Origin of the sequence: Streptomyces phaeoluteigriseus, from assembly GCF_001896135.2 — a bacterium.
In the GTDB taxonomy this organism is placed as follows: domain Bacteria; phylum Actinomycetota; class Actinomycetes; order Streptomycetales; family Streptomycetaceae; genus Streptomyces; species Streptomyces phaeoluteigriseus.
The window spans coordinates 1,113,173-1,156,050 of sequence record NZ_MPOH02000011.1 but is presented as its reverse complement, the minus strand read 5'-3'; the positions used below and the strand labels follow the sequence as shown (position 1 = coordinate 1,156,050).

At 71.7% G+C, this 42,878-nt stretch carries 38 protein-coding genes and 5 pseudogenes; 30 read left to right on the top strand and 13 right to left on the bottom strand.

The window, feature by feature from the left end; translation table 11 throughout:
- The first annotated feature begins 143 nt into the window (after positions 1–143).
- The 5 genes from BM536_RS16360 to BM536_RS16340 all read left to right on the top strand — a co-directional run bounded on the left by BM536_RS16360 (position 144) and on the right by BM536_RS16340 (position 4,896).
- Complete coding sequence (locus tag BM536_RS16360; protein ID WP_073494999.1) at positions 144–695, top strand: RNA polymerase sigma factor; 552 nt, start codon at positions 144–146, stop codon at positions 693–695.
- Positions 696–762: 67 nt separating this feature from the next.
- Entirely contained in the window at positions 763–1,605 is an 843-nt protein-coding gene (locus BM536_RS16355) for a cupin domain-containing protein (RefSeq protein ID WP_094103068.1), read from the top strand.
- 47 nt (positions 1,606–1,652) lie between these two features.
- The gene (locus BM536_RS16350; RefSeq protein ID WP_073495001.1) at positions 1,653–2,522 is read left to right on the top strand and encodes an ABC transporter ATP-binding protein; all 870 of its coding nucleotides are present in this window, start codon (positions 1,653–1,655) and stop codon (positions 2,520–2,522) included.
- Positions 2,519–4,072, top strand: a complete 1,554-nt coding sequence (locus BM536_RS16345; protein WP_094103067.1) for an ABC transporter permease — start codon at positions 2,519–2,521, stop codon at positions 4,070–4,072. Before BM536_RS16350 ends, BM536_RS16345 begins: the two co-directional genes overlap by 4 nt.
- Positions 4,060–4,896, top strand: coding sequence for an ABC transporter (locus BM536_RS16340; RefSeq protein WP_281258576.1), 837 nt, complete (start codon positions 4,060–4,062; stop codon positions 4,894–4,896). The genes BM536_RS16345 and BM536_RS16340 overlap by 13 nt, the downstream gene beginning before the upstream one ends.
- 16 nt (positions 4,897–4,912) lie before the next feature.
- Here the strand turns inward: BM536_RS16340 and mshD are convergent, their stop codons facing one another.
- Positions 4,913–5,839, bottom strand: coding sequence for a mycothiol synthase (mshD, locus tag BM536_RS16335; protein ID WP_073495004.1), 927 nt, complete (start codon positions 5,837–5,839; stop codon positions 4,913–4,915).
- Between the two features lie 512 nt (positions 5,840–6,351).
- Between mshD and BM536_RS16330 the strand changes: the two genes are divergently transcribed.
- The 3 genes from BM536_RS16330 (at position 6,352) to BM536_RS40340 (ending at position 11,079) form a co-directional block, all read left to right on the top strand.
- The gene (locus tag BM536_RS16330) at positions 6,352–8,154 is read left to right on the top strand and encodes a bifunctional metallophosphatase/5'-nucleotidase (RefSeq protein WP_073495006.1); all 1,803 of its coding nucleotides are present in this window, start codon (positions 6,352–6,354) and stop codon (positions 8,152–8,154) included.
- 782 nt (positions 8,155–8,936) lie between these two features.
- A complete protein-coding gene (locus tag BM536_RS16325) occupies positions 8,937–10,712 on the top strand; it encodes an ABC transporter ATP-binding protein (protein ID WP_073495008.1) in 1,776 nt (591 codons plus the stop codon).
- A 172-nt stretch (positions 10,713–10,884) separates the two neighbouring features.
- A complete protein-coding gene (locus BM536_RS40340; RefSeq protein ID WP_143650923.1) occupies positions 10,885–11,079 on the top strand; it encodes a hypothetical protein in 195 nt (64 codons plus the stop codon).
- Between the two features lie 107 nt (positions 11,080–11,186).
- Here the strand turns inward: BM536_RS40340 and BM536_RS16315 are convergent, their stop codons facing one another.
- The 7 genes and pseudogenes from BM536_RS16315 to BM536_RS16285 all read right to left on the bottom strand — a co-directional run bounded on the left by BM536_RS16315 (position 11,187) and on the right by BM536_RS16285 (position 19,053).
- Positions 11,187–13,262, bottom strand: coding sequence for a pectinesterase family protein (locus BM536_RS16315; protein WP_073495012.1), 2,076 nt, complete (start codon positions 13,260–13,262; stop codon positions 11,187–11,189).
- A gap of 124 nt (positions 13,263–13,386) precedes the next feature.
- Positions 13,387–14,816, bottom strand: a pseudogene (locus tag BM536_RS16310) (sensor histidine kinase).
- Positions 14,813–15,543 (bottom strand): annotated as a pseudogene (locus BM536_RS16305) (response regulator transcription factor). Before BM536_RS16305 ends, BM536_RS16310 begins: the two co-directional pseudogenes overlap by 4 nt.
- A 54-nt stretch (positions 15,544–15,597) precedes the next feature.
- Positions 15,598–15,807, bottom strand: a complete 210-nt coding sequence (locus BM536_RS16300) for a hypothetical protein (protein WP_073495014.1) — start codon at positions 15,805–15,807, stop codon at positions 15,598–15,600.
- Positions 15,808–15,836: 29 nt separating this feature from the next.
- Positions 15,837–16,989, bottom strand: a pseudogene (locus BM536_RS43985) (S1C family serine protease).
- 175 nt (positions 16,990–17,164) lie between these two features.
- Positions 17,165–18,187 (bottom strand): LacI family DNA-binding transcriptional regulator, encoded by a 1,023-nt coding sequence (locus BM536_RS16290; protein ID WP_073495016.1) that lies wholly within the window; start codon positions 18,185–18,187, stop codon positions 17,165–17,167.
- Between the two features lie 86 nt (positions 18,188–18,273).
- Positions 18,274–19,053: a response regulator transcription factor gene (locus tag BM536_RS16285; RefSeq protein ID WP_073495018.1), complete on the bottom strand. Its 780-nt coding sequence runs from the start codon at positions 19,051–19,053 to the stop codon at positions 18,274–18,276.
- A gap of 173 nt (positions 19,054–19,226) precedes the next feature.
- Here BM536_RS16285 and BM536_RS16280 point away from each other — a divergent pair, with 173 nt between their 5' ends.
- The 9 genes from BM536_RS16280 (at position 19,227) to BM536_RS16245 (ending at position 24,986) form a co-directional block, all read left to right on the top strand.
- A complete protein-coding gene (locus tag BM536_RS16280; protein WP_073495020.1) occupies positions 19,227–20,066 on the top strand; it encodes an alpha/beta hydrolase in 840 nt (279 codons plus the stop codon).
- An 82-nt stretch (positions 20,067–20,148) separates the two neighbouring features.
- Positions 20,149–20,403, top strand: coding sequence for a MoaD/ThiS family protein (locus BM536_RS16275; RefSeq protein WP_073495022.1), 255 nt, complete (start codon positions 20,149–20,151; stop codon positions 20,401–20,403).
- A 1-nt stretch (position 20,404) separates the two neighbouring features.
- On the top strand, positions 20,405–21,676 hold the full coding sequence (locus BM536_RS16270) for a hypothetical protein (RefSeq protein ID WP_094103066.1): 1,272 nt from the start codon (positions 20,405–20,407) through the stop codon (positions 21,674–21,676).
- Positions 21,677–21,792: 116 nt separating this feature from the next.
- On the top strand, positions 21,793–22,527 hold the full coding sequence (locus BM536_RS16265; RefSeq protein WP_073495023.1) for an LmeA family phospholipid-binding protein: 735 nt from the start codon (positions 21,793–21,795) through the stop codon (positions 22,525–22,527).
- Positions 22,528–22,736: 209 nt separating this feature from the next.
- Positions 22,737–22,820, top strand: coding sequence for an Ms5788A family Cys-rich leader peptide (locus tag BM536_RS44840; RefSeq protein WP_353850233.1), 84 nt, complete (start codon positions 22,737–22,739; stop codon positions 22,818–22,820).
- A 136-nt stretch (positions 22,821–22,956) separates the two neighbouring features.
- Positions 22,957–23,796, top strand: coding sequence for a sulfurtransferase (locus BM536_RS16260; protein ID WP_073495025.1), 840 nt, complete (start codon positions 22,957–22,959; stop codon positions 23,794–23,796).
- A gap of 44 nt (positions 23,797–23,840) precedes the next feature.
- A complete protein-coding gene (locus BM536_RS16255; RefSeq protein WP_004986406.1) occupies positions 23,841–24,128 on the top strand; it encodes a DUF1416 domain-containing protein in 288 nt (95 codons plus the stop codon).
- 170 nt (positions 24,129–24,298) lie between these two features.
- Positions 24,299–24,559: a DUF3099 domain-containing protein gene (locus BM536_RS16250; protein ID WP_073495041.1), complete on the top strand. Its 261-nt coding sequence runs from the start codon at positions 24,299–24,301 to the stop codon at positions 24,557–24,559.
- 10 nt (positions 24,560–24,569) lie between these two features.
- Positions 24,570–24,986 (top strand): VOC family protein, encoded by a 417-nt coding sequence (locus tag BM536_RS16245; RefSeq protein ID WP_073495026.1) that lies wholly within the window; start codon positions 24,570–24,572, stop codon positions 24,984–24,986.
- A 3-nt stretch (positions 24,987–24,989) separates the two neighbouring features.
- On the opposite strand, the gene BM536_RS16240 is transcribed toward BM536_RS16245, so the two are convergent.
- On the bottom strand, positions 24,990–25,352 hold the full coding sequence (locus tag BM536_RS16240) for a DsrE family protein (protein ID WP_073495028.1): 363 nt from the start codon (positions 25,350–25,352) through the stop codon (positions 24,990–24,992).
- A 550-nt stretch (positions 25,353–25,902) separates the two neighbouring features.
- Here BM536_RS16240 and BM536_RS16230 point away from each other — a divergent pair.
- From BM536_RS16230 to ygfZ, 3 genes are all read left to right on the top strand, one after another.
- Positions 25,903–26,478: a heme-binding beta-barrel domain-containing protein gene (locus tag BM536_RS16230; RefSeq protein WP_073495030.1), complete on the top strand. Its 576-nt coding sequence runs from the start codon at positions 25,903–25,905 to the stop codon at positions 26,476–26,478.
- A 67-nt stretch (positions 26,479–26,545) separates the two neighbouring features.
- Positions 26,546–27,019 (top strand): Fur family transcriptional regulator, encoded by a 474-nt coding sequence (locus tag BM536_RS16225; protein WP_073495032.1) that lies wholly within the window; start codon positions 26,546–26,548, stop codon positions 27,017–27,019.
- 9 nt (positions 27,020–27,028) lie between these two features.
- Positions 27,029–27,994: a CAF17-like 4Fe-4S cluster assembly/insertion protein YgfZ gene (gene ygfZ / locus BM536_RS16220; RefSeq protein WP_073495034.1), complete on the top strand. Its 966-nt coding sequence runs from the start codon at positions 27,029–27,031 to the stop codon at positions 27,992–27,994.
- Positions 27,995–28,002: 8 nt separating this feature from the next.
- Here the strand turns inward: ygfZ and dtd are convergent, their stop codons facing one another.
- Positions 28,003–28,428, bottom strand: coding sequence for a D-aminoacyl-tRNA deacylase (gene dtd / locus BM536_RS16215; RefSeq protein ID WP_073495035.1), 426 nt, complete (start codon positions 28,426–28,428; stop codon positions 28,003–28,005).
- Between the two features lie 157 nt (positions 28,429–28,585).
- Here dtd and BM536_RS16210 point away from each other — a divergent pair, with 157 nt between their 5' ends.
- The 3 genes from BM536_RS16210 (at position 28,586) to BM536_RS16200 (ending at position 31,882) form a co-directional block, all read left to right on the top strand.
- On the top strand, positions 28,586–29,164 hold the full coding sequence (locus BM536_RS16210; protein WP_073495037.1) for an RsiG family protein: 579 nt from the start codon (positions 28,586–28,588) through the stop codon (positions 29,162–29,164).
- 222 nt (positions 29,165–29,386) lie between these two features.
- On the top strand, positions 29,387–30,643 hold the full coding sequence (locus BM536_RS16205) for a GNAT family N-acetyltransferase (RefSeq protein ID WP_094103065.1): 1,257 nt from the start codon (positions 29,387–29,389) through the stop codon (positions 30,641–30,643).
- Between the two features lie 315 nt (positions 30,644–30,958).
- Positions 30,959–31,882 carry a GntR family transcriptional regulator gene (locus BM536_RS16200; protein ID WP_073499157.1) on the top strand — a complete coding sequence of 308 codons (924 nt, stop codon included), beginning with the start codon at positions 30,959–30,961 and terminating at the stop codon, positions 31,880–31,882.
- On the opposite strand, the gene BM536_RS16195 is transcribed toward BM536_RS16200, so the two are convergent.
- On the bottom strand, positions 31,872–32,054 hold the full coding sequence (locus BM536_RS16195) for a hypothetical protein (protein WP_073499159.1): 183 nt from the start codon (positions 32,052–32,054) through the stop codon (positions 31,872–31,874). The genes BM536_RS16200 and BM536_RS16195 overlap by 11 nt on opposite strands.
- A gap of 164 nt (positions 32,055–32,218) precedes the next feature.
- On the opposite strand from BM536_RS16195, the gene BM536_RS16190 reads away from it, so the two are divergent.
- From BM536_RS16190 to BM536_RS16180, 3 genes and pseudogenes are all read left to right on the top strand, one after another.
- Positions 32,219–33,094 carry a winged helix-turn-helix domain-containing protein gene (locus BM536_RS16190; RefSeq protein ID WP_073499161.1) on the top strand — a complete coding sequence of 292 codons (876 nt, stop codon included), beginning with the start codon at positions 32,219–32,221 and terminating at the stop codon, positions 33,092–33,094.
- A gap of 29 nt (positions 33,095–33,123) precedes the next feature.
- Complete coding sequence (locus BM536_RS16185; RefSeq protein WP_245873514.1) at positions 33,124–33,846, top strand: HAD family hydrolase; 723 nt, start codon at positions 33,124–33,126, stop codon at positions 33,844–33,846.
- Positions 33,847–34,349: 503 nt separating this feature from the next.
- Positions 34,350–36,517: pseudogene (locus tag BM536_RS16180) on the top strand (phosphotransferase).
- A gap of 34 nt (positions 36,518–36,551) precedes the next feature.
- On the opposite strand, the gene BM536_RS16175 reads toward BM536_RS16180, so the two are convergent.
- Complete coding sequence (locus tag BM536_RS16175; protein ID WP_073499165.1) at positions 36,552–37,517, bottom strand: zinc-binding dehydrogenase; 966 nt, start codon at positions 37,515–37,517, stop codon at positions 36,552–36,554.
- Positions 37,518–37,621: 104 nt separating this feature from the next.
- Between BM536_RS16175 and BM536_RS16170 the strand changes: the two genes are divergently transcribed.
- From BM536_RS16170 to BM536_RS16160, 3 genes and pseudogenes are all read left to right on the top strand, one after another.
- Positions 37,622–38,239 carry a TetR family transcriptional regulator gene (locus BM536_RS16170; RefSeq protein WP_073499167.1) on the top strand — a complete coding sequence of 206 codons (618 nt, stop codon included), beginning with the start codon at positions 37,622–37,624 and terminating at the stop codon, positions 38,237–38,239.
- Positions 38,240–38,432: 193 nt separating this feature from the next.
- A pseudogene (locus BM536_RS16165) lies at positions 38,433–40,501 on the top strand (HelD family protein).
- A gap of 21 nt (positions 40,502–40,522) precedes the next feature.
- On the top strand, positions 40,523–40,975 hold the full coding sequence (locus BM536_RS16160) for an HAD domain-containing protein (protein ID WP_094103063.1): 453 nt from the start codon (positions 40,523–40,525) through the stop codon (positions 40,973–40,975).
- On the opposite strand, the gene BM536_RS16155 is transcribed toward BM536_RS16160, so the two are convergent.
- Positions 40,968–41,810 (bottom strand): GNAT family N-acetyltransferase, encoded by an 843-nt coding sequence (locus tag BM536_RS16155; protein ID WP_073499990.1) that lies wholly within the window; start codon positions 41,808–41,810, stop codon positions 40,968–40,970. The genes BM536_RS16160 and BM536_RS16155 overlap by 8 nt on opposite strands.
- 322 nt (positions 41,811–42,132) lie before the next feature.
- Here BM536_RS16155 and BM536_RS16150 point away from each other — a divergent pair, with 322 nt between their 5' ends.
- Entirely contained in the window at positions 42,133–42,858 is a 726-nt protein-coding gene (locus BM536_RS16150) for a class I SAM-dependent methyltransferase (protein ID WP_094103136.1), read from the top strand.
- Positions 42,859–42,878 lie beyond the last annotated feature (20 nt).

The following is a 42,878-nucleotide window of genomic DNA, read 5'->3' as shown; positions in this document are numbered from 1 at the left end:
GTGGGGGGTGGGCGGCGGTCACTGGGCGGTGAGCGGTGGGGTGAGGCCGCGTAGTGGGGCGAGGTCGGTGGTGGGGCGAGGGGGCGAAAAAATTCGGGTGCCGAATCGTGAACCGATCGGCGGGGCTCGTCCGATGAGGGGATGTGAGCGAAACGAGAAGCGACGGGGAGCTGCTGCGGGCCATCGCGGCAGACGGGGACCGTCACGCCTTCGAGGAGCTGTACCGGCGATACGCGCCGTGGCTGACCGCGCGCATGCGCAGCCGCTGCGCCGACGCCGCGATAGTCGACGACGTCGTCCAGGACACGTTCCTCGCGGTGTGGCGCGGTACCGCCCGCTTCCGTGCGGAGGGCCACTCCGAGGACGCGGCCGGCTGGCTGTGGCGCATCGGTTCCCGTCGCCTCGTCGACGCCGTGCGCGGTGACGGGGCACGGGGGCGGCTGCGCCAGGCGCTGGCCCGGCTGCGCCATCGCGACGAGGCCTCGGCGGAGGAGCGGGTGCTCGCGGGAGTGGAGCACGGGGACCTCGCCGGTGCCCTCACCCGCCTCTCACCGGAGTTGCGGGCGGTCCTCCAGGCCACCGTCATCGACGGACTCACCACCCGGGAGGCCGCCGTCCTGCTCGGCATCCCCCCGGGCACGGTCAAGACGCGGGCCCAGCGGGCCCGCAAGCAACTGCGGGAGGCGCTGGCATGAGGCGGTACGTGACGGAAGGGCGCCCGCGCGGATGCGTGGAGGCCGGCAGAGTGAAGGAGGTCCTGGCATGACGTGGCACGTGGCGGACGAGGACCTGCGGGCCTACGCGCGGGGCGAGTTGGCGGCCCCCCTGCTGTGGTCCGCCGACACGCACCTCACGGGGTGCGCCCAGTGCCGGTCGCGGCTCGCCGGGGCGGCCGACCCGGTCGCGCTGGACGAAGCCTGGGAGCGGCTGGACGCCGAGCTGGACGCGCCCCGGCCGAGCCTGGTCGAGCGGCTGCTGGTGCGGCTCGGTGTGGCCGACCACACCGCCCGGCTCCTGACGGCCACCCCGGTGCTGCGCCGGTCGTGGTTGCTGGCGGTGCTGTCCCTGCTGGTGATGACGGTCCTGGCCGTGCACCTGGTGGACCGGCCCGCGCTGTTCCTCGCCCTCGCCCCGCTCCTCCCGCTCGGCGGGGTCGCCCTGTCGTACGGGCCGGCCCTCGACCCGTCGTACGAGATGGCTGTCGTCGCCCCGATGCACGGCTTCCGGCTGCTGATGATCCGGACGGTCGCGGTGCTGACCGCGGGCCTCGCGTTCAACGGCCTTGCCACCCTCGCCCTGCCGGAGTACGGGCTGCTGGCCCTGACCTGGCTGCTGCCAGCGGTCGCCCTGACCGCGACCGGCCTGGCGCTGACCCCTCGGCTGGGTCCGGTCCTCGCGCCCGGCCTGGTGGGCGGCGCCTGGCTGACGCTGCTGGTGGTGGCGCAGTCACAGGCGCACTCCCACTCCACGCTCGTGCCCTTCACGGCGGCCGGGCAGTCGGCCGCGGCGGCCATAGCGGCTCTCGCCACCGTCCTGCTCTACCAGACCCGGGACCGTTTCGACACGCGTCCCGCGGGCGGCTTCGTGGACGGCGGCGCCGTATGACGCCCCCGCCCGCCAGCGCCCACCGACCGGAACCCCAGGAGCCCCGCATGACCACCCCGCCCACCACCGTGACGGCCACCGGCCTGTCCCTGCGCTACGGCGGCACCCACGCCCTGGACGGCGTCTCGCTGCGGCTGACGCGAGGCGTGACCGGCCTGCTCGGCCCCAACGGCGCCGGAAAGACCACCCTGTTGCGGGTGCTCGCCACAGCCGTACCGCCGGACCGGGGCGAGTTCACCGCCCTGGGCCACGACCCCGGTACCTCGGCCGGCCGCCTGGCCCTGCGCCGCGCGCTCGGCTATCTGCCGCAGACGCCCGGCTTCCACCCGGACTTCACGGCCTTCGCGTTCGTCGACTACGTGGCGATCCTGAAGGAACTGACCGACCGTGCGGCCCGGCACCGCGAGGTGCGGCGCGTGCTGGACGCCGTCGATCTCGCGGACGTGCGGGGCAAGCGGATCAAGCGGCTGTCCGGCGGCATGCGGCAGCGTGTCGCGCTGGCCGCCGCGCTCGTCGGCGACCCCGGCTTCCTCGTCCTGGACGAACCGACCGTCGGCCTCGACCCGGAACAGCGCATGCGCTTCCGCGGACTGATCGCCGAGGCCGGCGAGGGGCGCACGGTCCTGCTCTCCACCCACCAGACCGAGGACGTGGCGATGCTCTGCCACCGGGTCGTGGTCCTCGCCCAGGGCCGCGTCCGCTTCGAGGGAACCCCCGCCGAACTGACCGCACGCGCGGCCGGCCGCGTCTGGAGCAGCGCGGAGCGGGACCCGGCCGCCCTGGCCGGCTGGCGCACCGGCACCGGCACCTTCCGCAACGTCGGAGACCCGCCGGAGGGCGCCCACCTGCTCGAACCCACCCTGGAGGACGGCTATCTGCTCACCCTCGACAGCGAGAGCCGGACGGTGACCGCATGAGCGCCACGATCACGACAGTCACGGACTCCGCCCCCGGGCTCCCGGAGACCCAGGGCCCCGGCAGCCGCACCGGCGCCGTGCTCGCCCTGGCCCGCTTCGAGGCCCGCGAACTCCTCCTCCAGATCCCGGTACTGGTCTTCCTCCTCCTCTACGTCGGCTTCACCACCGCGCGGCTGACGTTCCAGGACGGCATGAGCGACTACCCCGTGCTCAACACGGTCGACCGCAACACGCAGACGGCCCCGCTGTTCCTCGCCGTCGCCCTGCTCGTCTGCAGCAACGCCGCCGCCCTGCGTTCGCGCAAGCACGGCACGGTCCAGCAGTTCGACGTCATGGCCATGGAGCCCTGGCGCCGCGTCCTCGCGCACGTGCTCTCCACGGTGCCGCTCGCGGTGCTCACCGCGGTCGTCGTCGCGGGCGAGTTCACCCGGGAGGCCCTGAAGCCCGGCGCGATCGGTCACGGTTCTGTCGGCGAGCTGGCCGTGGGACCCCTGGTCGTCCTGATGGCCGGCATCACCGGCGTCCTGCTGGCCCGGCTCGTGCCCATGCCCTTCGCGCCCATGCTCTTCGTGGTCGCCGCGTATCTGCTCATGGTCCTCGCCACCGACGTCTCCGAGTCGGACGAACCACAGGTCGGCTGGCTCTCCCCGATGGTCTTCTCCGGCATCTCCGGCGGCGACCCGGTCCCCAGCGACCTCCTCGGCCGTCCGGCCGCCTGGCATGCGCTCTATCTGCTGGGCCTGTGCGCCGCGCTGACCTGTGCGGCCCTGCTGCTGTCCGGCGGCCGCACCCGCGGCGTCAAGGCGGCGACCGCCCTCGCCCTCGCGGTCACCGCCGCCGGTGCGATCGGCCAGTTCACACGCGACACGGCGGCCCTGGAGGCGGCACGCAAGACGGCGTCCACGACCCCGCAGAAGGTCCAGTCGTGCACGGAGCACGACGGATCGACGTACTGCGCCTTCCCCGAGTGGAAGGGCGTGCGGGACGACTGGGCGGCGGTCGTCGAGCGGGTCCGGTCCGCGGCCGGCGGCAGCGCGACCGAGGCATCTGTGACGGTGCGTCAGCGCATCGACACCAGCGGCGGCATAGAGGTCGACTCCGCGCTGAACCCCTCCGCCACACCGGGCGTGGTGACCGTCGGCACCCGCTGGGGCGGCAACCGTGTCCCCGAGTTCGCGGTGGGAGCCGCCACCGTCCTCGTGGCGGGCACCGAGGACGCGACGACGCGGGCCATGTGCGACGCCCGCGCGGTGACCATCATGTGGCTGGTGCTGGGCACCGACCCCACGCCGATGGCCACGTTCCGGGACGTGCGGCTGGACGACAGCACCACCGGCTCCGGCCTTGTCCTCGCCCCCACCAACGGGCTGAGTCTGACGTCCCACCAGACGGCGGTCGTCGGCGAGCTGCTCGCCCGGCCCCGCGCGGAGATCACCGCCCTGGTCAAGAAGCACTGGTCGGAGCTGACGTCCGCGCGGACGTCGACGGCCGAGGCGGCGAAGCTGCTGGGCGTCGCGGTGCCGCAGGGGGTGGAGTCGTGCGACGAGTAGGAGACGCGGCCGGGGCTGAGGGCCCCGCATCCGGCCGCCCGACCCCCTCCCACAGCGACGGCCCGCCCCCCTCCTACGCCTACGGCCCTACCCGCTCCGACAGTCACGGCCCGACCGTCACCGCCGGCCGCGGCGTCACCCTCGCCACCGGTCGCGTCCCCACCCGCTGTACCCGAGCCCTGCTGCGGTCCCTCGCCCCGCCGGTGTGGCGGTCACTGCCCTGGGCGGCGTTGACCGCGGGCGGTGGCCTGGGCCTGCTGTTCGCGGCGAGTACACGGCTGCCGGACCAGGCACCGGGGGAGGAACTGGGACTGACGGTGCTGCGGGTGACCGCGTTGACCGGCGGGATCGGCCTGGCCTTCCTGCTCGACGACCCGGCCCGGCACACCACCGTCGCGAGCCCGCTCGGCCGTCCCTACCGAGCCGGCCTGCGCCTCGCGCTGGCGGCCCCGCTGCTGGCCCTGTGGTGGGCGGCGGCCCTGATTCTGCTGCCCGGACCGACCCGCCCGCCCCTCGTCCCGGTCACCCTGGAGGCCCTGGCGACGGCCACCTTCGCCATCGCCCTCGCGACCGCCGCCGTGCGCTTCACCGACGGCGCCGAGGTGGGCAAGCGAGCGGCGGCATGGCTCGGCGCGGCGGCCGCGGTGGCCGTGCTCGTCCCGGCGCGGTGGGGACTGCTGACGCTGCCGGCGGACCGCTGGTGGGAGGAGACCCACGTGAGATGGGCGTTGGTCCTGGCGGTGACGCTGGCGTCGACGGCGCTGTGCACGCCGGAGCCGCTGAGACGCCGGTCAGTGCGCCTGAGCCCGTCCGGGGGACTGTGAGGACGGGGCTGCGACCTCAGGTCTCCGTCCGGTACATCAGGTCCGTCTCGTAGGTGACGAACCCCAGACGCTCGTAGACCGACACCGCCGCCTTGTTGTCGGCGTCGACGTAGAGCATGGCGGTGGGCAGCGCCTGGGCCGCGAGGTGCCGCAGGCCGATCGTGGTGAGGGACTTGCCGAGGCCGCCGCCCTGCGCACCGGGGGCGACACCGAGGACGTACACCTCGCCGATCCCCTCCTCGGCGTGGACCTTCGTCCAGTGGAAGCCGATGAGCCGGTCCTCGCGGAAGGCGAGGAAGAAGCCGGCGGGGTCGAACCAGGGCTGGGCCTTGCGGTCGTCGAGGTCGCGCTGGGTGAGGGAGCCCTGTTCGGGGTGGTGGGCGAAGGCGGCGGCGTTGACGGCCAGCCAGGCCCCGTCGTCCTGACCGGGGACGAAGGTGCGGACGGTCACCCCCTCGGGGAACACCGGCTCGGGCAGGTCGAGGTCGGCCAACGGCCGCCGCATCTGGCGCAGTTCGCGGAACAGCGAAAGGCCCAGTACCTGGGCGAGGTGCCGGGCGGCGGAGTGGCCGCCGTGGGCCCACACCCGCAGCCGTTTGCCGGAGGCGGCGAGCAGGGCGGAGCCGAGTGCCCGGCCGTGCCCGTGCCCGCGGTGCGCGGGGTGGACGACCAGCTCGGCGGCCGGGGCCTCGACGGGGTCGGTGTCCTCCAGCTGGGCGTAGGCGACGAGTTCGTCGCCCGCGGAGAGCAGCAGATGGGAGACGCCCTCGCGGGGGCCACCCCGCAGTTGCAGCCGGCCCTGTTCGGACACCGCCTGCCGACCGTCGCTGTGGGCGGCCTCCGCGAGCAGGTCGAGGACGGCCTCGGTCTGTGCGGGGGAGAGCGCGGAGAGTTTCTCGATGGAACGGGAGCCGGGTGCCGATGCGGGGTCGTCGCTGGTCATGCGTACGAGGGTAAAGGGCGGGCTCCGCAAAGTGGCGGCATCGGGAGAGGGGAGGGGAAAGGCGACGGTGAGCCGTCCGCAAAGGGGGGCGGGGGAACCAGCGGCGACGGAGGCGGGGAGCCAGCGGCGATGGGGAGGGAGACCAGCGGCGAAGAGGAGGGAGACCAGCGGCGATGAGGACGGGGAACCAGTGCGATGAGGGCGGGGAACCAGTGGCGGCGGGGAGGGGAAGCGGGGGCGGGACGCGGAGCGGACGCCGAGTGGAAGCCAGGTGGAAGGCGACCATCAGCCACGCGGAAGCCAGGTGGAAGGCCACCGTCAGCCACGGGGAAGGCCCCCGGAAGGCAAAGGGAAACCAGGATGTAACCAGGAACCCCCTGTCGCGCTACGCGCGTTGACTCTAGGCTGCGGCCCGACGGGGCCACTGCCTCAGACGCCTCACGGGGCCTCCCCAGGCCCGAGGACGTCGACACCACAGCAGACACCACAGGGCAGACACCACAGGGGGGCGCATGCCAGCCACTTCCCACTCGCATCCGAGCCGCAGACGCCGTACGTACGGGCTGCTCGCGGCGGCCGCCGGTCTGGCCACCGCCGGAGCACTGGTCGCCGCGCTGCCGGCGGGTGCGCACGACAGCAACCACGGAAAGCCGCTGCCGAGCCGTTACCAGGACGTGCAGTTGCTGTCGTTCAACGACCTGCACGGCAACCTCGAGCCGCCGAGCGGTTCCTCCGGCCGGGTCACCGAGCTTCAGGCCGACGGCACGACGAAGACGATCGACGCGGGCGGCGTGGAGTACCTGGCCACGCACCTGCGCCAGGCGCGCGAGGGCAACAAGTACTCCATCACCGCGGCCGGCGGTGACATGGTCGGCGCCTCCCCGCTGATCTCCGGCCTGTTCCACGACGAGCCCACCATCGAGGCGCTCAACAAGCTGGACCTGGACGTCACCTCGGTGGGCAACCACGAGTTCGACGAGGGCGCCAAGGAGCTGGCCCGCCTGCAGAAGGGCGGCTGCCACCCGACGGACGGCTGCTACACGGACGAGGAGTTCGGCGGCGCCGACTTCCCGTACCTCGCGGCGAACGTCCTGGGCGAGAAGTCCGGGAAGCCGATCCTGAAGCCGTACTGGGTCTGGAAGAAGAAGGACGTCAAGGTCGGCTTCATCGGCGTGACCCTGGAGGACACGCCGGGCATCGTCTCCGCGGAGGGCGTCAAGGGCCTGAAGTTCAAGGACGAGGTCGAGACGATCAACAAGTACGCCAAGGAGCTGCAGCGCCAGGGCGTGAAGTCGATCGTGGCGCTGATCCACGAGGGCGGCCTGCCCGCCTCCACCTCGTACAACTACAACTGCGACTCGCCGGGCGCCGGGGACGGCATCTCCGGCCCGATCGTCGACATCGCGAAGAACATCTCGCCGTCGGTGGACGCCCTGGTCACGGGTCACACGCACGCGGCGTACGCCTGCACGATCAACGACCCGTCGGGCAAGCCGCGCACGGTGACCTCGGCGGCCTCCTTCGGCCGTCTGTACACGGACACCACGCTGACGTACGACCGCTTCACCGGTGACATCGCCCGTACGGCGGTGAAGTCGGCGAACCACGTGGTCACCCGGACCGTCCCCAAGGCGACGGACATGACCGAGCTGATCAGCAAGTGGAACACCCTCGCGGCGCCCATCGGCAACCGAGCGATCGGCCACATCTCCGCCGACGTCCCCAACACGGGCACCGAGTCCCCGATGGGCGACCTGATCGCGGACGCGCAGCTCTGGTACGGCAAGGAGCTGGACGCGGAGGCGGACCTCGCCCTGATGAACCCGGGTGGCGTGCGGGCCGGTCTGACCTACGCGGCCAAGGGCGCTGAGGGCGACGGCGTGGTCACCTACGCCGAGGGCTTCACCGTCCAGCCGTTCGCCAACACCGTGAACCTCCAGGACTTCACCGGCACCCAGCTGATCCAGGTGCTCAAGGAGCAGGTGAGCGGGTCGAACGCGAGCGCGCCGAAGATCCTCCAGCCGTCGGCGAACCTGACGTACACGCTGGACCTGACGAAGGCCGGCGCGGACCGTGTCGTCACGGACTCCATCAAGCTGAACGGCGCCGCCATCGACCCGTCCGCCACCTACCGCGTCGCGACGAACAGCTTCCTCGCGGGCGGCGGCGACGGCTTCACCACCCTGGGCCAGGGCACGAACGACCTCGTCGGCCTCGACGACCTGACCGCCCTGGAGCAGTACCTGCTGGCCAACTCCTCGGCCACCGCCCCGATCGCGCCGCCGGTGACGAACCGGATCACGATCGTGCAGTAACCCTCGGGATCCTCGGGACTCTCGGAGCCCGGGGACCCTGGGGGCCTTGGAGGTCATCCCACCGCAGAGGCGGCCGCGTCACCGACGCGGCCGCCTCTGCGCGTTTGCGAGCGGGCAACTCCCTGCGTATGCGCACGCGTGATCAAGGCCCTTGCGCGTACTAAAACCTGTGTAAGCCCCCACTTGGTTCCCCGCGCCGCCTGAAAATACGTCTCAGCTCCAATTAATGCAGGTCTAAGCGGAATTGGCTTTTTCCGGCTCTCGTGTCCCGTAGTGTTTTCCATGTCGAAAGCGAACGACACAGAAGCAAACAACGCGAAGGAGAGCCCGATGAGCTTCCACAAGATTTCCCCGGCCAAGAAGACCCGCAAGGCCGCCCCGGCGCCCAAGAAGAAGGCCGCGAAGAAGGTCACTCCGAAGCGTCGCCCTGTCTCCGGCAAGGGCTGACGGGGCGGTCGGTAAGACCGTTTCCAAGGCGTACGCCTAAGTAAATCAAATCAATTCAAAGGTAATTGCAGCCGAAAGGAACGACCGTCATGAGCTTCCACAAGGTCACCCCCGTGAAGAAGACCCGCAAGGCCGCCCCGGCGCCCAAGAAGAAGGCCGCGAAGAAGGTCACCCCGAAGCGCCGCCCCGTCTCCAACAAGGGCTGAGACGCCAGGACGCCACGAGGCGGGGCCACCGGTGGGCGAGCACGACTCGCGCCGGGGGCCCCGCCTCGGCCATGTCCACCGTTCCGTACCGCATGACCGTCGTTCCGTACAGAAAGGGAGTGGTCGACCATGAGGGAAGTCCGTGAGGCCTTCCGCCGCTTCTGGCCGCTGACCCGCGGCGACCGCAGGTGGCTGCTGGCGATCATCGCCTGCGTGGTGGTGTCCGCGCTCGCCGAGACCGCCTCGATCCTGCTGTTCGCGGAGCTGACCGACAACGCCCTGGAGGCAGGCTCGCTCGACGCCTTCTGGGGCCCGGCCGGCGCCTGGCTGGCCGTGGCGGTGCTGGGTGCGCTGGTCGGCTACCTCGGCAACTCCCTCGCGACCTGGACCGCCGAGAGATTCGTCCTGCGTCTACGGGCAGGCGTCTTCCGGCACGTCCAGGACCTCCCCCCGCACTTCTTCCAGAGGCATCGCCAGGGAGACCTGGTCGAGCGCCTCACCGGGGACGTGGAGGCCATAGAACAGATGGTGGTGTCCGGCGTCGTGGGCACGGTGTCGGCCGCCTTCTCCGCCGTCTTCTACGCGGCCGCCGCCTTCTGGCTCCGCTGGGACCTGGCCCTCGTCACCTTCGTCCTCGCACCCCTCTTCCTCCTCGCCGCCCGCCGCTTCACCGGCCGCGTCAAGGAGGCCTCCCAGGACGAGCGGGTCGCCGACGGCGCGATCACGTCGGTGGTCGAGGAGTCCCTCGGAAACATCGTGCTGACCCAGGCGTACAACCGGCAGGGTGACGAGGCACAGCGCCTCGACCGCGAGGCCCGCGCGTGGATGAAGGCATCGGTGCGCGGCGCCCGGCTGAGCGAGATGTACGAGCAGTTCGTGGAAGTGGTCGAAACCCTCTGCGTGCTCACGGTCATCGGTCTGGGCGTCTGGGAGATCTCCGCCGGCCGCATGACCCTGGGCCAACTCCTCGCCTTCGCCGCCTTCATCGGCTACCTCTACCCCCCGGTCCGCAGCCTCGGCCAACTCGGCCTCACCCTCACCGCCGCGACCGCGGGCGCGCAACGCCTGAACGAGGTCCTCGACGCGGAGCCGTCGGTGAAGGACCCCGCCGCCCCGGTCCGAGCCTGGCCGGTCCAGGGCTGGGTCGGCTTCCACGGAGTGTCGTTCCGCTACCCGGGCGCGACCCGCCGATCACTCGACGAGGTGACCTTCACCGCGTCCCCCGGCGAACTGGTCCTCGTCACCGGCGCGAGCGGCGCCGGAAAGTCGACCCTGTCCAAACTCCTCACCCGCTTCTACGACCCCTCGGCAGGCGTGATCACCCTGGACGGCGTCCCGCTGGCCGACGTACCCCTGGCCTTCCTCCGCGAACAGGTGGCCCTCCTTCCCCAGGAGACCCTGATCCTCAACGGCACCATCCGCGAGAACATCGAGTGCGGACGCCCCGGCGCGACCGACGAGGACATCGAACGCGTCGCCCGTGCCGCCGCCGCGCACGCCTTCATCGCCGCGCTCCCCGAGGGCTACGACACCCGGATCGCCCCCGGCACGGCAGCCCTCTCCGGCGGCCAGCAGAAGCGCATCACCATCGCCCGCGCGATGCTCCGCGCCGCCCCGGTCCTGATCCTCGACGAACCCACAGCCGGCCTCGACGCCGTCGCCGCCCGCCAGATCATGAATCCCCTCCGCCGCCTGATGTCCCACCGCACCACCATCCTCATCACCCACGACCTCACCCTCGCCCCGGACGCCGACCACATCCTGGTCGTGGACGACGGCCGCCTGGCCGAGACAGGCACACACGCCGAACTGGCCGCGCGGGGCGGGCCGTACACGCGGCTGCTGGGTCCCGCGCAGGGGGCGCCGACGGGGAGGGCGGAGGACACGTTGGTGCTGCGGGTGTGAGGAAGGTCCGCAGAGCTCACCGGGACCGGTTCGAACCGGCTTGCGTCATCCACGGTCCCGGTTGTGCTCCTTCAGGAGGCACATTCACGTGTTGACGACGGGGAAGGTGACGCCGGTGAGTGTGCCGAGCGGCATGAATGTGGAGGGCCTTGCCTGCCCGGGAGGACACGCGGTGATCGTGGGCACGTCGGGCACGTCGGGTTCATCGGGCGTGGTGAACGCGACGCTGAGGGACACCGACGCCGGGGCGGCCGTCTCAGTGACCGGCGGTCGGGTCGATGCCGTGGCCGCCACCGGCTCCTCACTCCTGCTCGCCGTGGCGACGGGCGACGACAGCGAGATCGGGCGATGTCCAGGGAGGCTGTGACGCCCTTGACTTCGGCCCCGTGCCGCATCAGATGGCCCGTCCCGGCAGCCACACCGGTTCCGCTTCCGATTCGGCATGCGCCCGGTGTGGCTGATCCCGGGGAGAGGTCAGGAAGCCGACGGCGTCCAGTCGCCCAGCCAGTCCGTGACTTCCTGGTCGGCGGCCTGGGTGTCCGTCAGGTGGGGGCGGTTGCTGCTTGCGGTGCCCGCGCCCGCGCCGGTGTTGCGGTACTCGGCGAAGCGGTCGTCCTTCCAGGAGAAGCCGCCCATGTCCGACCACGGGGTGGACTTGATCGCGGCGCTGAGCGTGGTGTCGCGGACGGTGGCCTGCGGGTCGACGGTGGTGTCGCCGCCCGGGTGCCAGTTGCGGCCGAGGAAGAAGGAACCCGCGGTCACGTCACCGTTGATCGCGGACCGGTTGATGAGGATGCCCTTGCGGTTGGCCGGGGTGCTCGGCGCGGTGACGTACCCGGCCGAGGTGCCGTTCCACCGCTTCTTCAGCGTGATGACGGACTTGTCGACGACGACCGTCGCCCGCCCGAAGATGAAGTCGACGTTGCCGGTGATGTAGGAGTTGCTGATGTAGACGCGGCCGAGCTTGTCCTTGGCGGCGGTCTCCAGCTCCAGGGTGTCCTGGTCACCGTTGACGATCACACCGTCCAGGACGATCCTGTCGGCCTGCGTCAGCAGCGCGACCGCCTGGTTGGCGATGTCCTGGTGCTTGGACTCGTCGAAGTCGTTGGTGACGGTGAGGTTGCGGACCTGCGAGTCGTCCGACTGCACGGACATCGTGGCGCTGCCGGGCGTGCCGTACGTACCGGATCCGTCGGGCTTGGTCATGCCCGCCGCGTTCCCGTAGACGATGACGGTGTCCTTGCGGCTCGCGCCCGAGCCCTGGATGGTGACGTGCGGCTTGTTGGACGGGACCTTGACGACCTCGCGGTACGTCCCCGGCTTCACGGAGATGACGACGCGCGAGGGGTTGTTCGCCGGTACGGCGTTCACGGCGGCCTGCACGGTCCTGTACTGCCCGGAGCCGTCGGCGGCGACGGTGAGCGTCGTGGCGGCGGCGGCTTTGGTGGTGGCGGTCGTGGCCGCCGTCGTACCGATGGAACCGCGCGGGCCCACGCCCGACCTGAGGAGCGCGGGCACGTCGGCGGTCTTGTCGAGGGTGTAGGCGTAGAAGGACTTCGGGTCGAAGGCGGTGCCGCCGCTCTCGTTGCGCCCGCTCGTCCCGACGAAGGTGTTGCCCCTCTGGACGATCGTCGCGGTGCTGTCCCTGGTGACCGGGTTGTTCATGCCCTGGAAGTAGGAGTTCTCCAGGACCATCTTCGTCCCGCCGCGCGAGTAGTTGCCGTACGACGACTTGATCGTGGTGCCGGCCGCGTCCTCCAGGAAGTTGTTGTAGAGGTGGGCGTGGGCGGCGTTGTCCGTGGACGGGTTGCGCTGCTCCGTCTCGCGGAACCAGTTGTGGTGGATCGTGATGTCGGTGACGACGTTCGTGGTCCAGCCGATGCCGAACGTCTTGTTGTTGTCGCTCAGCTTGTTCCAGGACACGGTGACGTTGGTGCTGTCCTTGCGGACGTCGATGAGCCCGTCGGCCATGTGCCGCAGATCGTTGTGGTCGATCCAGACGTGATGCGCCCCGTCCATCTGGATCGCGTCGAAGTCGTGGTCCTTGTCGTTCCAGATCCCCTGGTACGCGTCCCGGATGGTCAGGTTCCGGATGATCACGTTGTGGACGCCGGGGCCGAGGAAGAACCCGCCGCCGACGATCTGTCCGGAGGTCCCGGAACCCACGATCGTCTTGTCGGAGGCGACCTTGATCTCCTTGCCGACCGGGTTCATGTCGATCGTCGCCGCCACGACGATGACGTACGGTTCGGCGGCCGTCGCGTACTTCTCCAGATCGGCGAGCGTCTTCACGGTGACGGTCCTGCCGTCCCGCCCGCCGTACGTCCCGTTCTGCCCGAGCGAGTCGACGGAGGCGAAACCGTCGGCGGTCGCGGTCGCCCAGGCGGGCGCCGCGGTGGCGGCGGACGCGCCGGCCTGCGCGTCCGCGCCGAACACTCCGAGGTCCGTGCCGTAGGCGAGGGTGCCGGCGGCCGTGAGGGCGAGGGGTACGCCCACCGCCACGGCGGTCCTGCGCCTGCGGTGCCGGGGCTTTCGACGGATGTCGGTCATGTGTGGGGTTCCGTTCCGTGGGAGGGGGACCACCCGGAAGAGGTGTGGGTCACCGGGTGGTCGCCGCCCACGGCGGAAAGGTTGCCGAACCACCGCCGTTCGCGGGGAGTACGGCCGCAATGTCCTACGGCAGCTCGGGCGGAGGGGTCGGCGCCCCCGGCAGCCGTACGGTCACCAGCGTGCCGTCGCCCTCCGCGCGGGCCACCGTGATCTCGCCGCCCGCCTGCTGGACCGTACGCGCGACGATCGACAGGCCGAGGCCCGAGCCGGGGAGGGCCTCGCGCTCGGGGAACGCCAGAACCGGTCGAAGACGTGCGGGAGTTCGTCCTCGGGGATGCCGGGGCCGTGGTCGCGGACGGTCAGGACACCGTCGGCGAGACCGACCTCGACGGAACCGCCCCGCGGGCTGAACTTCACCGCGTTGTCCAGGACGTTGACCACCGCCCGTTCCAGCGCGGCCGGCTCCGCCCGGACGTACCAGGGATCCAGTGCGGCCGTGATCGTCAGCTCCGGGCCGCGCAGCCGCGCCCTGCGCAGGGCCGACTCCACGGTGTCCTCCAGGGAGACCACCTGGACGCGCTCACCCCGCTGGGCGTCCGAGCGGGACAGTTCCTGCAAGTCGCCGATCAGCGCGGCCAGCTCGGTCATCTGGGCCTTCACCGACGCGAGGAGTGCCTTGCGGTCCGCCTCCGGGATGGGGCGGCCCGTCTCCTCGCTGCGGCTGAGCAGTTCGATGTTGGTGCGGAGGGAGGTGAGGGGAGTACGGAGTTCGTGACCCGCGTCCGCGATCAGCTGCTGTTGCAGGGCGCGGGAGTTGGCCAGGGAGGCCGTCATCGAGTTGAAGGAGCGGGAGAGGCGGGCCACCTCGTCCTCGGCGTCCTCCGCCACGGGGATGCGGATGCCCAGGTCGTCGGTGCGGGCCACGTGCTCGACGGCCTCGGTCAGCTTGTCCACGGGCCGCAGGCCCGCGCGGGCGACGGCCAGCCCCGCGGCACCGGCGCCGAGGACTCCGATCCCGGAGACGAGGAGGAGGATGAGGGCGAGTTCGTTGAGGGTCTTCTCGGTGCTCTTGAGGGGGGTGGCGAGGACCAGTGCCACCGGCCCGTCGGTGGTCTGCACGGGCAGTGTCAGCACCCGTACGGCCTCGCCGTTCTCGGCCGTGCTGTCGTAGAAGACGCCGTCGGCGGTGTCGTCCGCGTTCGCGATGACCTTCCGGTCGGTGGCGGAGACCTTCACCTTGCCCGCGGAGAACGAGTTGACGCAGACCGTGTCGTCTTCCGTCACCACCTGGAAGTAGCTGTTCCCCAAGAACGACTTGTTGGGTTGTGTGTCCTGCGGGCACGTCCTGAGAACGTTCTCGATCTGGTCCTCGAGCCTCGGCTGCGCCACCATCTTCTTCAGGTCGGCGTCGACCTGCTCGTACAACTTCCCCTGCACGATGAACCAGCACGTCACCGAGACCGCCGCCACCGCGAACGCCACCGCCGCGGCGACCAGCATCGACAGCCGGGCCCGGATCGGAAGGGTCCGCAACCGTCGTAGAGCCCTTTTCACTCCGCGCCGCCCTGCCGCAACACGTACCCCACGCCCCGCACGGTGTGCACGAGGCGCGGTTCGCCGCCTGCCTCCGTCTTGCGGCGCAGGTACATGACGTAGACGTCGAGGGAGTTGGACGAGGGCTCGAAGTCGAAGCCCCACACGGCCTTGAGGATCTGCTCGCGGGTGAGGACCTGGCGCGGGTGCGCGAGGAACATCTCCAGGAGGGTGAACTCGGTCCGGGTCAGCTCCACGGCCCGCCCGGCGCGGGTCACCTCACGGGTGGCGAGGTCCATGCGCAGGTCGGCGAAGGTGAGCGCCTCGTCGTCGGGGTCGGCGCCGGCCGCCGCGGCGTAGGAGCTGCGCCGCAGCAGGGCCCGTACGCGGGCGAACAGCTCGTCCAGTTCGAACGGCTTGACCAGGTAGTCGTCGGCGCCCGCGTCGAGCCCGGTGACGCGGTCGCGACGGTGTCGCGGGCGGTCAGCATGAGGATCGGGGTGGTGTCCCCGGCCCCGCGGATGCGGCGGGCGGCGGTGAGGCCGTCCATACGGGGCATCTGGATGTCGAGGACGACCAGGTCGGGCCGGTAGAGGGTCGCCTTCTCCAGGGCGTCCGCGCCGTCCACGGCGACCTCCGTGTCGTAGCCCTCGAAGGCGAGGCTGCGCTGGAGTGCTTCGCGCACCGCCGGCTCGTCGTCGACGATCAGGATGCGCTGGGTGTCACGGTCGCCTTCGGCGGGGCTCATGCGTGGATTCCTCAGGTGCGGTGGGGCGGCGGGGTGCTGCGGGCGGTCACGCTCTCAGCCTCGCATCGTAGTGAGCCGGCTCAGCGGCACCTTGCGACGGTGGGGGCGGGCGGCGCTGGTGCGCAGGCCCATCAGGTGCGGGGCGGCGACCTCGGGGGCCCGGGGCGGCGCCGTCGGGGCGTGCAGCTCGTACGCCACGTGGAGGGCCAGGGCGAGGTCGGCCGCGCCGACGCCGGTCACCGTGTGCGGAACCTGCTTGATCATGACGTACTCCCTGAGCGCTGGAAGGTGGTTCAGCTGTCGGAGCCGCCGGCCCGCAGGGTCGCGAGGTCGGCCTTGACGGTGTTGATCGGGATGGCGAAGCCGAGGCCGACGCTGCCGGCGGTGGAGGAGGTGGCGTCGGCGGCGGAGTACATCGCGGAGTTGATGCCGATGATGTTGCCGTTGGCGTCGATCAGGGCGCCGCCGGAGTTGCCGGGGTTGAGGGAGGCGTCCGTCTGGAGCGCCTTGTACGTCGTGGTGGACGAGCCGGTGTCGCCGTTGAACTCCTGGCCGCCGAACTCGAACGGCCAGTTTCCGCCCTGCTGCTGTTGCTGCCGGCCCTGGCTCTCGTCGGTCGAGACCGTCACGTCCCGGTCGAGGGCGGAGACGATGCCGCTGGTCACCGTGCCGGTCAGGCCCTCGGGGGAGCCGATCGCCACGACCGTGTCGCCCACCTCGACGCCGTCGGAGTTGCCGAGGGTGGCCGTCTTGAGGCCGGAGGCGTTCTCCAGCTTGATCAGCGCCAGGTCCTTCTTGCTGTCGGTGCCGACGACCTTGGCGGTGTACTCCTTGCCGTCGCTGGTCGACACCTTGATCGAGGAGGCGCCGGAGATGACGTGGTTGTTGGTGAGGATCTCGCCGTCACTCGTGATGATCACGCCGGAGCCGGTCGAGGAGCCGCTGCCGAGGGTGGCGTTGATCTCGACGACGCTCGGGCTGACGGCGGCGGCGATGCTGGCTACGTCACCGGTCTTGCTGGACGGGACCACGCTGGTCGTGGTGGAGGAGGCGACCACCTGGTTCTCGCCGGTCAGCTCCTGGATGCCGTAGGCGGTGCCGCCGCCGATCGCCGCGGCGACGATCGCCACGGCGGCGAGCAGCGCCGTCGGGCCGCGCCTGGCACGCTTCCTCGGGGGGAACGGGTGCCGGCTCGGCGGCCAGGCGGGTCAGGAGAGCGGTCCCGCCGCCGTTGCCGTCACCGGCGGTCGTGGTGCCCCAGGCGGCGCCGGGCTGGGCCGGCGTCCGCGGTACGGCGGTCGGCTCGGCGGGCTGCGGCGCGGCCGGCCGGTACGCCGGCGGGGGCGGCCACTCCGGGTTCACGGGGGCGGAAGCGTGCTGCGGGGCGCCCTGGTACGGGTTCTCGTGGTTCTCGTACTCGCCGCTGCGGCGGATGCTCTCGGTCATGGAACAGAGCTTTCCGCCCGACCATGAGAGCTGCCTGAGTGCTCCCTGAGAAGCCCGGCAGAACCTCGTACGCCCGATATGAAGATGCTTCCCGCACGGGACCGGCCGCTCTCAGAGAACCCTCATGCGACCTGGCCGGAGGCTCGTCCAGCGTGGCTGGAGGCCTCGTACGGGCTCACTCGCAGCCGCAGGAGCGGCGGACCACCAGCCGGGACGGGAACACCTTGAGCCGCTCGCGGCGCGAGCCCGCGACCCGCAGGCCGTCGTCGAGGACCAGGTCGACGGCCGAGCGGGCCATCGCCGAGCGGTCGGAGGCGACCGTGGTCAGCGGCGGGTCGGCGAGCGCGGCCTCCTTGATGTCGTCGAAGCCGGCCACCCCCAGTTCGCCCGGCACGTCGATGCGCAGCTCGCGGGCCGCCCGCAGGAGGCCGATCGCCTGGTCGTCGGTGGAGCAGAAGACGGCCGGCGGCCGGTCTGGGCCCGACAGCAGGTCGAGGCCCACCTTGTAGGCGTCGTAACGGTTGTAGGGGGCCTCGAAGAGCCGGCCCTCGGTGGGGATGCCGGCCTCGGTCATGGCCCGCCGCCAGCCCTCGACGTGGTCGGACACCGGGTCGCCGACGGAGGGCGTGTCCGCGGTGCCGCCCACACAGGCGACGTAGTCGTAGCCGTGCTCCAGGAGGTGGCGTACGGCGAGCTGGGCGCCGCCCAGGTCGTCGGTGACGACGGCGACGTCGTCGATGGCCTCGGGCCGCTCGTGCAGCAGCACCACGCGGGCGTCCCAGGCGTCGATCTCGGCTGCGGCGTTGTCGTTCAGCGCGTGGCTGACGAGGATCAGGCCGGACACCCGCATGCCCAGGAAGGCGCGCAGATAGTGGACCTCGCGCTCGCCGATGTAGTCGGAGTTGCCGACCAGCACCATTTTCCCGCGCTCGGAGGCGGCCTGTTCGACCGCGTGCGCCATCTCCCCGAAGAAGGGCTGGCGCGCGTCCGGCACGATCAGGCCTATGAGGTCGGTGCGCCGCGATGCCATCGCCTGGGCGACCCGGTCGGGGCGGTAACTCAGTTCCTTGATCGCTGCGAGAACACGCTCGCGCGTGGCCGGGGCAACCGGCCGGGGTCCGTTGTTGATGACATAGCTGACGACAGCGGTGGACGTCCCCGCCAGCCGTGCCACGTCATCCCTGGTTACCTTGGCCACGCGCGGAGTCTACGCGGATGGATCCGCCCTGGGCAGGGCGTCTCGCAGCTTCCCTGTGCGGGAGTGACGCCCGGCCTGAGCGGCGGCTATGCCTCCGCGGAGATCTCCTCGGCACCCACGGGTGGCGCGTTGTCCGCATCCTCCGTGTTTGCCCGGTCCGTCTTGGCCTTGGCCTCTTCGGCGGTACGGTCGATCTTCTCGGGAGTAACGAATCGATAACCGACGTTGCGGACGGTTCCGATCAGCGACTCGTGCTCCGGGCCGAGCTTGGCGCGCAGCCGTCGTACGTGCACGTCGACCGTCCGGGTGCCGCCGAAGTAGTCGTAGCCCCAGACCTCCTGGAGCAACTGGGCGCGGGTGAAGACACGGCCCGGGTGCTGCGCGAGGTACTTCAGGAGTTCGAACTCCTTGAAGGTGAGGTCGAGGACCCGGCCCTTGAGCTTCGCGGAGTAGGTCGCCTCGTCGACCGACAGGTCGCCGTTGCGGATCTCCATGGGGGAGTCGTCGTTGACGATCTGCTGCCGCCCCATCGCCAGCCGCAGCCGCGCCTCGACCTCCGCCGGTCCGGCGGTGTCGAGCAGGACGTCGTCGATGCCCCAGTCGGCGGTGACGGCGGCGAGGCCGCCCTCGGTGACGACCAGGATGAGCGGACAGCCGGGGCCGGTGGAGCGCAGCAGCTGGCACAGGCTGCGGACCTGCGGGAGGTCACGGCGTCCGTCGATCAGGATGACGTCGGCACCGGGGGTGTCGACGAGAGCGGGGCCTTCCGCCGGGGCCACCCGCACGTTGTGCAGCAGCAGGCCGAGCGCGGGCAGCACCTCCGTCGACGGCTGGAGGGCGTTGGTCAGGAGCAGCAGAGAACTCATACGTCTGGTTCCTCCTCGGTCCCTGCGAGGACGTTTGCGGCACTGCGGCACTGCTCTGCGCGTCCCGGGGCCCGTACACCTGCGGTTTCCCACTGCGTATACAACGCTTCCGAAAGCACAAAAGGACCCGGGGGCTACGCTGCCCGAGTCCTCTGCCCAGCAGAATAGCCCACATGAGCAACGGTCAGGCAGGTCATGTGGCATGTTCCACCGTTCGTCCGACCACTGAGACGGTCACGGGCAGACCATTGCGGACGTTTCTGCCCACGGCCGACGGTATTTCCATCGATTCCGTATACGACCCTGGTGCGGTCGTATACGACGCCTCCGCGCCACCCGCTCGTGACCTGGTGTTCGTCGTGGCCCATGGATTCACCGGCGACGTGGACCGCCCGCACATACGCCGGATCGCGTCGGCACTCGCCCGGCACGGGGCCGTCGTCACGTTCTCCTTCCGCGGGCACGGCCGTTCCGGCGGGCGCTCCACCGTCGGCGACCGCGAGGTCCTCGACCTGGACGCGGCCGTCGCCTGGGCCCGCCGGCTCGGGCACGCGCGCGTGGCCACGATCGGCTTCTCGATGGGCGGCTCGGTGGTGCTGCGGCACGCGGCCCTGCACACCGGCACGGTCGACGCGGTGGTCTCCGTCAGTGCCCCCGCCCGCTGGTACTACCGGGGTACGGCTCCGATGCGCCGGCTGCACTGGCTGGTCACCCGCCCCGCGGGCCGCGTGGTCGGCCGCTACGGCTTCCGCACCCGCATCCACCACCGTGAATGGAACCCGGTCCCGCTCTCCCCCGTGGAGGCGGTCCCGAGGATCGCGCCCACACCCCTGCTGCTGGTCCACGGCGACAGCGACGGCTACTTCCCCCTCGACCACCCCAGGATGCTGGCCGAGGCCGCGGGTGACCACGGCGAACTCTGGGTGGAGCACGGCATGGGTCACGCCGAGCACGCCGCCACCGACGACCTCCTGACGCGCATCGGTGCCTGGACGGCCGCACGGGCGGGCTAGCCTGAACCCTGTCGACCACCGCAGACGTGTCGACCACCGAAGCAGAAGTGACTGACCGACCGAACACCGACCGAGGGACGAGATGGCAAAGGTCACGGTGCGCTACTGGGCGGCCGCCAAGGCCGCGGCCGGCGTCGCCGAGGAGCCGCACGACGCGGCCACCCTCGCCGAGGCGCTCCAGGCCGCGCGGGAGCGACACCCCGGCGAACTCGTGCGTGTCCTGCAGCGATGCTCGTTCCTCGTCGACGGTGACCCCGTGGGCACCCGCGGACATGAGACGGTACGGCTGGCCGACGGCGGCACGGTCGAGGTGCTCCCGCCGTTCGCAGGAGGGTGAGATGACCGACCAGCCGTACGAGGGGCAGTACCCGCAGGGGTACGACCCGTATCAGCAGCAGCCCCCGCAGCAGCAGCCCCCGCAGCAGGACTGGCCCGCCCGGCAGCAGCCGTACGGGTACGAGGACCCGCAGGCCCACCTCCAGCACACCCAGCAGTGGCAGGGCCAGACCTGGGAGACCAGCGTCCAGCCGCCCGTCACGGCGGCGGACCCGGCGGAGACGGCGTACCTGCCGCCGCAGACGGGCGAGGCCCCGGCCTGGCAGCAGCAGGCACCCGCGTACCAGCAGCCTCGGTACCAGGAGCCCCGGTACCAGCAGGCTGAGCACCAGCAGCACGGGTCCGCGCAGCAGGGGCAGTACCAGGCGTCCTACGGGCAACAGGTTCCGTACGGGCGACAGGCCGGCCACGCCGCCGCTCCCGCCCCCGTCGCCCCCGAGGTGACGCCCGAGGCGATGCCCGAGGGCGAGGCCGGGGGGCCGGCCTACGGGCCGGCCACCATGGCCGGCAACGCGCGCATCACCGACGCCCAGCGGGCCCGTCTCGAAGGCCGTTCGCCGGTCATCGAACCCGGGATGCAGCCCGCCGCGCTCACCGCGCTCCTCGGCCTGCTCCTGTCCGGTACGGCGGCGATCGGCACGTACGCGCTGGTCGTGCCGCTCGTCGTGCTCCAGGCCGTCACGGCGGCCGGCTGGTTCCGGCTGAACGGCATGTGGCCGGCCCGGCAGGGCATCGCGCTGGCCTTCCTCGGCGCGCTGGTCTCCGACGTGGCGCTCCTCGTGGCCGGCCGGGAGAACGCGCCGGCCGCGATCCTGGGCAGCCTCGGCGTCTGGGTCCTGCTCTGCCTCGTCCTCCAGCTCCGCTCGCACGCCGACCCCGACGAGCGCATGTACGGCCTGATGGCGACGGTCACCTCGGCCGCGCTGGCGATCCTCGCCACCGGCCACCTCGGGGCCGACCCGGACGCGGTGACGGTCGGCGCCGCCGCGGTCGCCGTCGCCGTGCTGGCCCGCGCGCTGCCGCTGCCGACCCCCGCCTCGGTGGTCGTCGCGCTGCTCGCCGCGGCGGGTGCGGGCATCGCGGTCGGCGGGATGACCGGACTGGGCGCGAAGGGCGCGCTGCTCGGCGCGGGCGCGGCGGTCTGCGCGCTGATCGGCCACCGGGTGGCGAGCTACGACTACCCGTCGCGTTTCGTGCACTTCACGGCGGGCGTCGCCCTGCCGCTGGCCGCCGCGGCACCTGCGGTGTACGTGCTGGGACGGGCGCTCGGGTAAGAGGCGGACGGTCGCCTGTGTCACAGGTGATCGACAAACTCCGGCCACTCTCCGCGTCCGGAGTTACCGTGAGTGGTCATATGACTGTCCGACCATCCGGGTGGGGGAACAACCGCATGCGAGCGCTTCGAATACTGCTGGTCGTCGTCGTGGTCCTGGGCGGCCTGTTCGTGCTCGCCGACCGCCTCGCCGTGAACTTCGCCGAGGGCGAGGTCGCGGACAAGCTACGGGCGAACGAGGGCCTCGCGGCCACCCCGGACGTGTCGATCAAGGGCTTCCCGTTCCTGACCCAGGTCGTCGGCGGCGAGCTGGACGACGTCGAGGTCGGCATCGACGACTACGAGGCCGTGGCCGGTGCCGAGGGGCAGAAGATCCGCATCGACGACCTCGATGCGAACATGAGGGGCGTCGAGTTCTCCGGTGACTACAGCTCGGCCACCGCGGCCAGCGCCACCGGCACCGCGTCCATCAGCTACGCGGAGCTGTTGAAGACCGCCAAGTCCGAGCCGACCGAGGTCGGCCCGGCCTCGGCCCGGGTCATCGGTCTCTCCGACGGCGGCAACGGCAAGATCAAGGTCACCGTCGAGGTGAGCGTCGGCGGCGCCAAGCTGCCGCAGCCCGTCTCGGTGCTGAGCACGGTCACCGCCGAGGGCGACACGGTCCGGGTGCACGCCGACTCGCTGCCCAGCTTCGGCCCGTTCCAGGTCGCCGAGGACGAGGTGCGCGGCATCACCGACTTCGAGCAGAAGATCGACGACCTGCCCGGCGGCATCCAGCTCGACAAGGTCGAGGCCGCGAAGACCGGCGTGGAGATCGCGGTGAAGGGTTCCGACGTCCGCCTCGCCGGGTAGGACCGCCTCCGGTGGACGGCGGGTGTCCGACAGACGAGACGCCGCCGTCCGCAGCGCAGATATGGTGACGGACACAGACGGACACGAGCGCCCGGAAGCCGTACGACGACGGCCCGGGCGCTTCTCTGTGTCCCATTATTCGGACGATCGCGTCTCACCATGCGGAGCGTTGGTGACACGTCCACCCCTACGTCCCTACGATCGACCGCATGAAGCAGCGACAGGCGGATCTCACGAAGCGGCGGGCAGTAGACCTGTGCCGCGTCGCCGCCATGCTCTGTCGCCCTGTCTGAGCGGAAGCCCAGCCGGCCTTCCGCGCCCTCCCGACGCCCTCCTTCGAGGGCGTCCGTGCGTCGGCCGCCGGCGAGACCCGGCCGCGCACCCTCCTTTCTTGCACCCCCGCCGTAACTGCCCCGGAGGAGAACGAGCATGAGCCGCAGCGACGTCCTGGTCGACGCCGACTGGGTCGAGGCAAACCTCGACAACCCGGACATCGCCATCGTCGAGGTCGACGAGGACACGTCCGCGTACGAGAAGAACCACATCAAGAACGCGATCCGGATCGACTGGACCCAGGACCTCCAGGACCCGGTCCGCCGTGACTTCATCGACCAGGAGGGCTTCGAGAAGCTCCTGTCGGCGAAGGGCATCGGCAACGACACCCTGGTGATCCTGTACGGCGGCAACAACAACTGGTTCGCGTCCTACGCCTACTGGTACTTCAAGCTGTACGGCCACGAGAACGTCAAGCTTCTCGACGGCGGCCGCAAGAAGTGGGAGCTGGACGCCCGCGAGCTGGTCGAAGAGGTGCCCGAGCGCCCGGCGACCACCTACAGGGCGAAGCCGCAGAACAGCGCCATCCGCGCCTTCCGCGACGACGTCGTGGCGGCCATCGGCACGCAGAACCTGGTCGACGTCCGGTCGCCCGACGAGTTCTCCGGCAAGCTGCTCGCCCCGGCCCACCTTCCGCAGGAGCAGTCGCAGCGTCCGGGCCACGTCCCGAGCGCCCGCAACATCCCGTGGTCGAAGAACGCCAACGACGACGGCACCTTCAAGTCGGACGACGAGCTGAAGGCCCTCTACGCCGACGAGCAGGTCGACCTGGCCAAGGACACGATCGCCTACTGCCGCATCGGTGAGCGCTCGGCCCTGACCTGGTTCGTGCTGCACGAGCTGCTCGGCGTCGAGAACGTCAAGAACTACGACGGCTCGTGGACCGAGTACGGCTCCCTCGTCGGCGTGCCGATCGAGCTCGGCGCCAACAAGTAACCCCACCGACCCGACCTTCTGGTCAGACCCCCTCTGGAGAAGACATGTGCGGAGCGAAGGCCGGCGGCCCGGACGCCTCGACGATCAAGCCCGGTGAGACCACCATCCAGGGTCAGGTGACCCGCGACGGCGAGCCGGTGACGGGCTACGTCCGTCTGCTCGACTCGACCGGCGAGTTCACCGCGGAGGTCCCCACCTCCGCCACCGGACAGTTCCGCTTCTACGCGGCCGAAGGCACCTGGACCGTCCGCGCCCTCGTGCCCGGCGGCACCGCCGACCGCACGGTCGTCGCCCAGCAGGGCGGCCTCGCGGAGGTCGCGATCGCCGTCTGACACGGATGCGGACGGACCGACGGGCGCCGGACGGGCGCAGTCGGACGCAGCCGGCCGAAGGGCCGTACCTCTCGGGTTGGACACCTGAGGTGCGGCCCTTCGGCCTGTCCGACCCTTCCGACTTCTGTTCGACCCGTGCCGGACGCTCCTGTCCGACCTACCCTGGACACATGTACGCCCGCCGTCGGCACGCCTACTTCGCGATGATGGGCACCTGCGTCGCGCTGTTCGTCCTGGCCTGGGCAGTCGTACGGCTCTGGTCGGTTCCCGTGGCCGTCGGGATGTGCGTGGTGGCGATGGTCATCCCGCCGCTCGCCGCCGTGGTCGCCAACCGGCGCGGGCCCGAGGACCGGTGGTGGGACGACCCGTCCGGCGATCCGAAGTCGGACGACTGGTGGGACGAGCTGGACGGGAAGAAGCGGCACCAGTAGGAAGGTGGGCATGTCCTCCGCGAGGTTGTCCACCGTGGTGCTCGACGCGCACGACGCGCACGAGCTGGCCGGGTTCTACATGCGTCTGCTCGGGTACGAGGTGCGTGCCGACGAGGTCGACTGGGTCCTCATCGGCCCGCCGCCCGGAACCCCCGGCACGGCGCTCGCCTTCGAGACCGAACCCGGTTACGTCCCGCCCGTCTGGCCCACCCGCAGACCCGGTGAGCAGCAGATGATGCTGCACCTCGACATCGAGGTGGACGACCTGGAGGCGGAGACGGGACGGGCCGTCGCCCAGGGCGCGCGACTCGCGGAGTACCAGCCCCAGGAGGACGTACGGGTGCTGATCGACCCCTCGGGCCACCCGTTCTGCCTGTGGGCGGAGACGCCTGAGCAGGGCGCGACGGATGCCGGTGAGCCGAGTTGAGGCTCAGTAGACGAGCGCCTGCGTCTCGTCGGCCAGTGCCTCCTGCACGAACACCTGCGCCCCGGCGATCCGTACGCCCTCCAGGACGTCCTTCTCGGTGATGTCCCGCCGGGCCGCGCACTGCGTGCACAGCGTGACCCGGCCGCCGAGCAGGAGTGAGTCGAGCAGGTCCGGCAGCGGGGCGGCGTGCGGCAGCTCGAACTCGGCGGCCCGGCCCGGCAGCGCGAACCACGCGGACTCCCCGGTCAGCCACAGGGAGACCTCCACACCGCTGGCCACGGCCACCGCCGCCACCGTGAACGCCTGAGAACACCGTTCGGGGGCATCGGCCCCGGCCGTCACCTTGATCACGAGCTTCTTCGCCATGCCCGAATCGTAATCAACATCACGACCACTCCCTGAGCTGACCATGAGTCATCCGTGAAGCGCGCACACACGGCTGGGCCGAGGGCGAGTCGTACACCGTGGAGAGCCGCCTGGTGAAGTTCCGGCAGGGGGAGACCCTTCCGGTCGACGGACACAGCGACAACGACCCGTACCGGGCGGACGACGAGGACGCCACCGACAGCCGGGCCTCCCCGGCACCGGGGACGGCATGGTCCACCGCCAGGGCACCGCCGCGGCCGTCCCCTTCCAGCAGACGGTCTCGTTGCAGAGCCGGCTGCTGGGCTGACGCCCGCGAGGGTGTACCTCACAAGGAGGGCCGGTCCCCGGCCGCGTAAGCTGGGGCCCGGCCCTGTTGTACGTATCCCGAGTCGTACGTACCCCGAAGCACGCTCATCCGAGGAGCACCCGTGGAGATCTTCTTCGAAGCCCTGCTGGTCCTGGTCTGCGTCGGCGTCCTCGCCTTCGCCGGGCTGACCGTGAAGAAGCTGTACCAGGGCCAGCGCTGACCGACGTCTAGGAAGTGCCACCGATGATCGAGATCCCGTCCGACCTGCACAAGGACCTCGTCCCCCTCGCCTTCCTGCTGGGCAGCTGGGCGGGCGCGGGCGTGCACGACTTCCCCGGCTCCGAGAAGTGCAACTTCGGGCAGGAGGCCACCTTCACGCACGACGGACGGGACTTCCTGGAGTACCGCTCCCACACCTGGGTGCTGGACCAGGACGGCAACAAGGTCCGCCCCCTGGAGTCCGAGTACGGCTTCTGGCGGATCGACGCCGACCGCAAGGTCGAGGTGACGATGGTCCGCGACCACGGCGTCGTCGAGATCTGGTACGGCGAGCTGGCCCACAAGAAGCCCCAGATCGACCTGGTCACGGACGCGGTGGCCCGCACGGCGGCCTCCGGCCCCTACACGGGCGGCAAGCGTCTGTACGGCTACGTCAACAGTGACCTGATGTGGGTCGGCGAGAAGCAGACCCCCGAGGTCGAGCTGCGTCCCTACCTGTCGGCCCACCTCAAGAAGGTCGTCACCCCGGAGGAAGTGGAACGCTGGGCGAAGGCCCTCCCGGACGACATGCCGGACGACGGCATCGCCTTCTTCAAGTAGGTCTGCCGTTCGGGCGCGGGCCCGTGAGCCCGGCCCGATCCGAACGAGAGGCCCTAGACTCGTCGGTGTGGTGAGCATCGACTGGAAGAGCGATCTGCGGCAGCGCGGCTACCGCCTGACCCCGCAGCGGCAACTCGTCCTCGAAGCCGTGGACACCCTGGAGCACGCGACCCCCGACGACATCCTCGTGGAAGTGAGGAAGACGGCGTCGGGGGTCAACATTTCCACCGTCTACCGGACGCTGGAGCTGCTGGAGGAGCTGGGGCTGGTCAGCCATGCCCACCTCGGGCACGGCGCGCCGACGTACCACCTCGCCGACCGGCACCACCACATCCACCTGGTCTGCCGCGACTGCGGCAACGTGATCGAGGCGGACGTGGGCGTGGCCGCCGAGTTCACGGCCAAGCTCCGGGCGACCTTCGGCTTCGACACCGACATGAAGCACTTCGCCATCTTCGGCCGCTGCAAGGACTGCGCGGCCGAGGCCGCGAGGGGTGCGACGACGGGCTCGACTGCGAGGAGTTCGACCACCGAGTCGTAGGCTTGTCCCATGAAGAGCCCTCTGCTGTCCCTGCCCGGCGCCGTTCCCGCCGAGGGTGTGGACGAAGGCGTCGCCGCCCACTACGGCGACCTGTTCCGCGAGCAGCGAGCCCTCGCCGAAGGCACCGGCTTCGTCGACCTCTCGCACCGCGGAATCGTCACCGTCTCCGGCGACGACCGGCTCAGCTGGCTGCACCTCCTGCTCACCCAGCACGTCAGCGACCTGCCCACGGGCCGGGCCACCGAGGCGCTGATCCTCTCCGCCAACGGCCACATCGAGCACGCGCTCTACCTGGTGGACGACGGCACGACCGTCTGGGCCCACGTCGAGCCCGGCACCCAGGACGCGCTGATCGCGTACCTGGAGTCGATGAAGTTCTTCTACCGGGTCGAGGTCACCGACCGGACGGCCGACATCGCGCTCGTCCACCTGCCCGCCGGTTCGATCACCGAGGTCCCCGAGGGCGTCGTCGTCCGCGAGACGGCGTACGGCCGTGATCTGTTCCTGCCGCGCGCGGACCTGGAGTCGTACGCCGCTCGGTCCGGCCCCGCCGCCGGGCTCCTCGCCTACGAGGCCCTGCGCGTCGAGCAGCACCGGCCCCGCCTCGGCTTCGAGACCGACCACCGCACCATCCCGCACGAGCTGGGCTGGATCGACACCGCGGTGCACCTCCAGAAGGGCTGCTACCGCGGTCAGGAGACCGTCGCCCGCGTGCAGAACCTCGGCAAGCCCCCGCGCCGGCTGGTCTTCCTGCACCTCGACGGCAGCGAGGTGTACCTGCCGCCCGCCGGGACCGAACTGCGCCGCGCCGACGAGGGTCCCGACAGCCGCAAGATCGGCGTCATCACCACCTCCGTACGCCACCACGAACTGGGCCCGGTGGCGCTGGCGCTGGTGAAGCGGAACGTCCCGCTGGACGCCCCGCTGCTCGCCGACAACACGGCCGCTGCCCAGGAGGCCGTGGTCGAGCCGTAGCCCTCCGGCTACATCTCGATCAGGACGGTGAACGGGCCGTCGTTCGTCAGGGACACCCGCATCCGCGCGCCGAAACGGCCCGTCGCCACCGTCGCGCCCAGCGCGCGCAACCGGGCGACCACCTCGTTTACGAGCGGCTCGGCGACATCGCCGGGGGCGGCCGCGTTCCAGGTGGGGCGGCGGCCCTTGCGGGCGTCGCCGTAGAGCGTGAACTGGCTGATGACGAGGAGCGGGGCGTCGATGTCGCTGCACGACCGCTCCTCGCTCAGCATGCGGACCGACCACAGTTTGCGGGCCAGCTGGGCGGCCTTCTCCTTGGTGTCCTCGTGGGTGACCCCGACGAGGACGCACAGCCCCTCGCCCTCGATCGACCCCACGGTCTCGCCGTCCACGACGACGCTCGCCCCGTCCACTCTCTGCACCACTGCACGCATGCGCCCCATCATGCCGTGCGGCCGGCACACCCCCGCAGGGGCTTCTTTTTTGATCCTTACGCCACCATCTGGGCCGTTCGGGGGCACTCGGTCACATTGGGACCACTTGGGGTGGCACGATGCTTCCCACACGCCGGTCGAGGGGACGGTAGAGCACATGAGCACACCGAGTACCGGGCAGCTGGGCCTGACCACCCAGCGTCCGCCCGTGCAGCGCACGGAGAGTCCACCGTGTCCGCTGCCGACGGAACCGCCCGCGCACGACCTGGCCCGGCTGAGCCTGCCCGAACTGCGCACCCTGCGCCGGGACGCCCAGCGCGACGAGGCCGACCTCAGTTACGTACGACGGCTGCTCCAGGGCCGTATCGACATCCTGCGCGCGGAACTGGCCCGGCGTTCTCCTGCCGGGGCGGCGTCCGTGGTGGACCGTCTTCCGGAGATCCTCACCGACGCCCCGGCCCGGTACCGTTCCTCCGCCCGGCACGTCACGCTGGGCACCCCGCAGAGCGAGGAGTACCGGCGCCTGGCGTCGGAGATGCTCTCCGAGGTCGAACTCTCCGACCTGGGCGCCCGCACCGACCCGGAACTCCACGAGGGGATGGCCCGCCTCATCGGCTACGAACACCGGGTCTCCCGCTGCCGCCAGCACCTCCAGCACACGGCGGACAAGTGCGGCAAGGAGATCACCCGCCGCTACCGGGACGGCGAAGCCCAGGTGGACGACCTCCTGGTGTGAATCCCCGGCGCGTCCGGTGTCAGGTGTCAGGCGTCCGGCCTCCGGCGTCCGGCCTCCGGTGTCCTGGGACGAGACCGGAGGCCGACAGTGGGGGCCTGGGGGCGCGGTCCCCGGGTTCGGGACGGGAAGGGGTGGCGGGGGCGGGGAAAAAATCCCCCGCGGCTCCCGGCGGGCGGAAAAAATCCCCCGCGGCTCCCGCCCCACCCCGCCTACCGTGGCTTCATGACCACCACCCCCGCCGACATGGACGTCCGCCGGATCACCGACGCCGAACTCCCCGCCTGGATGCGCGCCGCGAAGACCGGCTTCCTCCGCCCTCCCACCGTCACGGACGCCGACGTCGCCGCCCGCCGCACGGCCCACGTCGGCTCCCGCACCTACGGCGCCTTCGACGCCGGCTCCTGCGTGGCGACCTTCCGCTCCTTCCCGCAGGAGCTGACGGCGGTCGGCGGCACCCCGGTCCCCGCCGACGCCATATCCAACGTCGCCGTCCTCCCCACCCACCGCCGCCGCGGCATCCTCACCCGCCTGATGAGCGAGGACCTGACCGCCGCGAAGGACCGCGGCGACGTCGTGGCCACCCTCATCGCCGCCGAGTACCGCATCTACGGCCGATACGGCTTCGGCCCGGCGACCAGCGCCGCCGAGTGGACGATCGACGTGCCCCGCACCGGTCTCGACCCGCACTGGCCGGGCCCCGAGGACGGCGGCCGTATCGACTTCGTCGAGCCGGAGGAGGTCCGCAAGACCGGCCCCGAACTGCACGAGCGGCTGCGCCGCGGCCAGCCGGGCGCGGTCAGCCGTACCGACGTGTGGTGGGAGACGGACACCGGCGTGCTGCGCGCGTACGGGGAGTGGAGCGAGGCGTTCTACGTCGCCTATCGCTCGGCGGACGGCGAGCTGCAGGGGCTGGTCTCCTACAAGGCGGACGACCACTGGGGCGACGCCAAGCAGCCGCTGAACACGGCGACGGTCGAGTGGCTGATCGCCACGACCCCGGCCGCGGAACGCGCCCTGTGGCGCTACCTCTGCTCGATCGACTGGGTGGTGCGGGTCAAGTCGGGCGCCCGCTCTCCCGACGACCTCCTCCCGTACTTCCTGCCGGACCCGCGGGCGGCGAGCATCACCACGCAGACGGACTGGCTGTGGGTGCGGATCCTGGACGTCGTACGGGCCCTGGAGGCGCGCACGTACGGCGGGACGGGGGCGCTGGTGCTGGAGGTGGCCGACCGCGCCGGGTTCACCGGGGGCCGATTCATGCTGGAGGCCGGCCCCGACGGGGCGTCCTGCACGCCGACCGGCCGCGGCGCCGACCTCACCCTGGACGTGGCCACGCTGGCCTCGCTCTGGCTGGGCGACGAGTCGGCGCCGCGGCTGGCGGCGCTGGGACGGCTCGGAGAGGAACGAGCGGGCGCCGCCCTGGAGGCCGACGCCCTGCTGCGCACGCCCAGGCGCCCTTGGTGCCCGGACATGTTCTGAGCGCTCCTTCCGCTTCCCGCCTTCCCGATTTCCTACTTGCCGTGCGGTTGTTCATCCGTAGCTGTTCAGTTGTGGCTGTGCCGGTACGGCTGTTCAGTTGTGGCTGTGCGGCGCTGTGAAGTTGTGACTGTGCGTCGGTGTCGGCCGTGCGGGCTCCCGGCTCCCCTCCGGAAGGGAACTCGCCTGGCCAACCGTCTGAAAGTTTGACCATGTTGTGGAAGTTGGCGACCAACTTCACTGTACTTATGTCCGCTTGGAAGCGGCCTATAACCATCTCTCCTTGAACTGCCGCAAGATGGCGGGAAGTTGTAGTGTTTGGCCGTGGAGCCGGAACATGCCTCCGTCAATGGGCAGAAGCCGCCGGAGCGGTCGCCGCGACCGCAGCGGTCCCCCCGTGACGTGGCCGACGAGCTGCGCGCCCGGATCAGGACCGGGGTGCTGCGGCCGGGTGAGCGCATGCCCACCCAGGCCAGGCTCGCGGAGGAGTTCGGTGTCGAGCGCGGGGCCGTCCGCCAGGCCCTGCGCATCCTCCAGTCGGAGCACCTGCTCACCAACGTCTCCAAAGGCGCGCCGGCGACGGTCGCTCCCGATCTGGGCGCCGGCGCCCTCCTGACCGGCCCCGGAGCCTCGCCGCAGCCCACGATGGCGGCGCTGACCCCGCGCATCGCCGAGGCATTCGCGGCCCCTCACGTGGAGATCGACGCCCTGTGTCTGACCGCCGTGTCGCTCACGCTGGCGATCGGGGAGCCGTTGCGCCGGATCCACTCGGGGGAGCTGAAACCGGCCAAGATCGACGTCCGGGTCCTGCTGCCGTCCCGCGACATCGACCTGGCCTTCCCGACGGCGGTGGACGGCTCGTCGGCCGAGCGGCTGCGACGGCACTGGCTGGCCCACCGCAACGCGCAGGGCCAGGTGCTGCGGCACAACCTGCTCACCCTGCGCGCCACGCACGGCATCGACGTCCGGGTCAGCTTCCGCGCACTGCCCTTCACCCCACCGGTCAAGCTCTACCTCCTCAACGGGACGGAAGCGCTGTTCGCCTACTACACGGTCAAGCGGCACGAGCAGCAGGTCGACCAGGAGCAGTTGGAGATGTACGACGCCGAGGGCACCCGCTCGGTGCTGTTCGCCTTCGCGCAGGGCGCCGGAGCGCGGGACACGACGTTCGTGGAGCAGTCGCTGCTGTGGTTCGACGCCCTGTGGGAGACCATCAGTTCGGACCTCGTGCTCACGAGCTGAGGGCGGGCCCGGTGACCAGGAGGGCGAGGATCACGGCGCCCGCGGAGCTGAGGGTGGGCCGCCTGGACCTGATGCCGACGGTGAGCAGGAGCAGACCGATGGTCCCGGCGGTGCCGTACTTCCACTGGACGGTCTGTTCGAGGACGACGGAGAGGATGGCGAGGGCGGGCATGGTGTTCCTCCCTTCGGAGGCGGGAAGCGCGGGGGAGGTGCGGGGCGGAACCTTCGCCAACTCTGTAAAGTTGGCAACCAACTTCAACTATGTTGTCCCCACTTGGTGACAACTGCTAAACAACTTCAAGGCAACTCCCGCCAGATGGATCGAAGTTGTAGCGTTTGGTCGTGACCCAGGAGAACGTGGCCGTGAACGGCAGCCGAAGGCTTTCGCCGCAGGAGATCGCCGATGTCCTGCGCGAACGCATCCGTGCCGGGGAACTCAGGGCGGGTGACCGGCTGCCCACGCAGGCCGAACTCGCCGACGAGTTCGGTGTCGAGCGCGGTGCCGTGCGCCAGGCCCTGCGCGCGCTCCAGGACGACGGTCTCCTCACCAATGTGAGCAAGGGCAGCCCGCCGCGCATCGCGGAGCAGGCGTCGGCCCGGGACGAACCCCAGCCCACGATGGTGGCCCTGGCCTCGCGGCTGACCGCGGCCTTCTCGGCCCAGCACGTCCGCATCGACGCGGCCTGCCTCACCGCCGAGAGCCTCATCCCTGCCCTCAGCGAACCCGTCCGGCTGATCCACGGCGGCAGCCTCCGCCCGCAGCGGATCGACGTCCGCATCCTGCTGCCGTCCCGCGACATCGACCTCGCCTTCCCGGTCCCGGTCGACGCCCGCGGCAGCGGCGACCCGGTCCACGAGCGCTGGCTGGCGATGCGCAACGCCCAGGGGCAGGTCCTGCGCCACAACCTGCTCACCCTGCGCTCGCACGGCATCGACGTGAGCGTGTCCTTCCGGGCACTGCCCTTCACCCCGCCGGTGAAGCTGTACCTCCTCAACGGACAGGAGGCGCTGATGGCGTACTACATGGTCATGCGGCGCGAGGAGTCCACGGACGACGGAGTCCTCGACATGTACGACGTGCTGGGCACCGAGTCGCTCCTGTTCTCCTTCGAGAAGGCGACCGGCGCGCGTGACGGCGTCTTCGTGGACGAATCCCAGAAGTGGTTCGACGCCCTCTGGGAAACCATCACCTCGGACCTGACACTCTCTTAGTGACTTCTGATACGACGCAGACCGAACAGGTGGCATCCGAGACCGAGAACGACAGAATTCTGGCGCTGCGCCCACTGCTCGCGCCCGCCCGCGTGGTCCTCTGGGACTTCGACGGGCCGATCTGTCGGCTGTTCGCCGGGCACTCGGCGGAGCGGGTGGCCGTCGGCCTGGTGGAATGGCTGGAGGTGCAGGGTCTGCGCGGACTGCTGACGGAGGGCGAGCGGGAGTCTCCCGACCCCCATGCCGTCCTGCGCGCGGTGGATCTGCGCCACCCCGGCAGCGATCTGGTCGCGGAGCTGGAGGAGCGTCTCACCCAGGAGGAACTGAAGGCCACCGCCTCGGCGATGCCCACGGCCTGGGCGGACCCGCTGATCCGCACCCTGACGGCGGTGGGCCGCCGCCTGGCCATCACGACGAACAACTCCCCGCGCGTCGTGACCACGTATCTGACGAGCCGCGGCCTCACCTCCTGCTTCGTCCCCCACGTCTACGGCCGCACCCGCGATCTGCGCCTCCTCAAGCCCGATCCGGACTGCCTGAACCGGGCCCTGCGCGCGGTCGGCGCGGCCCCGTCCGCCGCACTGATGATCGGCGACACCCCGTCGGACTGCGCCGCCGCCCGCCAGGCCGGCGTCCCCTTCCTCGGCTACGCACGCAACAGGAAGAAGGAGCAACTGCTCAGGGACGCGGGCGCGACGAACGTGGTGGACTCGCTGGAGCCGGTCCTGAAGGCGGTCCGGAGTCAGGCTTGAGCCCGGCAGGCTTGAGCCCGGCAGGCTTGAGCCCGGCAGGCTTGAGTCGGCGGGGTGGGGCCAGTGGGGGTGGGCCGGGCCGGGTCTCCGTCAGCCGGGTCTGAGTCGGCCGTGCGGGGCCGGTCGGGCCTGAGTCGGCGGGGCGGGGCCAGCCGTGCCTCAGTCAGCGGCGCGGCGCAGGGCCGGCCGGGCATCCGTCAGCCGGGCCTGAGTCAGTCGGGCGCAGCCCGTCAGGCGTGGCCGGTCAGGTCTGAGCCGTCTTCACCAGTAGGCCGCAGGCGTGCGCTAGCATGCCCGGACCGCGCGGGGAGCCCTCCCACCCATCCGTAGGAGACGGCGATCCGTGGGAGAGGGCGAACAGCCTGTCCCGGACGATCCGGCGCGGACGAAGCTCCGGACCACCCGTTCGGCCACTTCGCCGCCGCTCCCGTTCGTTCGTAGCCCTTGCGGCACTTAACGTTTGCCCTACCCATCCGATCGAGCGTGAGCAACCGGAGCGGCCAGTGGTCGAGCCCTTCGTTCCCCGGGGCCTTCTCGGGGTTCGACCCGGTGACCCGTCGGACGCCCTGCTCCGGCGGTTCGTGGCGGTCGCCGCGTCCACTCCGGCGACCAGCGGACACCACAACCGCAACCACGTGCTGCCGTTGCCGGAGGACGTCGCGGCGCTGCTGGGGCGGGCGGCCGGGACGCCGGCGACCGTGCGGATTCCGCGCGCCGACGCGCTGCCGGTGGTGATCAGGACCTGGCGGGACGAGGCCGCGATCCTCGACGCGGTCCACGCGGTCCTTCCCCATGTGCCCGAGTGCCTGGTCAGACGGCCGGACTTCGCCGTCCACAGCTATGTGGACGCGTCCCGCTCTCCGCCGTCTGCGGGAACGGCAAGCCCGTGGACGCCCTGCTGACAGAGGCACTGGCCGAGCTGCTGTGCCGGATGACCGAGGTGCGCCGGTCGGCCCTGCCGCCCCTGCCGGCCGACTGGCCGAGCAACCACACCGACAGCCAGGGCTTCCTGAAGACCCTCGCCCGCCTCGCCGACCGGCAGATCCGCCGCCCCGGCTGGGAGCGGTTCGGCGGCCTCTTCAAGGCGCTGGGCATCCCCGAGGACGCCCTGCTGGGCCTCGCCGACCGGATCCCCCCGATGGCGCGGCGGCCGTACAGCCTGCTCCACGCGGACCTGCACCGGGACAACCTGATCATGTCCTACGACGGTTCCCCGCCGCTCGTCTGCGTCGACTGGGAACTGGCCACCTACGGCGATCCGCTGCACGAACTCGCCACCCACCTGGTGCGGATGCGGTACCCCGCCTTCCAGTGGCCGGAGGTGATCGAGGCGTGGGCGCGGGCCATGGGGCGCTACCGCCCGGCCGCGGTCAACGGCCTCTCCCGGGACCTGCGGCACTACCTCGACTTCGAGCGGGCGCAGTCCGTCTACCCGGACATCATGCGGGCCGCGCGCGCGGTCCAGGGCCCCTTCACCCAGCAGAGCCTGGACGAGGTGACCGCGGAGGTGGGCCGGGCCCTGGAGGCGGCGGCGGAACCACTGCGGCTGAGGAGCGTCCCGTCACCCGGCGAGATCGAGGGCGCCCTCTTCCGGTGGCTGGCGTCACGCGGCGACGTCAGCGGCCGCTCCTGGGCCGCCAAGGCCTACGTCTGGCGGCCGGACCCCCGGCTGCCCGAGCGTGACGGCTTCCCCGCGGCCGCCGTCCGCGAGGCCCTGCTGGCGGAGGGCGCGGCCCCGGCCGACCGCGTGTTCAAGGGCACCGCGCACCTCAACTCCGTGGTCTGGGCCGGGAATCCGGGGGCCCCCGTGGTCGTACGGCGCAAGCTGCCGAACGTCACCCGGCGGGAGCCGAGCTACCTGAGCGAGCACACCGTCCTGGAGGCCATCCAGCGGTCCGGGGCGAAGGTCGCCGCACCACGGGTCCTCGCGCTGGGCGAGAGCTACCCCAACGAGCCGTTCGCGATCCACACCTACGTCGGGCCGCCCAGGCACCCGGTGCACGGACTGCTCCCGCACGAGGCGGACGCCCTCGTCGACCAGCTGTGCGAACTCAGCACGGTCGACCACGGCCTGGTCGAGCCGGGTGCCGACCGGGTCGACTTCCACCGATGGCTCACGGAACAGCTGGTCGGCCTGGTGCGCAGCCTGCCGAAGGAGTCCCTGCGACTCGCCCGGACCCTCGGCCTGCCCGACGACGAGCGGCTGCGCCAGCTCCTGTCCCGGCACCGGCTGAGCCGCCGGGAGCCCGCCCTGCTGCACGGCGACCTCAACCCGTGGAACCTGGTCCGGCGCGACGACGAGCTGGCGCTCACCCTCATCGACTGGGAGATGGCCCTCGTCGGCGACCCCCTGTACGACCTGGTCCGGCACATGCATCTGACGCCGACCCGACCGGAGATCCGACAGCGCATGTTCTCGCGCTGGGAGAGCAGGCTCCCGGCGGAGTACACGCGGGACTGGCGGGCGGACTGGCGGGTCTACCGGTGGCTCGAGATCGTCCGCTCGGCCTACATCGACCTCGACCGGCTGCGGACCGGCGCGGGCCTCGACGCGCCCAACGTCCGCCGCGCCGTCGACTCCTACTCCGAGACCCTCGCCGCCGCGACCGCCTCCCTGGGCCTGCCCCTGCCGGCGACCGCGAACCCCTTCCTGGCACGGGCGTTGGCGTAGCGGGCCCCTTCGTGGCTCCCGCGTCGGCGGTGGCTCACGCCTTCAGGAGCACCTTCCCGACGAGCTGCCGTCCCTCGACCGCGGTGTGTGCGGCTGCCGCCTCCGTCAGCGGGAAGACCCGGCCCACCACCACCCGCAGTCGTCCGGCCGCGGCCTCCTGGAGGGCGGCCGTCCGCAGCCGCCGTACGTCGGACTCGTCGAACTGGACGTCGGCGATGCCGAAGAGGGTGATGTCCCGTTGCTTCGCCTCCTCGGGGTCCACGGGGGCGAAGCCGCCGGTCGGGGCGCCGTGGGCGGAGAAGCGCCCGCCGTCTGCGGTCAACGCGAAGGCCCGGGCGCCCGGTTCGCCCCCGACACCGTCGAGGACGACATCGGCGCCGGAGCCGCCGAGGGCCGCCCGTGCCGTCTCGGGCCACTCCTCGGCCGAGATGTCGACGACCGCGTCCGCGCCCAGGTCCCGCACCAGCGCGGCCTTGCGTTCACCGCGCACGCAGGCGACGACCCGGGCGCCGCGCGCCTTCGCCGACTGCACCAGCAGGGTTCCCATCCCGCCCGAGGCGCCCAGGATCAGGACCCGGTCGCCCGCGCGGACGTCCGTGACGTCGAGGACGCCCTGCGCGGTCACCCCGTCGTGCACCAGGGCCACGGCAGTGCGCAGGTCGAGGCCGTCCGGGACCGGGCTGAGGGAGCTGACGGCGGCGGTCGCCCGCTCGGCGTAGCCGCCCCGCACGAACGACGTCACCCGCCGGCCCAGCCAGCCGTCGGCCACCCCCGCGCCGACCCCGGCGACCGTGCCGGAGACACCGCCGCCGGGGACGTACGGCGGCTCGGTGTCGAAGTGTTCGCGTCCCCAGCCCGCGCGGATCTGGGTCTCCACGAAGATCGTGTCCACGTGGTCCACCTCGATCAGGACCTCGCCGGGTCCGGGGACCGGGTCGGGCAGGTCGGCCGTCTCCAGGACCTCCGGTCCGCCGAACGCCTTCACCTGTACCGCTCGCATGACAACTCCCCGCCGTGAACCGGATGCGTGTGCATTCACAGGCTCGGACCTCAACCCGAGTTGAGGTCAAATCGGACTCCCCCGGTCGGCCGTAGGCTCGCCCCATGAGTGAGACCGGACTGCGCGAGCGCAAGAGGCGGCGGATGTACCAGGAGGTGTCGGACATCGCCGTCCGGCTCTTCGTCGAGCGGGGCTTCGACGCGGTGTCGGTCGCGGAGGTCGCCGCCGCGGCCGAGATCTCCAAGCCGACGCTGTTCCGGTACTTCCCGGCGAAGGAGGACCTGGTCCTGCACCGCTTCGCCGACCACGAGCGGGAGGCCGCCGAGGTGGTCGTCGCGGCGCGGGCGGAGGGGGTCGCGCCGCTGGCCGCCCTGCGCCGGAACTTCCTCGACGGGATCGCCGCGTCCGACCCGATCACCGGTGTGAACGACCACCCCGAGGTCCGCTCCTTCTGCGCCCTCCTCTACGGCACCCCCGCCCTGGTCGCGCGCCTCCACGCCTACCTGGAGCGGTCGGAGGCCGCGCTGGCGGAGGTGCTCGGCCGCGACCTCGACGCGCGGCTCGCGGCCGGGCAGATCGTCGCCGTCCGGCGGATCCTCGCCCAGGAGAACTGGCGGCGGATCGAGGCGGGGGAGCGGGCGGCGGACGTACGGCCGGTGGCGACGGCGGCGGCGGAACGGGCGTTCGCGGCGCTGGCGGCGGGACTCCCGGAGCTGGCGTGAGGGTCGGGAGCGGGATCCCGGAACCATGCTGAGGACGGGGAGCGGGATCCCGGAACCATGCTGCGGACGGGGGAGCGGGATCCCGGAACCATGCTGCGGACGGGGGAGCGGGCTGTCGATACCACGCTCGAACCTCATATGAGGCACGGTAATAAATGTAACTCAGTAACGCTATTCGGGTAGCCTCGTCCGTATGACGTCACCCGACCCCGCCGCGAAAGAACCCGCCGACCCCCTCCATGACTCCCTCCGCCGGGAACGCGCCCACCACGACGCCTGCCGTGCCGCGCTCGCCGCGATGCGCGCGGGCGCCCGCCTCCAGGTCGTCACCGGCGAGGACGTCTCCGCCTCCGGTGCCGACGCCGAAGTCCTCGGGCACCGGCTGCGCAGCCAGGCCAAGGCCCTGCACGAACTGCCCGACGGGCCCCTCTTCTTCGGCCGGCTCGACTTCGCCGAGGGAACCGGCGGCGAACACGCCGGCCTAACCCACCACATCGGCCGGGTCCGCATCAGCGAGCACCCCGCCGGGCCGCATCAGCGACGCACCGCGTCCCGCCCCTCGTCGTCGACTGGCGCGCGCCCGTCTCCCGCGCCTTCTACCAGGCCAGCTCTCGCGACCCGCAGGGCGTCGCCGTCCGCCGCCGGTTCGGCTGGGCGCCCGGCAGCCGGGGCGACTCCGCCGACCTCACCGGCCTGGAGGACGAACACCTCGGCCGCGGCGAGTCCCGGGAGAGCGACCTGGTCGCCCGCGAGATCGAACGGCCCCGCGTCGGTCCCATGCGGGACATCGCCGCCACCATCCAGCCCGAACAGGACGACCTCGTCCGCGCGGAGCCGTCCGCCTCGGTGTGCGTGCAGGGCGCCCCCGGCACCGGCAAGACCGCTGTGGGCCTGCACCGGGCCGCCTACCTCCTCTACACCCACCCCCAGCGCGTCCGCCGCGGCGGACTGCTCGTCCTCGGCCCCCACCGCGCCTTCCTCTCCTACATCGCCGAGGTGCTGCCCTCCCTCGGCGAGACCGGCGTACGGCAGTCGACGCTCTCCGACGAGATCGCCCGCCACCCGGTCACCGGCACCGATCCCGAGCCGACGGCCGCCGTCAAGCACGACGCCCGGATGGCGGAGGTGCTGCGCCGGGCCCTGTACGCACGGGTGAACGCCGCCGCCGCGGAGGACCTCACCGTGACGGAGGGCTCCTCCCGCTGGCGGCTCACCGGCGACGAGGTCGCGCGGATCGTCACGGACGTGCTCGCGGAGCAGCCGCCGTACGACGTCGGGCGCGAGCGGGTGCGCGGCCGGATCGCGCGACGCCTCCAGGAACGGGCCGAACGGCACGGCGGGACCCGCCCGGCCGCCTGGCTGCGCCGCACGGAACGGTCCCGTCCGGTGAGCGCCTGCCTGGACGCCGTATGGCCCAGGGTGCGACCCGAGGAAATCGTCGCCGCGCTCCTCAGCGGCCACGCCGAGCCGGCGCGGGCCACCGAGGGCCTCCTCGACCCCGGCGAGCGCGAAGCCCTGTGCTGGATCCGCCCGCCGCGCTCGTACCGCTCCGCACGCTGGTCGGCCGCCGACCTCGTCCTCCTCGACGAGGTCGCTGGCCTGCTGGCCCGTCCGCCGGGGTACGGCCATGTCGTCGTCGACGAGGCGCAGGACCTCTCCCCGATGGAGTGCCGCGCCATCGCCCGCCGGGTGCCGTTCGGTTCCCTGACGGTCCTCGGCGACCTGGCGCAGGGCACCACACCATGGGCCGCGCGCTCCTGGCCCGTCCAACTCGCCCACCTGGGCAAACCCGAGGCGGGCGTGGTCCCGCTGACCATCGGCTTCCGCGTCCCCGGCGCCGTCCTCGCCCTCGCCAACCGGCTCCTCACCCGCCTCGGCACCGACGTACCGCCCGCCCGGTCCCTGCGCCGCGACGGCATGCTCCGCGTCCGGCGGGTCGACGGCGACCTCCCCGCCGCGGTCGTGTCCGTCGTACGCGACGCCCTCACCCACGAGGGCTCCGTCGGCGTCGTCACCGCCGACGCGGACACCCCGCGCATCCGCCACGCGCTCACCACGGCGGGCCTCGACACCGACCCCCGCCTGACGGTCGTCCCGGCGACCCTCGTCAAGGGCCTCGAGTACGACCATGTCGTCGCCGTCGAACCGGCGGCGATCGCGGAGGCGGAGCAACGCGGCCTGAACCGCCTGTACGTCGTCCTGACCCGCGCGGTGTCCCGCCTGGACGTGGTGCACGGGCGCGCGCTTCCGTGGGAGGGGTGAGGCGGGGCATCCTGGCGTCCGATGCTGCTCTTCCTCGACGTGGACGGCCCGCTGATCCCGTTCGGCGGCCCCGACCCCCACCCGCTGTACGGCCCGCCCGCCGCCCACCCCCTGCTCCCCCGCCTGGATCCGGCCCTCGGCCCCCGGCTGCTCGCCCTCGGCTGCGACCTGGTGTGGGCGACGACCTGGGGCGAGGACGCGAACACGGTCGTCGGCCCGTGGCTGGGCCTGCCGCCGCTGCCGGTGCTGGACCTGGAAGAGGGCCCGCCCGTCCCCGGCGTCCACTGGAAGACGCGGCCCGTGCTGTCCTGGGCGGCGGGCCGCCCCTTCGTCTGGCTCGACGACGAGATCACCCCCGCCGACCGGGAGTACGTCGCCGCCGACCACCCGGCCCCGGCGCTGCTGCACCGCGTCGACCCGCGGCGGGGCCTGACTCAGGGGGACTTCGAGGCGGTCAAGGCCTGGCTCACGTGAAGTCGTACACGACGAAGTCGGTGACCCTGACGTACCCGAGGCGCTGGTAGAGGGCGTTGCTCGTGGGATTGGCCGCGTTCGTGTACAGCACGACCTCCTTGGCGCCCGCGGCCAGTGCGGCCCGGCTCACCTCGACCGTCACGGCACCCGCGTAGCCGCGGCCGCGCAGGTGGGCCGGGGTGTAGACGGGGTCCACCCGGACCTGGCCGCCGACCAGCGGGTTCACACCCGCCATGGAGACGGGCGTACCGTCCGGGGTCTCCCAGTACGTGTAGCGCTTCTCGGCGAAGCGGGTGTCGGCCCAGGAGTCGGCGTCGATGGTGACGTCCTCTCCGACGTCCGCGGCGAACTCACGGCACCAGCCCATCAGATGCTCGTGTTCCCGCGTCCCCACGAGCCGGCCCCGGCCCGCGGGGGCCGGCTCGGGCGGCGTGAGCGTGCCGAGGCGGTACAGGTGGAGCCGGACGCGGGGCGTCGGCGTCGCGCCCGTGCGCCGCTGCCACGCTTCGGCGAAGGCGGTGGCGGTGCTGTGGTCCGCGGTGACCCACGGCAGCGAGTGGCCGAGGGCGACCAGGTGGGCGGCGAGGGCGTCGGCCTGCTCGGGAGTGAGGGAGGTGACGCTCAGGCCGCGGGCCGGGAAGCGGTAGAAGGTGGCGCCGACCTCGCCCCCTCGCTCCAGCCGCCCGAACACGGCGCCCTCGGTGCCCCGGGTCCGCAGCTTCTCGGTCGTCGACAGCGCCGTGGTGTGCAGGGCGGGGCGCGAGCGCAGGAACTCTCCGGCCCGGGCGAGGAATTCGTCGACGTCTTCGGTGAGTTGCCAGTCATCGGTGAGCATGTGCCGCATCCTCGCGCGAGCCACTGACAACGAGCGGCCACTGACAACGAGCGGCCACTGACGACGAGCGGCCACTGACGGCGAGCGGCCACTGACGGCGAGCGGCCACTGACGACGAGCGGCCACCCCCACCAGGACACCCACCCCCACCAGGGACACCCACCCACGACCGGCCGGCCACCTCCGAACCACGGCCGCCGACCAACCGGTGAGGCGGGGATGCGGGCCGGGAGGCGCAGGCCGAGTCCGCGTCCCTCACGGACAGGCCGTCGGTCGTGTGCGGCCGGTCGTCCGGGTGCGGCCCCGCCTCTACGCTCGGCCCATGGCTGACGAGTGTTTCGGGCATCCGCGCCTCGCCGCGGTCTATGACCCGCTCGACCCCGATCGCGGTGACCTCGACGCGTACGTCCGGATGGTGGGGGAGTTCGGGGCGCGGCGGGTGCTGGACATCGGCTGCGGGACCGGGGTGTTCGCGCTCCTGCTGGCTCATCGCGGGATCGAGGTCGTCGGGGTCGATCCCGCCCAGGCGTCGATCGACGTGGCCCGCGGCAAGCCGGGCGGCGAACGAGTGCGCTGGATCTGCGGCGATGCGACGACGCTCCCGCCGCTGCGGGTGGACCTGGCGACCATGACGGCGAACGTCGCCCAGGCCGTCGCCGATCCACGGATGTGGCAGGAGACCCTGCGCGGCGCCTACGAAGCACTGCGCCCCGGCGGGCACCTGGTGTTCGAGACCCGGGATCCGGCAAGGCGCGCGTGGGAGGAGTGGAACCGCGAGGCGTCGTACGGCGTGACGGATGTCCCCGGCGTGGGCACCGTCGAGAGCTGGGTCGAGGTGACCGGGGTGAGCGGGCCGCTGGTGACGTTCCGCTGGACGTATGTGTTCGCCGCGGACGGGCAGGTGCTGACGTCGGACTCCACGCTGCGCTTCCGCGAGCGGCGGGAGATCGAGGTGGAGCTGGCGGCGCAGGGGTATGCGGTGGAGGACGTACGCGACGCTCCCGACCGGCCGGGCAGGGAGTTCGTCTTCGTCGCGCGGCGTCCCTGACGTCGTGCGGGCGGGGGGGC

Coding starts and splice junctions, on each gene's coding strand:
- BM536_RS16355 (WP_094103068.1), top strand. CDS start 763: ATGACGTGGCACGTGGCGGACGAGGACCTGCGGGCCTACGCGCGGGGC.
- BM536_RS16350 (WP_073495001.1), top strand. CDS start 1,653: ATGACCACCCCGCCCACCACCGTGACGGCCACCGGCCTGTCCCTGCGC.
- BM536_RS16345 (WP_094103067.1), top strand. CDS start 2,519: ATGAGCGCCACGATCACGACAGTCACGGACTCCGCCCCCGGGCTCCCG.
- mshD (WP_073495004.1), bottom strand. CDS start 5,839: ATGACCAGCGACGACCCCGCATCGGCACCCGGCTCCCGTTCCATCGAG.
- BM536_RS16330 (WP_073495006.1), top strand. CDS start 6,352: ATGCCAGCCACTTCCCACTCGCATCCGAGCCGCAGACGCCGTACGTAC.
- BM536_RS16325 (WP_073495008.1), top strand. CDS start 8,937: ATGAGGGAAGTCCGTGAGGCCTTCCGCCGCTTCTGGCCGCTGACCCGC.
- BM536_RS16315 (WP_073495012.1), bottom strand. CDS start 13,262: ATGACCGACATCCGTCGAAAGCCCCGGCACCGCAGGCGCAGGACCGCC.
- BM536_RS16300 (WP_073495014.1), bottom strand. CDS start 15,807: ATGATCAAGCAGGTTCCGCACACGGTGACCGGCGTCGGCGCGGCCGAC.
- BM536_RS16285 (WP_073495018.1), bottom strand. CDS start 19,053: ATGAGTTCTCTGCTGCTCCTGACCAACGCCCTCCAGCCGTCGACGGAG.
- BM536_RS16280 (WP_073495020.1), top strand. CDS start 19,227: ATGAGCAACGGTCAGGCAGGTCATGTGGCATGTTCCACCGTTCGTCCG.
- BM536_RS16275 (WP_073495022.1), top strand. CDS start 20,149: ATGGCAAAGGTCACGGTGCGCTACTGGGCGGCCGCCAAGGCCGCGGCC.
- BM536_RS16270 (WP_094103066.1), top strand. CDS start 20,405: ATGACCGACCAGCCGTACGAGGGGCAGTACCCGCAGGGGTACGACCCG.
- BM536_RS16265 (WP_073495023.1), top strand. CDS start 21,793: ATGCGAGCGCTTCGAATACTGCTGGTCGTCGTCGTGGTCCTGGGCGGC.
- BM536_RS44840 (WP_353850233.1), top strand. CDS start 22,737: ATGAAGCAGCGACAGGCGGATCTCACGAAGCGGCGGGCAGTAGACCTG.
- BM536_RS16260 (WP_073495025.1), top strand. CDS start 22,957: ATGAGCCGCAGCGACGTCCTGGTCGACGCCGACTGGGTCGAGGCAAAC.
- BM536_RS16255 (WP_004986406.1), top strand. CDS start 23,841: ATGTGCGGAGCGAAGGCCGGCGGCCCGGACGCCTCGACGATCAAGCCC.
- BM536_RS16250 (WP_073495041.1), top strand. CDS start 24,299: ATGTACGCCCGCCGTCGGCACGCCTACTTCGCGATGATGGGCACCTGC.
- BM536_RS16245 (WP_073495026.1), top strand. CDS start 24,570: ATGTCCTCCGCGAGGTTGTCCACCGTGGTGCTCGACGCGCACGACGCG.
- BM536_RS16240 (WP_073495028.1), bottom strand. CDS start 25,352: ATGGCGAAGAAGCTCGTGATCAAGGTGACGGCCGGGGCCGATGCCCCC.
- BM536_RS16230 (WP_073495030.1), top strand. CDS start 25,903: ATGATCGAGATCCCGTCCGACCTGCACAAGGACCTCGTCCCCCTCGCC.
- ygfZ (WP_073495034.1), top strand. CDS start 27,029: ATGAAGAGCCCTCTGCTGTCCCTGCCCGGCGCCGTTCCCGCCGAGGGT.
- dtd (WP_073495035.1), bottom strand. CDS start 28,428: ATGCGTGCAGTGGTGCAGAGAGTGGACGGGGCGAGCGTCGTCGTGGAC.
- BM536_RS16210 (WP_073495037.1), top strand. CDS start 28,586: ATGAGCACACCGAGTACCGGGCAGCTGGGCCTGACCACCCAGCGTCCG.
- BM536_RS16205 (WP_094103065.1), top strand. CDS start 29,387: ATGACCACCACCCCCGCCGACATGGACGTCCGCCGGATCACCGACGCC.
- BM536_RS16195 (WP_073499159.1), bottom strand. CDS start 32,054: ATGCCCGCCCTCGCCATCCTCTCCGTCGTCCTCGAACAGACCGTCCAG.
- BM536_RS16175 (WP_073499165.1), bottom strand. CDS start 37,517: ATGCGAGCGGTACAGGTGAAGGCGTTCGGCGGACCGGAGGTCCTGGAG.
- BM536_RS16170 (WP_073499167.1), top strand. CDS start 37,622: ATGAGTGAGACCGGACTGCGCGAGCGCAAGAGGCGGCGGATGTACCAG.
- BM536_RS16160 (WP_094103063.1), top strand. CDS start 40,523: ATGCTGCTCTTCCTCGACGTGGACGGCCCGCTGATCCCGTTCGGCGGC.
- BM536_RS16155 (WP_073499990.1), bottom strand. CDS start 41,810: ATGCTCACCGATGACTGGCAACTCACCGAAGACGTCGACGAATTCCTC.
- BM536_RS16150 (WP_094103136.1), top strand. CDS start 42,133: ATGGCTGACGAGTGTTTCGGGCATCCGCGCCTCGCCGCGGTCTATGAC.